A 56718-nucleotide genomic window follows, 5' to 3' on the forward strand; every position below is an offset into this window, starting at 1 on the left:
AGCGGACCGAACCACGAACGACTGTTACCTATCCATCCGGTCTGTTTTGTTACCCATCCATCCGCTGGACAGCGAAGCGCCGGATGAGGGGTTCTCTCCGCGCTCGCACATGGACATGAGAGTACGCGGATAGAACCCCTCACCCAAGCGAGTCTGTTGCGATAATTGTGTTGCCCTCTCCCACAAGGGGCGAGGGCGCAATAATGCCTGCCTCGCCCGCGGTGACGAGAGAGATCATCGCAACGAGCCCGGCAATCCTACCCCTCGAACGCGTCGATCGACGCCCTGCTGCCGCGCGACACCAGCGTCTCGTCAGGCGCGGACACCCCCTCGCCCTTGTCGCGAAACCGGTTGGTGATGGGATAGCGGCGGTCGCGGCCGAAGTTCCTGGCCGTCACCTTCACGCCGGGCGCAGCCTGGCGGCGCTTGTATTCGGCGACATTGAGCAGATGGTCGATGCGGGTGACGATCTCGCGGTCGAAGCCGGCGGCGATGATCTGATCCAGCGGCTGCTCGCGCTCGACCAGGCGCTCCAGGATGGCGTCGAGCACGTCATAGGGCGGCAGCGAATCCTGGTCCATCTGGTTCTCGTGCAGCTCCGCGGTCGGCGGGCGCTCACCGCCGCTCTGGGCTTTTAGCACGTGCAGGTGCTGATCCGGCCGTCCTCTGGCGATGCCACATCAACCGATCAGGCCAAGGCGCGGTTCATGATCGCTTTAGAGGAGCGGTAAAGTTTCTAGAAGCTGGCGCAGGCGTATGATGAGATGAATCACACCAACAGGCCGGGTCGCAATCACCGCACGTGACTTGTACGCTCATCAGGGAACCGACACCAATGGCCGATTTGAAATGGTTGGGAAAGCTCACCAAGGCAGAAAGGGTTGATCAGGCCAAGGCGAAGATGAGCAGAGTGCTCGACCATTTCCTCTATGTTGTCGAGCTGCATGCTAACAATTCGTTCGTCGTGTACTCACCGATATTGGCCGCCCAAATTCCCACTTCCTTCGCAGCCAATGCCTTCACCGTGTTTCAGCGTAGCATGCACCAGATCGAAATCGTCAGGCTGTGTGCGCTATGGGACAGCGCCGACCCTCAGAAAGAAAACCTTCCGACCGTGATTGAACTGATCGATGACGACGAGATCATCAGCACGTTAGGTGACGTGAACCTGAACCGCTGGACCGGAAGCCTTGCCGTCACCAGAAACCTCTCCAGCGATGATCCCGAGATCGTCAAGCTCGAATTACAAGCCTTAAAGGAAATCGAACAAAGGCATGGAGAAGAGCAAGCTGCGAAAGCCCAAACAGAGCTGAAGCGAGCCATCGCTGACAGTCGCGCGATCATCGCTTCACCGAGACTGGCGTCGGCGATGAACATCCGCGACAAACATCTTGCTCACTCGTTGGAAGTCACTCGTAGAGAGGAAAAGCAGGGACCGATCCAGCAGATGAAATACGGCGACGAGACAGCGCTTCTGAACGCATCGATCCCGATCATCGAAAGCTTATATTGCTGGGTAAACGGAAAGGGCTTTTCGATCGCTGACTCTCAGCGGATCAACCACAAGAACGCCGAGGCTCTCTGGGGCGGGTGCACGTTTAGAGTGCTTCGATGAACGAGGACCGGAGTCTCAAATGCAGCAAAATTTTCGAGAGAAACTTTTGCGAGAGTTTAAGCATGGAAGACTTCGCATCACCCCTCGAACGCGTCGATCGACGCCCTGCTGCCGCGCGACACCAGCGTCTCGTCAGGCGCGGACACCCCCTCGCCCTTGTCACGGAATCGGTTGGTGATGGGATAGCGGCGGTCGCGGCCGAAGTTCCTCGCCGTCACCTTCACGCCGGGCGCAGCCTGGCGGCGCTTGTATTCGGCGACGTTGAGCAGATGGTCGATGCGGGTGACGATCTCGCGGTCGAAGCCGGCGGCGATGATCTGATCCAGCGGCTGCTCGCGCTCGACCAGGCGCTCCAGGATGGCGTCGAGCACCTCATAGGGCGGCAGCGAATCCTGGTCGGTCTGGTTCTCGCGCAGCTCCGCGGTCGGCGGGCGCGTGATGATGTCGGGCGGAATGACCTCGCCCGCAGGGCCGAGCGCGCCTTCCGGCTTCCAGCTATTGCGCAAGCTTGCGAGGCGAAACACCTGCGTCTTGTAGATGTCCTTGATCGGGTTGAAGCCGCCGTTCATGTCGCCATAGAGCGTGGCATAGCCGACCGACATTTCCGACTTGTTGCCTGTGGTCACCACCATCAGGCCGGTCTTGTTGGAGATCGCCATCAGCAGCGTGCCGCGGGTGCGGGCCTGGAGATTTTCCTCGGTGATATCGGGCGGCAGGTTCTTGAAGATGCCGGACAGGATGGTCTCGAAGCCGCTCACGGCCTCGGCGATCGGCAAAACCTCGTAGCGGATGCCGAGATGGCCGGCGAGCTCGCCGGCATCGGCGATCGAGTGTGCCGCCGTGTAGCGATAAGGCAGCATCACGCCATGCACCTGGTCAACGCCGAGCGCGTCGACCGCGATCGCCGCGCACAGAGCGGAATCGATGCCGCCGGAAATCCCGAGCAGCACGCCGGGAAAGCCGTTCTTGGTGACATAGTCGCGCAGGCCCAGCACGCAGGCAGCGTAGTCGGCCTTGTCGCCCTCAGGCAGTTCGGCGATCGGGCCCGTGCAGCGCCAGTCGTCGCCGCTACGGGTGAAGCGCAGCGTGACGACGCTCTCCTCGAAGGCCGGCAATTGCGCCGCAAGCGAGAGATCGCCGTTGAGCGCGAAGGAAGCGCCGTCGAACACCAGCTCGTCCTGGCCGCAAACCTGGTTCAGATAGACCAGCGGCAGTCCGCTCTCGGTGACGCGCGCGACCGCGACCGACAGGCGCACGTCATTCTTGTCCCGGGCGTAAGGCGAGCCGTTCGGAACGAGGATGATCTCGGCGCCGGTCTCCGCCAGCGTCTCGACCACGTTCTCGTAATCCTCGGACTCCTCCAGCCAGATGTCCTCGCAGATCGGCACGCCGATGCGCACGCCGCGCACCGTGACGGGACCGGCCGCAGGTCCGCGCGAAAACAGCCGCTTCTCGTCGAACACGCCGTAATTCGGCAGGTTGCACTTGAAGCGCAGGCTCACGATGCGGCCGCCGTCGAGCAGCGCGCAGGCATTGTGGAGCCTGCCCTCCTCGACCCAGGGCGTGCCGACCAGCATGGCCGGACCACCGTCCGCGGTCTCGCGCGCGAGGCTTTCGATCGCGGCGCGGCAGGCGGCCTGGAAGGCCGGCTTCTGCACCAGGTCCTCCGGCGGATAGCCGGCGATGAACAATTCCGGAAACAGCACGAGATCGGCGCCATCGGACCTGGCCTGCGCACGCGCGGCACGCGCCTTGGCGGCATTGCCCTCGATATCGCCCATGGTCGGGTTGAGCTGGGCGAGCGTGACCGCGAATTCATTGAGACGTTCGGTCATGAGGCGCTCGCTGCCACCTCTCCCGAAGGGAGAGGTCGAATTGCACCGGGCGATGCGAAGCATCGTCCAGAGCAATTCGGGTGAGGGGTTACGGTGTCTCGTGGGAGCTGAGCCCCCGCACCCGCTTTGCGCTCGACGATGCTCCGCATCGCGAGACGCAAATCGACCTCTCCCCGTCGGGGAGAGGTGAAGGAGCCTCGGATGCCCACGCTCAATGGATGATCTCCGGGATTAGAGGAACCCCAACCGCTCGACGATTGCGATGATCCAGAACGCGCCGGCCATCAGCAGCGCAACGCCGACCGCGGCCGAGCCCATGTCCTTGACCCGCCCGATCTGCTTGTCGTGATCCATCGTCAGCCTGTCGGCGAGCTTCTCGATCGCGGTGTTGAGCAGCTCGACCACCAGCACGAACGCGACGGAACAGACCAGCTCGACCGCGCGCATCGCGGTCACGCCGATGAACCAGGCGAGCGGCACCGACAGCAGGAGCGCAAAGATCTCCTCGCGGACGGCCTGCTCCGATCGGAACGCAAAGGCCAGACCGTTCCGGGAATTGATCGTGGCCTTCCAGATCCGCAGCAAGGTTTCAGAGCCCCGCAGCGGCCGGAATCGGCTGGGCCTTGCCGGCGCGCTCCTGCTTGAGGAGCTCCGCGACCAGGAAAGCCATGTCGATGGATTGCTCGGCATTGAGACGGGGATCGCAGACCGTGTGGTAGCGGTCGTTGAGGTCCTCGTCCGTGATCGCGCGGGCGCCGCCGAGACACTCGGTGACGTTCTGGCCGGTCATCTCCAGATGCACGCCGCCGGCGTGGGTGCCTTCGGCCGCGTGGATCGCGAAGAACGATTTCACCTCGGACAGGATGCGGTCGAACGGCCGCGTCTTGTAGCCCGACGTGGAGGTGATGGTGTTGCCGTGCATGGGATCGCACGACCAGACCACCACCCGGCCCTCGCGCTTCACGGCGCGGATCATGTTCGGCAGGTGCTCGCCGATCTTGTCCGAGCCGAAGCGGCCGATCAGCGTCAACCGGCCCGGCTCATTGTCGGGATTGAGCACGTCGATCAGCTTCAAGAGCTCGTCGGCCTTCAGCGAGGGGCCGCATTTGAGCCCGATCGGGTTCTTGATGCCGCGGAAATATTCGACATGGCCGTGATCGAGCTGACGGGTGCGGTCGCCGATCCAGATCATGTGGCCCGAAGTCGCGTACCAGTCGCCGGTCGTGGAATCGACGCGGGTCATGGCCTGCTCGTAGCCGAGTAGCAGCGCCTCGTGACTGGTGTAGAAATCGGTGGCACGCAGCTCGGGATGGCTTTCGAGATCGAGGCCGCAGGCGCGCATGAAGTTGAGCGCGTCCGAGATGCGGTCGGCCAATTCCTTGTAGCGGCGGGACTGCGGCGAGTCCTTGAGGAAGCCGAGCATCCATTGATGCACGCTGCCGAGATTGGCGAAGCCGCCGGTGGCGAAGGCGCGGAGCAGGTTCAGCGTCGCCGCCGACTGCCGATAGGCCATCAGCTGGCGCTGCGGATCCGGCACGCGCGCTTCCCTGGTGAACGCGATGTCGTTGACGATGTCGCCGCGATAGCTCGGCAGCTCGACGCCGTTCACCTTCTCGGTCGGCGATGACCGCGGTTTTGCGAATTGGCCGGCAATGCGGCCGACCTTCACCACGGGGACGGCGCCGGCATAGGTCAGCACCACCGCCATCTGCAACAGCACGCGGAAGAAGTCGCGGATGTTGTTGGCGCCGTGCTCGGCGAAGCTTTCGGCACAGTCGCCGCCCTGGAGCAGGAAGGCGTCGCCGGCCGCCACGCGCCCCAGGGCCTTCTTCAGATTGCGCGCCTCGCCGGCGAACACCAGCGGCGGAAAGGTCGCAAGTTGCGCCTCGACGTCGGCCAAAGCCTTGGCGTCGGGATAGTCGGGCACCTGTAGCACCGGCTTGCTGCGCCAGGACTCGGGCGTCCACCGCTCGGACATCGCAATCTCTCCGTGAAGCAAAAAGCACAACCTGATCTAGGGGTTGCGAGGGCCGCCTTATACACAGGCTGGCTTCCGGCCGCCAGTTGTAAATCCATTTCGCAGCGCAAACCCTTGCGGGAAAAGCTGAATTCGCATTTGTCTGGCGCCGGCGAGAAACCGGCAGGACACGAACCGCCCATGGACGCGGCACTGGACGACGTTTTCAACGACGAGATCAGCTTCCCCGCGACCGACGGCCATGCGCTGACCGGCACCCCGTTCCTGCCGCGCGGCGCCAAGGGCCATGCCCTCCTGATCAATTGCGACGCGCTATCGCGCGGCGTCGCTGAATGGATTCAGGGAGAATGAGGCCGCGTCATCGGATGATCGTCGTCAGGGACGAGTAGCGCCTGGTCGGCTTGGCTTCGCCCGGCGCGAACTGCGCAAAAGCGTCGCTGACGCGCACCGCCGGCGGCGTGTCACCGGCGAAGCGGAATTCCATCGGCCGCGGCGCGTAGAAGCTGGCGCGGTAATATGAGTCGTCGAAGCGTGCCTCGCCGACGCCGAACAATGCGTCGCAGACGAACAGGAGTGCGTAGACTCCCGCGACCGCTGCGATGATCTCCCTGAGAATTGACATGCCGATGCCCTGCCCTGTTGCGGGCAGGATGCAGATCGGTTCCAAAATCGAAGTTTAAGGCTGCGCGGATCTTGTCCGCTGGGTTTGCCGCCGCTGAACGGATAGCAGACAATTTTATCGATCCGGAGGCCGAACGCCCGCTGCAGTCGGCGGCTCTACTGCCGCGCGCTCAGAAGGCAGGCCGCAAGTTCGGTCCGGTTGTGCACGCCGAACCGGCGGCACAGATTGGCGACGTGCTCCTTCACGGTCTGGTCGGATATCCCCATTTCGCGGGCAATCTCCTTGTTGGTCTGGCCGCGGCAAACCCTGATGGCGACATCAGCCGAACGCGGCGGCAGCGATGCCGACAGCGTCCCGGCCGGACGGCTCGGCCTACGGTGGGTTTCAATCTCGCCCGCATTCATCATGTTGGTCAGCGCCAGCGAGCCGGCGCGGCATAGCATCTCCATGCGCAGTCGTGCGCGCGGCGTATAGGGGGCGCCCGTCTCGGTCGTCGCAGTGAAGAGCACCCCAATGATCTTCTGGCCACACCAGAGTGGCCCGCCCATATTGTAGGCGAAGCCCCATTCATGCAGCATCTCGAAGGTCGGGCTATGTCGCCAATGCTGCGGGCCGATCACGGTTTCGCCGTCGACCGCGCAGCCGCGGGTCATGATGCAGTCGAGCACCGGGTCGTGCTTCCAGAAGCCGGCTTTGTAATTGTCGAGCAGGCCGTCGGCGACGTAGCGGCTGTAGACCAGGGCAGGCTCGACCCCGTCGAGTAGGTAGAGGCCGACGGTCGGCGATCCCGTGAGTTCGGTGATTGCTGAGCAACAGGCCACGCCAAGCGCACGTACCGAACGGCTCTCGGCGATCGACATCAAACGATCCGCCAGCCGGCCTTCGGGCAGACCGTCCAACTGCTCCTGCTTGGCCCTCACCGCCACTCCTCGCGCGACGTGCGCCTATTAGGATTTATTATAGGCTTAAAATTTCTTCTTCGCCTGTTCTCCGGTCAAGCGAAAAGAAGCGGCAGAACCGTGCTTCTCCGGCTCAGCTTTGCGGCACAGCAGCAACGGCGATCCCCCCATGATGGGGGATTGCCGGTCTGCCCACTTCATCCCTAGCATTCGGCCATCGTGAACCGCGTGACGAACATCACGCGATTCCGACGGGGTCACGTCACCATCGCGAACTGCCTACTCACCCGTGCGCCAACAGCCTTGGCACGCGACGGCGGCGCTTTGCCGACGGACGCCGTCCCCGCCGGTCCCGATCCTCCCCGCCGATCGCACGGCGGAGCAACAGCTTGACGTGGAGATACCGACCATGAGCCTTTCCATGCAACGCGCCGCCAGGCCCTCCACGACGCCATCAGTGGCCGAGTTCCACGCGCGCCTTGACGCCGTGCTGCCACTGGTCGAGTCCCGCGCGGCCGAGGCCGAGGCGCAGGGCTATCTCACCGACGACGTCGTCGCCGCGCTTCGCAAGGCCGGCATCTACACGATGCTGTTTCCGCGCGAGGTCGGTGGCGCCGAACTTCTGCCCTACGACGCCATGACCGTGATCGAGCGCCTTGCCTACACGCATGCGTCCGCCGGATGGTGTGCCATCGGCAACAACATGGAAGGCACGACGCTCGCCATCTACGTCGAGGACGAGGGCATCAAGAAGGTCTTCGCAAAAGGCGCCGACATCACCATCGCCGGCAACGGCGTCCCGCGGGGTTTCGCCCGTCCGGTCGATGGGGGTTACATGATCCGCGGCAACTGGGCCTATGGCAGCGGCATCCAGCACGCCGAATGGGTTCATTCCGGCTGCTTCGTCACCGACGCCTCCGGCAAGGACATGGTGTTCGGCCCCAACGGACAGCCCAAGATCGTCGTCACCCACCATCCGCGGGCGACCATCAAGCTGATGGGCAATTGGGACGTGCTCGGCCTGCGCGCCACCGGAAGCTTCGACTACACGCTCAGCGAGGGCGACGAGCTGTTCGTGCCGACACACATGACCTACGATTTCGACATCGGCGCGCCACGTCGCGGCGGCGTGCAGGGCGCGCTGGGGCTCGCGGGCTATAGCGCCTGGGCGCACTCGAGCTGGGCGGTCGGAGTCGGCCGCCGCATGCTCGACGAACTCGTGAAGGTCATCGTCCCGCGCCAGGATCCCTTCGGCAAGTCGTGCGAGAGCGCCAGCTTCAAGTTCCAGTTCGCGCAGGCCGAGGCTCGTTTTCGCGCGGCACGTGCGCTGGTGCACGAAACCTGGAAGGAGGTCTCCGAGACCTGCGCCTGCGGCGAAAGTCCCTCGCTGGCGCAAATGACAATGATCAAGCTGTCGCTGCGGCACATCCACGACGTCCTGTCCGACGTCTCGACCTTCGCGCACCGGGCAGCCCGAGGTGCCTCGCTGCACAACACGCCGATGCAGCGCTTCTATCGCGACATCCACTCAGGCACCCAGCACATCCTGATGGCCGACCAGATCGTCGAGGAATGCGGCCGTGCGCTGCTCGGCCTTCCCGGGCCCGGCGCGCAATGGACGGTGTTCGGGGTGACCGGCTGAGCGCGCAGGAGGTCGGCGTGAACGGATCCCGCATCGTTGGCTTCTGCGGCAGCAGCTGGCGCCCGGCAAAGTCGCGCGTGCTTGTTGAAGCCGTTGCGACCGATCTCCTGGCGCAACACGCGCTCAAGAGCGACATCCTCGACCTCGTCGATGCCGGCCAGGGCATCGCCGCGTTTACCCGCAACGGGCTCGACGGGCGCGCGCGCGGCCTCGTCGAGGCGATCGAGCATGCCGATGGCCTGGTGATCGGTTGCCCGGTGTTCCAGGGCTCGTATCCCGGCCTGTTCAAGCATGTCTTTGACCTGATCAAGCCCGGCGTGCTGCGCAATCGCCCGGTGCTGCTGACAGCGGTCGGCGGCGGGCTGCGCCACTCGCTGGTGGTCGAGCATCAGCTCCGTCCGTTGTTCGGGTTCTTCGAGGCCTGCACGGTGTCGACCGCGATCTATGCGAGCAGCGACGAACTGGCGACGGGCGTCCCCTTGGCGCCGATGATTGCCGCCCGCCTTGCCAACGCCGTGGAACAATTCGCGGCGCTTGTCGGCGACCGCCGGGCCAAGGCCGCATGACCCCTCTTCCGCTGCGGTGCCCAGACGGGCCGCCTTCAACCGGAGACATCCATCATGCTTGAGACCGTCAAATCCTCGCCCGACCTCACCGGCTTTGCTCGCGCGGAATACGACATCAACGGCGTGCGCACCGTCGTTCACACCGTCGGAAGCGGCCCCCCGCTGGTGTTCCTGCACGGGACCGGAACGTTTACCGGCTTTGAGATGGCGCGCGACTGGGCGAAGCGGCACACCGTCATCATTCCCTATCAGGCCGGTTTCGGCGACTCCGGCGATGCGGTCTGGATCGACACGATCGAGGATCATGTCTTCCAGACCACGGACTTGCTCGACAGGCTGGGACTGGCGACGTTCGATCTTGCCGGATTTTCGCTCGGCGGGTGGCTCGCCGCCGAGTTCGCCATCCGCCAGCCGCATCGCGTCCGCAAGCTGGTGCTGGTCGCGCCCGCCGGCCTCGTGGTTGAGAGCGCACCGGCCCCCGGCCTGTTCGAGATCGCGCCACAGGATTTGCCGGCCTATCTCGCGCACGATCCGTCAAACGCGCTCCGTTACTTTCCCAAGGCGCCAGATCCTGCGTTCGACGCCCGCCTCGGGCGCGAGGTGACGGGCTTCGCCAAGCTGATCCGCAGCGATCCGCAGGGCAATCCAAAGCTCGCGCATTGGCTGCACCGGATCACGATGCCGACGCTGGTCTTGTGGGGCGCCGCGGATCGCCTGCGCCCAACGGCGCAGGCCGGGGCCTGGAAGGCCGGGCTGCCCCACGCGCGCGTGACGCTGGTGCCGGACACCGGACATCTGGTGTTCGAGGAAACGCCCTCAGCCGCGCATCACGTCACCGATTTCCTAGCCGAGTAGCTCAGACAGAAGGACACCACCATGATCGAGATGCCTCCGGGCGTAACCCCCGCCAAAGACGGCTTTGGCAACATCGTCTGGAACATTCTGGGCCAGACATACACGCTGAAGCAGCACTCCGAGGCGTCGATGGCTTGGCATGCCGTGTTTCCCGACGGCACCTTCGTACCGCCGCACGTTCATCCGACCCAGGACGAGTTTGTCTACGTACTGAGCGGCCGTTACGACCTCTGGCTTGACGGGAAGGACCTGGTGGCGACCGCCGGGGACCTCGTGCGCATGCCCAAGGGCATTCCCCACGGCATCTTCAACAAGTCCGGCGAAACCGCGACCAGCCTGTTCTGGGTCGCGCCGACGCGATCGCTCAAGGAGCTGTTCGAGCGCATCCACGACCTGCCCGATCCGCAGGAAGTCGTTCGGCGTGCCGCCGAACACGAGGTCAATTTCCTGCCGCCCCCGGCCTGATGCTCGTCTCCCGTCGAAAGCTCAAACCGCGAGGATCGATCATGACGATCAACTGGACCACCATTTCCGAGAGCGACCGCCGACGGATTGCCGTCTGGCAAAAGTGCATGCTGGCACTCGCCATCTTCTGCGAGATATTCCTCGCGGCCGACTGGTACGCCTTCGCGGCCGTGCTGCCTTTCGTCTCCGAGAGCCTGAAACTCAATCCCGCCGAGGCCGGTCTGGCGCAGGGCATCTTCGCATTGACCTATGGCATCGGGATGATGGTGTGGTCACCGGTGAGCCGCTCGATGACGGCGCGCAACATGCTGCTGATCGGACTTGCCGGCACCGGTCTCGGGATGATGCTTCAGGTGTTCGTCCAGACCTACACCCAGCTTGTGCTGCTGCGGCTCCTGATCGGCTTCTTCGATGCCGGCATCTTCATCGGCAACATGAAGCTGATCTTCGGCTGGTTCCCGCAGAGCCGGCGCGGGTCGGTGGTCGGAATCATCCTTGCGGCCTACAGCCTCGCCATCACCCTGGATTTCGCACTCGGCATTCCCCTGACCATTGCGACCGGATGGCGGACCTTCTTCGCGGTGCTGGCGATCGGCACCCTGATCGTCGCTGCGATTGACGCGCTCGTCGTTCGCAATAGCCCGAGCGAGATCGGCATCGTCGACTTCACCTGGGGGAACGAGACGCCTCAGAAGCACCTGCCGCTTGGCGAAATCTTCCGCTCGAAATGGATCGCAGTCGGTGGCTTCGGCATCGTGGCCTGCACCTTCGCAATCGCCGGCACGGCGACCTGGGTGGTGCCCGCCTTTATCGCCGTGCAGCACATGCCGCCGGAAGCCGGCGCCGTGATCGGCACCGTGATGGGGCTGTCGCAGGTCCTGTTCCTGGTGATCGGCGGCTACATGTCCGACCGGCTCGGCAAGCCGTTCATGATCAAGCTCACCGCGGGGCTCGCCTTCCTGACCGCACTGATGTTCCTCTGGAGCGTCGTTACGCCGATGCCGTTCGGTGTGCTGGTGCTGTTCGCAGCCCTCAGCGGCGTCGCGCTGCTCGGCGGCGGCGCGATCTTCGCGCTGCTCAGCGAAAAATACTCCGACGCGCTCGCACCGGCGGCGATCGGCTATGCGGAGGTGTTCGGCATCTTGTCGGCTTTCGTGGCGCCCTGGATGATGGGAGCCATCGTCAACGCCTCTTCCGGCGCGTTCACCGGGGCTTTCGTCGCCTTCGCGGTGGTCGAGTTGATCATCGTCGGCCTTCTGCTGATCCTCGCCCGCGAAGACGTCAGGCAGGGTGCAGTCGTCGGCAGCCCGGCGGAATGAATACGCTCTCCACAGAGCGGAGGCGAGGCATCCCGCGAACTCTGCGGACAGAAACCATGAACAGACGCCGGCCACCTCCCGTCAGACGGCTGGATGGTCGTTCAAAGCAAACATCACCCGCTCATCGGCGGCTTGTGATCCCTCGCGAGGAGCTGCAAGACGACGTTCGGCGAGGCTCCGCCGATACGGTGGCGGGGCCGCGGCCTCAAGGCGCGGCCCCATTTCCGGGCTCAATCGTGGCCGGCCTCCTTGCGATGGCCGCTCTCGCTGAGGCGGTCGACCCAGGCGATGCCGATCGCCGAGATGATGAAGGTCATGTGGATCAGCACCTGCCACATCACGCCGCTCTCGGTGAAATTGCTGCGGTTGGTGCCGAGATTGCCGGCCTCGATGAAGGTCCTGAGCAGCGAGATCGAGGAAATGCCGATGATCGCCATCGCGAGCTTGATCTTGAGCACGCTGGCATTGACGTGACCGAGCCATTCCGGCTCGTCGGGATGGCCGCTGAGGTTCAGCCGGGAAACGAAAGTCTCGTATCCGCCCACGATCACCATGATCAGAAGGTTCGAGATCATGACGACGTCGATCAGCCCGAGCACGACCAGCATGATCTGCTGCTCGCTGGCGTCGAACGAGTGCAGGACCAGGTGCCAGAGCTCCTTCAAAAACAACAGCACATAGACGGCCTGCGCGACGATGAGGCCGACATAGAGCGGCAATTGCAGCCAGCGCGAGCCGAAGATCAGCTTCGGTAGCAGGCCGACCGGCGGCTGCGGCGTGGCCAGCGCCGAAGGTGCTTTGGGTTCAGACGTCATTGATCACTCCGGGTTGCAAGCAGCATGCGCCTCAGAGACTCGCGATGACGGGTGCGAGCTCGAGCGAGCCCCGATAGATCATCTCGAAGGCAACGTAAATGATGATGGCAAGCCCGACATAGGCGACCCAGCGCTGCTTCTGGAGCACGCGGCCGAGCAGATCGGCGGCGACACCCATCATCGCGACGGACAGCAACAGGCCGAAGGCGAGGATGTAGGGATGCTCGCGCGCGGCACCCGCAACCGCGAGCACATTGTCGAGCGACATCGAGACGTCGGCGGCGACGATTTGCACCGCCGCCTGGCCGAAAGTCTTTCGCTGTGCCGGCGCGGCATCCGCGCCACCGCCATGGCTGAATGCGAGCTGCTCCGAATGCGTGGCCTGCTCGCGCAACTCGCGCCACATCTTCCAGCAGACCCAGAGCAACAGCACGCCGCCGGCGAGCAGCAGCCCGATGACCTGCAGGAGCTGGGTCGCAACGCCGGCGAAGACGATGCGCAGCACGGTGGCGGCGGCGATGCCGACGATGATGGCGCGGCGGCGCTGCTGAGCCGGCAGGCCCGCCGCGGCGAGGCCGATGACGACGGCGTTGTCGCCGGCGAGCACGAGATCGATCAGGACGACCTGAAACAGCGCGGTCAGCGCCTCGGCGGTGATGAATTCAGTCATGTTTGATCATTTTTCGATGTCGACGGATCGAGCCAATGCGGCTTGCGGCGCTCGATCCAGTCAAAGACCTTCGAACGGGAGGAGCGCAGCGCCGGCACGTCCTCGGCGAGCAGCGCGAGGCCGAGCGGCAGCATCCAGACGCCGAGCAGCGGCAGGAAGGAGAGCACGCCGCCGGCGACCAGCAGCGTGCCCGAGGGAATCCTGACCCAGCGGCTGGACGGCTTGAGCAGATAGGTGAAGGTGTCGCCCATGCGCCCCGGCAGGCGGTCGACGAGCTTGGCCAGGCGCGGATCACCACCGGCGATCTCGCCGGTGGTGACCACGGCTTCGGTGGTGCGCTCGTCCGAAACTGTGCTCATGCTTACTCCTTCAGGGCGGCCTGGAGCGTGGCGTCCGCTGCACTGGGCACGACCGGCTTCGCGCGCGGCAGCACCAGCGTCAGCAGGCGCAACAATTTGATCGCCTGGACTTCGTGGGGATGGACGTCCTCATCTGCGGCAGCAACGCGCTCCGACAGCTCCATCAAATGGGACGAGAGCGGCAGATTCGAAACCGGCCGCAGCGTGTCGATCACGACGTTGGCAAAATCCGGCTCCTCGAGCCGTTCGGCGAGTTCATCGAACATCGCATAGAGCCGTTCGTCTGAAATGTGCGGTGCCAGCTTGCGGTCCCTGATGAAACGGATCACCTCGTCGCGCTCGACCGGCGAGACGCGCCGGTCGGCAACCGCAACCAGCGCGCCCACGATCACCAACGCGACCGCCGCCTGCTCGTTCAGGCTCGACGGCTCCGTGATCTCGATTTCCATCGGATTTGAAGTTCTGGCGTCAGACATCGTAGCTCCCTTAACTTGCGAAATGGCCGCACGGAGCTGCGATCGGGACGAATAGTCGGAGAGAACGAACAAAGGCCCGACGATCGGCCGATCCATCGCATTCGCGCGGGACAGGTCATCCGACATCACGAGGTTTGCCGACATGGTCGGCGTCCTCGCCAGAGGGGCCCGGATTCTTGTTCTGCTCAGAAATAAAGGCGGCTCTGTCGGAATCAAGGCAACATGACTGCGACCAGCCGCCGCATCGGTTCCATAGCGATCGATCGCGCCCGGGGCGCGCGCTGCAACGCTCTTCGCGTTCTGACGCAGAGCCCGGGAGGCGATACGCTCCCCCTGTCGCGCAAGCGGCGGCGACATCGCAACCGTGTCACGATTGATCGCTACATTTGTATCGGGAACGAGCGTCTGCGCCGCCATAGCGCTCGCGCAAGCTTCGGCAGCGAAGATGTCGTCCTTGAATCCGATGAGCGCGGAGAAGCGCATGAACCGCACCACATCCTGCACCGGCTGCGGCCATGCGCTCGTCCCGATTCTGACGGCCAAAGGCCGCGTGGAACCGAGCTGTCTCTGGTGCGAAGGCCTCGACGCCCGCGCACTGGACATGGCGAAGTGGACGGATAGCCCGTTCGGCAAGCCCGAGCGGAGCGTCCGTCAGTCGTTCGAATGAAGGGCTTGAGACACTGAGCCGCCGGGCATTTGCCTGTTGTCGCCGCGAGCTGCACGGCTGCATGCGCCTGCAGAACCTGCCGACAAATTAGACAAGACAGGTCGCTCCACCGAACTTGCGGACCTGCACGGAGAGGTCAGGCAGATTGGCGAGCCCGTTGTCTAACCTTTAGTGCAACCTCGCTTTTCTGGCGCGCCGCCCGCGGACGGCGAGCCTGCGCGCGCACCGCACGCCGAATGGCCCAAAATTCGCAAGACAGCCTGTGGCCCAATTCCCTGCCCGCCCACGATAGAGAGCGGAAAGTTGCGTGCGCCCAGCTCCGGGATGGACGGCCCCAGATCGGAGAATGCCATGAACGTGCATGCTGCCGGAGATCTCAAATTCACCGGTCTCACCCGTCCGAACGGCGCGCGGCTGCGTCTCAACGACCAGGACTTCGTGGCGATCGATCGCGACCGGGATGCGAAGTTCGAGGCGACGTACCGGCCGCAGGCCCTCTACAACCGCGCCAATGAAGGCTTTCACGCCAACAACGAGACCTTCCTGCTGCACGAGGTCGCGACCAATCTGCCGATCTACCGGCCCGACACCGGGCCCACCGATTTCCATCTTCATCTTCCGCCGGGCGGCTTTCAGCTCGTGCTGGTCACTTCGGGCGCGTTCACCTTCGACTATGACGGCCGCTGGTACAATGTCGGCCCGGGCGCGGTGATGCTGCAGAGCGCGATCGTGCATCGCCAGCTGTTCTACACCTGGTCGGGCCTGTCGACCGAAGAGAATTTGAAGACGCCGCAGACGGTGGTGCCCGATCCGATCTCGATGGGCTATTCCGGCAAATTCCTCGAAGCCTTCATCACCGATCCCACCACCTTTCCGAATCCGACCATCGTCGGTCCGGATCAGATCAATGAGGACGAAACGCCGCGCGTGGCCTGGAGCCATCCGCTGCATGACCGCCCGGCCGATGCCGGCTTCTGGCTTCAGGATCCCCTGGCGCTCGACGCACTGTTCAAGCCGCTCACCGACGGTTCTGTCAGATCGGCGATGCCGGTTTACGTGCGCGATATCGGCATCGAGATTCCGAGCGGGCATCTCGTCACAGGCCACATCATCGCGACCGACCCGCGTGGCCACGCACTCTTGCCGAAGAGCACGTCTGCCGCGGCGGACGCGACCTGTTTCGCCAAGGGCGAGGTCGTGATCTATCGCGTCATTCGCGGCACGGCCGAGTTCAAGAGAAAGACCGGCGAGAGCTTCGAGCTGTCAGCCGGCGACGTGGTGACGGCGGGCAGGGATTCCATCAGCCTCACCGCTGTCGGCGAAAACACCCAGGTGCTGCGGCTCGGCCTGCTCAAGGGCATGAACGAGCTGCGCGACTGGACGCCGACGCAGCGTGACGAGATCGACGGCCTCGCCGGTCAGATCATCACGCACAGGGACATCCGCCCCCTCCGCACCGAAGGCAAGCCGGTCGGGTATCTCTACGGGTAGGGGCATATCTCGTTTGCGGCCATCCTTCGAGACGCCCGCCCGCGGCGGGCCCTCAGGATGAGGTCGCGTTTCGCGGCAAAATCTTAGACCCTCATGGTGAGGAGCCCGCCACAGCGGGCGTCTCGAACCATGCAGGCCCGGCTCGTCCGGCAACCTCCCCCTACTCCGCCGCCTGACGCACGTGGCGTGCGGTCGGGGTGCGCATCGTGACGAGCTCTTCGGCCGCGGTCGGATGCAGCGCGATGGTCGAATCGAAATCGGCCTTGGTCGCCTTCATCTTCACCGCGATCGCGACGGCTTGCGTGATCTCGGCGGCGGCATCGCCGACGATGTGGCAGCCGAGCACGCGATCAGTCGCGCCATCGACGACGAGCTTCATCAGCACGCGGGTATCGCGGCCCGACATCGTCGCCTTGATGGGACGGAACGTCGTCTTGTAGATGTCGACGTGGTTGAATTGCGCGCGCGCCTCGGTTTCCGTCAGGCCAACCGTGCCGACCTCCGGCTGCGAGAACACGGCGGTCGGGATGTTGGCGTGATCGACCCTGACCTCGCGCTTGCCGAACACGGTGTCGGCAAAGGCATGGCCCTCGCGGATCGCGACCGGCGTCAGGTTGAAGCGGTGGGTGACGTCGCCGATCGCATAGATGCTGTCGACCGAACTCCTGGAGAAATGGTCGACGGCGATGCCGCCATTGTTCGGGTTGATGGCGACGCCGGCCTTCTCCAGCCCGAGATTGGCGACGTTGGGATGGCGGCCGATGGCGAACATCACCTGGTCGGAGCCGATGCTCGATCCGTTCGACAGATGGGTGGTGAAGCTCTCGCCGTGGCGGTCGACCTTGGTCGCCGTGCAGCCGGTGAGAATGGTGATGCCCTGCTTCTCCATCTCCGCACGAACATGGGTCCGGACATCCTCGTCAAAGCCGCGAAGGACGTTGTCGCCGCGATAGATCACGGTGACGTCGGAGCCGAAGCCGGCGAAGATGCCGGCGAATTCCAGCGCGATGTAGCCGCCGCCCTGGATCACGATCCGCTTCGGCAGCTCCTTCAGGTGGAACGCCTCGTTGGAGGAGATCACGTGCTCGATGCCGGGAATCGCGGCGCCATGGTTGGGCGCGCCGCCGGTGGCGATCAGGATGTATTCTGCGGTGATCTTCCTGTCGTTCTCCAGCAGGCGGACGGTGTGCTTGTCCTCGATCACCGCGCGGCTCTTGACGATCTGCGCGCCCGACTTCTCGACGTTCGTCGTATAGGCCGCCTCCAGCCGCGCGATCTCCTTGTCCTTGTTGGCGATCAGCGTCGGCCAGTCGAAGCTGGCCGGCGGAACGGTCCAGCCGAACCCCGCGGCGTCCTCGATGTCCTGACGAAAATGCGATCCGATCACGAACAGCTTCTTCGGCACGCAGCCGCGGATCACGCAGGTGCCGCCCATGCGGTACTCTTCCGCGATCATCACGCGGGCGCCGTGCCCGGCCGCGATGCGGGCGGCACGCACGCCACCCGAACCACCACCGATGACGAAGAGGTCGACGTCGAATTCAGCCATGGTCCACTCCGACCTCTTTCAACAATCTCTGATCAAATAGGATCGATCAGATCTCCTTGCCACGCTTGCGCATCTCGGCACGGAAGGCGCCCATCACGGTCTCGGCGAAGTTCTGGGCCCAAGAGTTCATGAAGGCCATGCTGAGCCCGATGGCGCGCGGCTCGGCCTCGATCAGCTTCTTGCCCAGCGGCGACTTGTAGAAGGTGACGAGATCCTTCAGCTCCTGCTCGGTGAACTCGCTGGCATAGATCTGGGCCATGCCTTCGCCGATCTCGTTCTGGCGGCCGGCGAGCTGCTGGGCCACGATCGGGGCGACCTCGTTGAGATCCTTCTGGTAGTTGAGGTTCTGCTGGATCAGCGCGATCTTGGTCTTCTCGACGACGCCGGGCACGGCACCGGCATACATCGCGGTGGCGTTCTTGATCTGCAGGATCTCCCTGGCAGCTGCGATCGCCGCCGGCGATGCCTTCGGCTGGGCCGGGGCGGCCGCAGCCTTTGGCTGGGCCGGCTGCTGCGCCACCGCCGGGGCGGCCGAAAGCGCCAATCCCACGGCAAAGGTCGCGGCCGGCAAGAATTTCAACACGTTCTTCATTCCAGGTCTCCTTTCGGCTTGCGCCGTTCAATCACGCGAATTCCTTCGCCGCCCGCCAGAACGGCCGAGCTGGCCAAGCCGATGAACAATCCATGCTCGACCACCCCGGGGATGGCGCTCAACGCCTTGGCGAGACCGGGGGGATTCACAATACGTCCGAGCTGGGCATCGACGATCCAGTGGCCGCCATCGGTGACGAAAACGTGGCCGCCTTTGTCCTTGCGGACCGCCATTTGCCCGGAAACGCCGCATTCGGCAAATGCCTTTTCGATCGCGCGGCGCGTCGCTCCGAGCCCGAACGGGATAACCTCGACCGGCAGCGGAAACTTGCCGAGCGTCGACACCCATTTGGTGTCGTCCGCAATCACGATCATGCGATCCGAGGCGGCGGCCACGATCTTCTCGCGCAGCAGCGCGCCGCCGCCGCCCTTGATCAGATTGAGCTCGGGATCGATCTCGTCGGCGCCGTCGACGGTGATGTCGAGATGGTCGATCTCATCCAACGTCGTCAGCGGCACGCCGCAACGTTCCGCATCGGCGCGCGTGGCTTCGGAGGTCGGTACGCCGATCACCTTGAGCCCGGCGGCGACGCGCTCGCCGAGCAGCTCGACGAAATGTCTGGCCGTCGAGCCGGTGCCGAGCCCGAGCTGCATGCCGTCGCGCACCTCCTCGAGGGCGCGCGCAGCAGCCTGCCGCTTCAACTGGTCCATGTTCACGTGTGTGCCTGCCCCGGATTCGGAGGATGAGCCGCCGATCGCGGCCGCTTTCGGCGGCCTATGTAGCCTCGTTTTCCTCGCGGGAACAGGCCTATAAGGTGATCTTATGGGCCCGCCCCTTGCGCGGATGCGACCGGGCCGGTAGCGCTTGGACCATGACCTCCTTCAAAGGGACTTGCCCTCACACCATCGTCTTCGATCTCGACGGCACGCTTGTGGATACGGCGCCCGACCTGATCACCGCACTGAACTACGTGCTCGACCGCGAAGGCCTGCCGCCCGTGCCGATGGCCTCCGCCCGCAACATGATCGGCGCCGGTGCCCGCAAGCTGATCGAGCGCGGGCTGGAGGCCGAGGGCCGCACCGTCACCCCCAAAGACATGGACCGGATGACCGCGGATTTCATTGCCTATTACGCCGACCATATCGTGGTCGAATCCCGCCCCTTTGAGGGGCTCGAGGCCGCACTCGACCTGTTCGCGGCGCGAGGCCATCGCCTCGCGGTCTGCACCAACAAGCTGGAATGGCTGTCGAAGCGGCTGCTCGACCAGCTCGACCTCAGCCGCCGTTTCGCGGCGATCTGCGGGGCAGACACTTTTGGTGTCCAGAAGCCCGATCCGACCATTTTCCGCGAGACCGTGGCCCGGGCCGGCGGAGACGTGAAGGCCAGCATCATGGTCGGCGATGCCGGCACCGACGTCGGGGTCGCCCGGCGAGCCGGAGTGCCCGTGATCGGGGTCAGCTTCGGCTACACCGACGTACCGATCGCCGAGCTGAAGCCGGACCGGCTGATCCATCACATGCGCGATCTGCCGGCGGCCGCGGTCAGCCTGATGACGGCTTCACCCGCCGCAACCCGCTGATACAACTAGATTATTCTCGCGACGCCCTGCGTTAATCATCAACTACCTATGCACAGCGCGCCAATTGCCTGCCCCAAACGACACTCCTAAGGTCGCCCCGGGGATGTGGCGGTTTGTCGCAATAGAAGTGGATGGTTCATGCGTCGTGTCTTCGCGATTGCGTTAGCAGGGGCGAGCCTGGGTGGCTGCTCCTCGATGTCCTGGGACATGTTCAAATCGGCGCCGCCGACCGTCCAGGTCAGGCTCGAATCCAATCCGCAAGGTGCTGACGCCACCACCTCGCTCGGTCAGGGCTGCAAGACCCCCTGCTCGGTCTCGGTTCCCGCACCTGATGCGCCTTTCACGGTCGCTTACGCCCTGCCCAAGTACCAGCCGGCGAGCGTCCCGGTGAATGTGGTCAAGAATCCCGGTGATTTCACCACACCCGCCTCCGTCACCACCGATCCGAATCCGGTGTTTGCGGAACTCCAGCCGGCGGTGCCGCCGAAACCGGTCCGCAAGCCGCACCGGCCGAAGAAGCCCAAACCAGCCGCGCCCGCCGCAGCGCCGGCCGATGCGGCGCCCGCAGCAGCCTCGCCGTTCCCCGATCCGAATGCGGACAAGCGCTGATCTGCCTATACCACCGGATTGTCCTAGCCGCGTCCGATGCTTAGATTGCTTTCTCAGCACCGCTGAAGCAAAGGTGCGCCCGTCGCCGTAAGTGACAAGGCATTTGGTATGAACGGACTTTCTGCGAGCCCCCGTGCCGCGCTGTCGGGCGCGATGACCGATCCGTTCGGGCGGACCATCAGCTATCTGCGTGTCTCGGTCACCGACCGCTGCGATCTGCGCTGCTTCTACTGCATGTCGGAAGACATGACGTTCCTGCCCAAGGCCGACCTCCTGACGCTGGAGGAACTCGACCGGCTCTGCACGGCCTTCATCGCCAAGGGTGTGAAGAAGCTGCGGCTCACCGGCGGCGAGCCGCTGGTCCGCCGCAACGTGATGACGCTGGTGCGCTCGCTGTCGCGGCATCTTTCGAGCGGTGCATTGAACGAGCTGACGCTGACCACCAACGGCACCCAGCTTGCAAAGCACGCGCACGAGCTCGCCGATTGCGGTGTCCGCCGCATCAACGTCTCCCTCGACACGCTTGACCCCGGGAAGTTTCGCGACATCACCCGCTGGGGCGAGATCGACAAGGTGCTCGAGGGGATCGAGGCCGCGCGCGCCGCAGGGCTTGCGGTGAAGATCAACGCCGTCGCCCTGAAGAACCTCAACGAGGACGAACTGCCCGAACTGATGCGCTGGGCCCACGGCAAGGGCATGGGCCTGACGCTGATCGAGGTCATGCCGATGGGCGAGATCGGATCGGGACGGATCGACCAGTATCTGCCGCTGTCGCTGGTGCGCGCCCGCCTCGCCCAGCAATTCACGCTGACGGATCTGCTGGAGAGCACCGGCGGTCCGGCCCGCTATGTCAGCGTCGCCGAGACCGGCGGCAAGCTCGGCTTCATCACGCCGATGACCCACAATTTCTGCGAATCCTGCAACCGGGTGCGCGTCACCTGCACAGGGACGCTGCACACCTGCCTCGGCCACGAGGACGCCTCCGATTTGCGCAAACCTCTGCGTGCATCGAGCGATGACTTGCTGCTTGCGGATGCGATCGACCGCGCCATCGGGCTGAAGCCCAAGGGGCACGATTTCATCATCGACCGCCGCCACGACCGCCCCAGCGTGTCCAGGCATATGAGCGTCACCGGCGGCTAACACCGTCGGATTACGGGCCTTATTCCCCTTAACTACCAACAAACTTCCAATTGACTGCCGGCACGCCCGCTGGTTTGGTGCCTGCTGCCTCAAGCCGTTGCGGCGAGACAAGCCGCGCGCCGCGTCGGCGTAATCAAGACGGCTGGGGCGAAATCGGGGGAGGACCTATCGTTGCAAGCGCTCCTTAAGCTGAGCCAAGGGATCGACGCGTTCACACGCTGGACGGGCAAGCGCCTCGCGTGGCTGATCGTGCTCGCCGTGATCATCTCGGCGGTCAATGCAATCATCCGCAAGACGTTCGATACGTCCTCGAATTCATGGCTCGAGCTGCAATGGGTGCTGTTCAGCATCGTCTTCCTGCTCTGCTCGCCCTGGACGCTACTCGACAACGAGCACATCCGCATCGACATCGTGAACAACGCGCTGCCGAAGAAGGCGCGCAACGTGATCGACGTGGTCGGTCACCTGTTCTTCCTCATTCCGCTGTGCATCGTGATGATCATCACGGGAGTGCCGTTCTTCCAGCGCTCCTTCCACATCAGCGAGCAGTCCGGCAATGCCGGCGGGCTGCCGCAATGGCCGACTAAATCCCTGATCATGATCGGGTTCGCTTTCCTCCTCGTGCAAGGCATCTCCGAACTGATCAAGCGAATTGCGGTCATGCGCGGGCTGATCCCCGATCCGCACGAATCCCAGGTGTCGGCGCTGGAGGCGGAAGTCGAGCATCTCGTCGAAGCGATCGAGAAGAAGTAGCGGTTGGCGACGGTTTAGGGGAAATCATGACCGCATTCATCATCGCCAATATGGCGCCCATCATGTTCGTGTCGCTGGTCGTCGTGCTGCTGCTCGGCTATCCCGCGGCATTCTCGCTCGGCGCCGTCGGCCTGTTCTTTGCCGTGATCGGCGTCGAGCTCGGCCAGTTCCATCCCGACTTCCTGCAGGCCCTCCCGGAGCGGGTCTACGGCGTGATGAACAACGACACGCTGCTCGCTATCCCGTTCTTCACCTTCATGGGACTGGTGCTGGAGCGCTCGGGCATGGCCGAGGACCTGCTGGACACGATCGGCCAATTGTTCGGCACCATTCGCGGCGGCCTTGCCTATGCGGTGATCTTCGTCGGCGCGCTGCTCGCCGCGACGACGGGCGTGGTCGCGGCGTCCGTGATCTCGATGGGCCTGATCTCGCTGCCGATCATGTTGCGCTATGGCTATGACCGCCGCGTGGCATCCGGCGTCATCGCCGCATCCGGCACGCTGGCCCAGATCATTCCGCCCTCGCTCGTCCTGATCGTGATGGCCGACCAGCTCGGCAAGTCCGTCGGCGACATGTACGAGGGCGCTTTCATCCCCGGCCTCGTGCTCGCCGCCCTCTACGCCTCCTATGCCTTCCTCGTCAGCATGATCTTCCCGAAGGCCGCGCCGGGCCTGCCGAAGGAGGCCATCGGCTTCCGTGAGGAAGACGGCAGCCGCGGCCTGGTCTCGCTCGGCATGCTGTTCCTCGCGAGCTGCGTGTTCGGATGGTTCATGATGCGCAATTCCGAGACGCATGGCGCCGACTACGTCGTGCTCAGCATGTTCTACGGTATCGTCTTCGCGTTCGCTGTCGCCGTGGTGAACTGGCTGATCGACAAGCTGACCGGTTTCCGTTTCCTGTCCAAGATGGCGCAGCAGACGACTTTCGTCATGGTGCCGCCGCTGTTCCTGATCTTCCTGGTGCTGGGCACGATCTTCATCGGTATCGCGACCCCGACCGAGGGCGGCGCGATGGGTGCCGCCGGCGCCCTCCTCCTCGGCGCCGCGAAGCGGCGGCTGAGCTGGGACCTGATCCGGCAAGCCACGGAATCGACCGCCAAGCTGTCGGCGTTCGTCGTGTTCATCCTGGTCGGCGCCCGCGTGTTCTCGCTGACATTCTACGGCGTCAACGGCCACGTCTGGGTCGAGCACCTCTTGACCTCCCTGCCCGGCGGCCAAGTCGGCTTCCTGATCTTCGTCAACGCGCTTGTCTTCGTGCTGGCCTTCTTCCTCGACTTCTTCGAGCTGGCCTTCATCGTGATCCCGCTGCTCGGACCTGCCGCCGAGCACCTCGGCATCGACCTGATCTGGTTCGGCGTCATTCTCGGCGTCAACATGCAAACCTCGTTCATGCATCCCCCGTTCGGCTTCGCGCTGTTCTATCTGCGATCGGTCGCGCCGAAGGAGCGATACACCGACCGCCTCACCGGCAAGCGGATGGATCCCGTCACCACGGGCCAGATCTATTGGGGCGCGGTCCCATTCGTCGTCATCCAGATCATCATGGTCGGTCTGGTGATCGCATTCCCCGCGATGGTGATGCACTACAAGGGCGTCCAGACGAATATCGACCCCTCTACGATCAAGATCGAGGTGCCGCAGATCGACCTGCCGCCGCTGGATCTCGGCCCGCCGCAGAAGTAGCAAAGGATGGCGCGACTGCTGCCCTCTTACTCTCCCCTTCCAGGGGAGGGTGAAGAGGCCACCTCGTTCGCCGGCCGAAACCGCAGCGTGAACTCCGCGCCGCCGCCGGGGAGGTTTGCCACCGCAACCGTCGCCGCATGATCCTCCGCCACCGCGCGCACGATCGAGAGTCCCAGGCCTGCGCCGTCGCTGCGCCGGCGGTCAGCGCGCCAGAAGCGCTGGAAGATCAGCTCGCGCTCGGCTTCCGCGATGCCCGGGCCGCGATCGCGCACGCGCACCGAACCGTCGTCGCGTACCTCGACCTCGACGCAGGTGTCCTTCGCGGTGAATTTGATGGCGTTTTCGGCGAGGTTGAAGATCGCACGCTGAAGCATCTCTGAGTTACCGTGGATCCTGACCGGCGCGTCGGTCCCCTTCAGAGCGACGTCCTTATGCTGCGCGATCGCGAACGGGGCGATCGAACCGACCACCTCGGCGCAGACCGCGCGCAAATCCGCGGTCTCCCCGGGATCGAGCACCAATGTGTCGAGTTCGGCGATCTCCAACAACTGGGCGACGAGGCGGCTCATGACCTCGATGTCGGCAAGCAGCGCCTGCCGTGCCGCGCGGTCGTCGAGCGTCTCGATCCGGGTGCGCAGGATCGCGAGCGGCGTGCGCAGCTGATGCGCGGCGTCCGCCGTGAACTGCCGCTGCACGCGAAAGCCGCCCTCGAGGCGATCGAACGCCTGGTTCACGGCGGTGACCAGCGGCATGATCTCGCGCGGGATCTGTGCCGTCGGCAGGCGGATATCGGTACGCGCCGGACCGATATTGCTGGCCTCCTCCGAGGCCCTCCACAGCGGCGCAATCGTGCGGCGGAAGATGATGATGTCGGTGGCAAGTAGCACCAGAAGGATCGGAATGGTGATCCAACCCACCCGCCGGAAGAAGTTCGAGACGATGTCGTCGGTGATGACGTCGCGGTGCGCGAGGTCCTCGGCGACCTGGATGCGGACCGTCTTGCCGGCAATATCGCGGGTGACGCCTGCGCCGGAGATCGTCTCGGAGAAGCGTGATTGCGCCGCAGCGGCTGAGCGACGGTGCGAGGAGAACAGCAGCCGGCCGTCGGCATCGCGGATGTCGAACTGGTATCGGCCGTAAGCGTCCGAATAGAGGCCCTTCAGGCTGTCGGGGAGGTTGAAGCTCAACGTGCCATCCGGCTGCGTGACGATGTGCCCCGCCAGCACCTCGGCCTGCGCGCGCATGGCATCGCGATGCAGCTGCGCGATCTCGGAATTGAGCAGCCAGAACAGCACCAGCGGCAGGAAGATCGCGACCACCGCGACCGCGACGATGTGCAGGAACACGATCCGCGAGATCAGCGATTTGAACGTGAGCAATCTGGCATGCCCCACCGCGGGCACGCTATTTCTCCTCGGTCATGAGGTAGCCGACGCCGCGGATGGTATGGATCACCACCCTGGCGCCGTGTTCAGCCAGCTGCTTGCGCAGCCGCGAGACATAAACTTCTACCGCATTGGAGGCGACTTCGCCTTCGAGCCCAAAGATGTGATCTTCGACGTTCTTCTTCGGCACCACCCGCCCCTGCCGGCGCAGCAGGATCTCGAGCACCGAGCTCTCGCGCGCGGAGATGATGCGCGGCTGGTCGTCGATGAAGATCTGCCGGCTTTCGGTGTCATAAACGAGGTTGGCGAGGCTGAGCGAGCGGCCGAGCAGCTGGCCGGGCCGGCGCAGGATGGCCTCCAGCCGCGCCACCAGCTCCTCCATCGCAAACGGCTTTGCGAGATAGTCGTCGGCCCCGCTGCGCAGGCCCGTCACGCGGTCCTGCAAGCCGCCGCGGGCCGTCAGCACCAGGACCGGCAGCGGCTCCATCTGCCGGCGCAACTCGCGCAGCACCGACAGGCCGTCGTCGTCGGGCAGTCCGAGGTCGAGGATCATCGCGGCATAGTTGACGCTGCCCACCGCCTCGCGCGCCTCGGCCGCGCTGCCGACGATGTCGCTCTCATAGCCGGCCGCGGCCAGCCCGGCAGCAACGAGCCGCGACAGCTCGGGATTGTCCTCGACGATCAGAAGGCGCATCGATATTCCGCTGTCACCGCACGGCTCGCGCCGAAATCTTCGCCGCTCTTTTCCAGCATTCCGGACGGCTGGGCCAGAGAAAAAATGCGCGGTGAGCCGAGCGCCCCGATGTCAGGCTCGTGTAAGCCGATCGGACCCGCCCTCACGACGCCTGGAACGGCGGGCCGGCATCCGGCCGCTGGATCGACCACTCCCGGCTCGATCTAAGCGTCGCCTTCGACGCGCGCAAACGGATTGCCGTACACGGAATAGGCCAGCCAGGTCAGTTCCTTCCGGCTTTTGGCGGCCTCGCGAGCCGTTCGAACGGCTTCCACCAGCACGTTTCCGTCCTTGAGCGAGCGATAGAACGCCTCGGCAAAACTGTAGGCGAGCTTGTCGTCCACCGACCAGAGCGCTCCGACCAGCGCGCCCGCGCCGAGCTCGGAATACGGCCGCAGGAATGCATCGACAAAACCGGCGACACCTCCACCGATACCGCGGCCCGCCCGCCCGGTCTGGCAGGCATTGATGAAGATGGTTGGTCTCGGTCCGCTTGTCGCGAAGCGGGCAAAAGCCTTGACCTGATCCGCCGATAGCGAATCCGGCGCAAAGCTGCCGTCCACCATGGACCCCGTCATCAACAGGTCGGCTGTCATGACCGCCCGCTGCGCCGCCTCGCCGTGGCAGGCAAAGTGCAGAACGTCGCAATTCCCCGCATTCTGCTGGAGGAAGCCCGTCACCGAGATGCTGTCGGCCGGGACCTCGCGGGGATTGCCGAACAGCTTGGCCAGCATCTCGCGTTCGGCACCGGCGCCTTCGAGCTGCAGGGCGGGATCGAGATAGGCCGGGATCACGTAGTTGACGCGATCGCTGCGCATCGCAAGGTTCGGACCAGGCCATGGCGTGCTGTGCAGCCAGCGGACCAGCCCCCATTCGGCGAGGAATCCCTTGCCGGCCTGCCCGGACTTCCGATCATTGATGTAAAGCAGCTCCCAGGGAATGAACGGCTCCTCCGAGATGACCTGGATCGCGCGGATCGCCTCGCGATGGGTCCACAACGCCTCGCGGACCTTGTCCGGCAACAACTCGTTCGCCATGACAATTCCGTTTGCCTGGAGGCGCGCCAGGAACTGGTCATACAACCGGTTGGTCGCGAGCCAGGACGTCTCGATGCCCTTGAAGATCTCCGCAACGTAGACGTCGCGAGAGAACCCCCCGGGAAGGGTGCGTGATTCCGAAACTGCGATGTTGGGGTCGACGCAGGCAAGGTCGAAGCGCAGCGTCAGCTTGCCGCCCTCCACGATCTCGTAGATCCTCAGCACCGCCGGCTCGTTCGGGCGTGCCGCCATGGCCAACCCGACCTGGCTCCGGCGCAAGGTCTTGCTGTCTGCATCGACGAATACGGGAGCCAGGGTGAAGGACGCCAGAATGCGCGGACCTTGCCGCGCTTCGACGAGGATATCCGCTGCGCCCTCGGCGGTACCTTCCACGACGAACCGCAGCGCCTCCGCCCGTCGTTCCCGGGGCGTGTCGATCTCTGCGCTGGATTCGCCGAGGACCCGGCAGTTCCTGCGCGCGATGACTTCGACAACGATGGCGCGGGACGCGTCGATGTTGACCGGGGTATCCGAGGCGCTGGACGTTTGTGTTTCCGCAGCCTGGATCCTCTCGCGAGAAACCGTGACGAACAGCGGGACCGGCTTCCTGGGCGGCGGATGAGACTCGATCTCTGCCGCAAAATAGCAGGCGGCGGTTCCTGGATCAGAAGAAGGTGTCAAGGGCGCCATCTCGGTTGCGACAGACGCCTGGCTCGGCACGGGCGATGCAGCCGCAGGAGCCGCACGTGTTGGCACTCGTCGCAGCGTCGTTGTGTCCGACATCGAGTCGGCTTCGAGACTCTCCAGATGGGGAGAAGGCAGAACGGCCCCCAGCGAGTGGTCACCGCGGGGCGCGGCTCGCCGCGTCGCGCGGCGCGATCCTGTCCGCTGCAGGTCAAACTGCTCGCCGAGGCGAGCTGCGCCAACACCCAGCCATTCACTCAATTTCAATGGAACGGCATCCGTCGCAAAGTAAGTGGTGTGAAAGACGTCGTCCGTATTGCCGAAGGCAAAGGTTGCGTCGCTGGCGAGGCGCGAGCCGCGGGTCCCGAACGAGGTCATCGACGAGGTATCCACCACCAGATCGTTGTCAAGCTGGAACAGGCGATTTGTCACGCGGTCGGCAATGAACTCGGCGAACTCCCTCGTCACTCCCTTGCTGGGTTCGACATGCGCGACGAAATTCGACGTGATCGCATAATAGGTCGCGAGCTTGTCGAGAGGACCGGCCGCCCCGTTCAACTCCCTGACGAGATCGCTCGTGGGCCGCATCGCGGCAAGTCCGGGCACTCTCTGCTCGTCGATGGCGACTTCCGAAAACGCCTGGACGAAGCGACCGACAGTCTTGATCCCCTGCGCCACGATGGGGCTCAACGCAGCCCCGCCCGCCAAGTACGAAACCGCACGGACGCCGGCCATGATCCCGTTGGTGTAGAGATCGATCATCGCCGCCCAGTTCTCGGGCTCGGCAAGATGCGTCCCGGCGTTGGTGCAGCCGACAAAGATGGCCTTGCCGAGCCGGATGTCCGGTCGTTGCTCCGCAAGCCGGTTTTCCACCACGCGATAGACAAGCCCGCCGCGGCTGTGGACGACCGCGTCGATCGACGACCCCTCCGGGATTCCCAGCGCCTGCAACGCCGCAACGAGAGCGGCTGCATTCTGGCCCGGCGTTGCGGTCAGCGTCTTGTGGTCGAAGCCGAGCACGGCGTCGTAGTGCTGGTTGGCTCTCGAAAGAAATGCCTTTCCGCTCTCGGAACCGGCAAGCTGCGCGAAGCCACCCGCGGTCGACGAGAACGTGCCGTGCACCATGAGCAGGATCTTGAGCGGGCGATCTTGCGGCAAGCGCGGCCGCTCCGATCGCGACGGGGTCCATGCCGCCGGATCGAGCCCGGTCATCATCACGATCCCCTCCTGTCGGTCTCCCTCGATATAGTCGGTCGCCGCATCGACGGCCGTTCTGGCGACGAACTTCAGCACATAGGCGCGGACCGGATCAATCAGCTTGTCGGAGACCCAGTCGAGAACCGGGCCACGCCTGCCGCGTGCCGTGGAGATTCCACGGGTGCCGCTCGTTTCCGCCGTCAGCGGGAACACCAGAACTTGCCTGCCGCCGCGCTGACGCGATGGACGGACAACCTGCTGCGGGTAGCTCCAGGCATAGACGCCGCCTGCCCCTTCGATCAGCACCATCGCCCGTTCGGACGGGCTGACCTCGACCTCGATCTGCGTCGGCGTCTGCGCGTCCCGTCGCAGGGCGCGCGTTCCGGGGCGCGTCGGCACCATTTCGACTTCGGCCGCGATCGTGAAGTCGGACGCCGACAGTGCGCTCCTGAGTTGATCGGTTCCCCTCATCTGGCTGGCGGTCGCGCGGTGCAATCCCCGGCGGGAAGCGTCGCCCTGCACCACCTTGACTTCGACATCGTCGGGACTTTGAACCACGATCCCGCTTGCAATCTCGATGGCAGCCATGTCCTTCCCCCTGTTCAGATGCGTTCTTCGTGACGTCCTTCAGATGCGGCGGGGCGCACGACGCGCGCCACCTCCGACAGAGCTCAAGGTTTGACAGTCGACTGCGACGCAGGCGCGGCCCAGCCGAGCAGATTGCCATCGAGCGCCGACGACTTCCGGATCATCTTGTTGGATTCGATGTAGGCTTCCGCCGTCGAGGGCACGAGATATCCGACCACGAAGCCGAGAATTCCGAATGACCCGACGATGCCGGCGTACCACGACAACGGGATGGTCGGCATTTCCAGACCAAAGGCCCTGGTCACCACTACGAAGCTGACGAGAAGGCTGAACATCAGCGACGCCATGACCACCGCATGGGCCGCGCCGTCCTTCAGTCTCGCCTCGTGATAATCCAGCCGATCCGCCCTCAGCCGCACGTCGAGAAGAATGCTCAGGACCAGCGTGTTGACCAGGAAGATCAGGGAGAACAGCGAGCTCGCCGCAAACGGATGATTCTTCGCCAGCCAGCCTTCAGCGATCGGAATCGTGCTGTAAGTCAACCATAGTATGAAGTTGCCCGCCAGATAGGAGCACGCCCCGAAGACCACGTAAGAGCTCCAGGGCAACGCGTACAGCGAGGGGCGCGCGAAATTCGTCGCGGCCTTCGGATAGATTGCAAAGAAAATCGAGACCGTCAGCGCGACCGCGTGTGCCAGGGACGAGAGGCCTCCGGCCAGCGAACCAACCGCAAACTTCTTCGGCAGATCGAGGAAGAACAGCGGCGCGACAGAGACCGCGAAGTCGAGGACGAAGATCGTCACCAGGGGTGCAAACGGCAATGGCTGTGGCAGAACGGTCTGATACCCGAAGCTGGATATCAGCTCCGTCCGGGAATCGCGCCTGTCGACGACCGACAAGGTCGCCTCGGCCAGACGACGCTGGTATGCGACCCGCAAATCCTCACACTCTTCCGCGATGAAGTCGGAGATCTCGAGCACCAGCTCCCGCGCGTCGACATCCGACACCATGATGTCTTCCGTCAGCAGGAGGGCCCGCGCCGACCGTCGCAGCATTCGCCGATACTGCCGCTCCAGTTCGCCAAACGCGGCTTTCCGCGCGCCGAAGAACTTCTCGAAGCGCGGGTTGCCGCGCAGTTCGACGAAACTGGTGTGAAGTGAAGCAACCTGCATGATCATGGCCGTCGCGCCGGCGGCAAGCACTTCGTCATCCTGATTGAGCGCTTTCTCGATCAGCCTCGCGGGAACGCCATATCCTTCGAGCTCGCGCTGCAACTCCGGCTTTGCGCGCTCCGTCACCCGGATGGGCGAACGCGCGATGGCCACGATCACGGTCTCCACGGCCTGCGGGTAGCGCGCCAGCGTCTGCATCATGGTTCTCAGAAGTCCGATCACCCGAGATAGAATCGGCAGGTGCGGCGCCAGCACCATGAATGCGATCGTCGCCGGTACGGCAATGAGCAGGCCGGCGCCGCGTCCGGGAAAGAGTTGATTGGTCAGCCAGCGGATTTGGATGACCATGAACACGTAGAAGACCACGGCGATCGTGACGTAGGCGAGGACCGCAAAATAGTAGCGGTCGCGCATCACGGCATAGCGGATCTCCACGGCTTCGAAAGGAGCGTGAAAGTCGATCGCGCTGACGATGCAGATTGCGATCGCACCGAGGCCGAGAGCAACGATGGACGGGTCAAAGCCGTACATTGATGAACATCCGCTAGGGTCCAGCCCGGTCCACGAAGATTTCACCATCGAGGCCGCGCATGTAGAGAACCGGAGAAATCCATTCGGCGAAGTGGCGCGCCTTCAATTCGGCCCTCGTATGCGCCAGGGCGGCCTGAATCGAGACGTTGTCGGCGAGATAGGTGTAGAACGTATCGGCGAACGCGAGCCCCATGTTGTCGCTGATCTCGAACTGCATGGCGATCACCGCAGGGACGCCGCCCTGAATGAGCTCGGCAGCGGTGCTCGAGAACAGGGGACCGTCGGATTGCGCCCCGCTGCAGGAGTTCAGGACGACGAGGCTCGGCGTTTGGCCGGGCTGGGTAAGGAACACTTTCAACGTGTCGGCATACAGCCGAGTCCCGCTCGATCCGCCCTCTTCCTGCACCACGATGAAGCCCATCTGCCGATCCGGATCGTGTCCGCCGTGACCGATGAAGTGAAACAGATCCCACCGTTTGCCGTCATCTCCCCTCAGGAAACGACGGTTGAGATCGCGCGCCTTTGCCGAAGGAATCCAGGACAGCTTCAGTCTCTTGCCGTCGTTCAATTCGTGAAGTGCCCTCTTGATCGCGACCTGCTCGGCGTCGACCTCGATCTCATCCAGCGGAAATCCGTTCAGAACCTTGACCCTCGCCGCCATGCCAAGCACCCGTATCGGCCTTGCCGCGCTCATCCGACGTTCTTCGCCATAGTCGTCGACAGCCCGCGTGAACGGTGTGCTCTGGGAGGTCGTCACATAGATGCGGTTCTTCCTGTCGTACATCGTCTCCCAGGGCACGTAGGCGAGCGCGGGATCGCTGACTCGCAAGCGGATCAGGAACGGCTGGTCGTCTCTTCGCGCCGCCTGGAAACATTCCTGATAGAGTTCGAGGATCTTTCGCTGAAAGATGAAGTCGAAGAGCTGCGAACCGATTTCCTGGACAATTCGCTCGTCCGATCCCGAGGTCAGAGCTCCGGCAGCATCACGGATGGCGGGTCTTGCTTCATGGCCGTCATTTGCCGCGGCCGCATCCGGGTTTCGCGGGCGTAGCGCGGCCTCGGCGCTGCGCGCGGCAGGGCTCTGGAGAATCGCTTCCTGCAGCGGTCTCAGGTTCTGGCGGAAACTCGGCTTGAGCTTCTCGACCTCGATCTCGCGGCTCGACGAATTGTATTCCGCAACGATGCGGCAATGGTCTTCGCCACAATCTTCAATGGTCAGATTGAAAACGACCTTCGCCACGACGCAATCCTCAGCCGCGCACCGTCAGCGCAAAAAGGCGCCTTGCAAGAAAGTCCCAGGCAGCCAGCAAGGCCCACACGGCATATGGCGGGCGTCGTGCCGCGGCATTCCCGCGCTCCGCACCTGAGAAGCGGTGGAGACCGCAGCCCGTAATTTTGGCAGCCGGCGTTCTGCCGGACCAGGACGCACACCCCGAGTTCGGGCGGCCTTTCGTCTTGACCTGCGCAGCCCTGCTCGCGGCGGCGCACCGCACGGCATCGGTCGGCGCAATCAAGGAAAGCTCGCTAGCTTCCCGGAATTTCTAGCGAATTTCTCTCGAAGTGACTGTGAACCGCTTCACACCTCTCGCTTTGGTGATCACTGTGAAGGACCGGCCGGCTCCATCTTCCGGCGCAGCACCGACAGGGCAGTCGTCATTGCATTCCCGATAACGGTGACTGGGCTGCTCGACGCACCCACGAAAGTGGACCTGGACAAGATCAAGATCGAGATCCCGGGCATCGAGTTGCCACCGCCACTCGATTTCGGACAATCGAAGAATTGACCCGCGAAACATACGCTTTTGCACGCGGTTGAATCCAGAGCTGAGGATCAGCGCCTGGAGGAGCCCGATGCCTTACTTCGCTTCTGGCCAAGACCAAGACTTCGGCATCTGCAAGGTGCTCGCCGACGTCTTTTGCGCGATCTTGCTCGGCACCTTTTCCATCATCTTTTTCGGCTGGCTCGGCGGCATTGTCGCCGTCGCTATCCTCGAGGCCGGTCTACTCGGACTCGATTGGCTCATGCCAAGCACGAAAGACGCGGCCGGCGTCGCTCGCTGACGGCGGCTGGACCAACCTCGGCTGCCGCTAAAGCATGATCCGGAAAAGTGCGCAGCGGTTTTCCGGAAAGATCATGCGATGACGATTCATCCAAATCTCATCGCGCTTTAGTCTGGCCTGATAAGTGCTCCTGAAAGGCTGTTCTCAGTTCGGCCAGGGCGGTCCTCATAAGAGCGAGTCGGCTCTTGAGGGCCGAGCGGAAATCTTCTGATCGGTTAGAGCATTACTGCTGATGACCCTGAGCGGACCTTGACGTTCTCATTCCGTGCTAGGGGCGCCGTTTATTCCTGTTCACGGGCGGGTGCGCCCGTATTCGATCCCCGGTGTCTCAAGTTGAATTTAGAAGTGTCCTAATTTATCGTTCTAGCGGCCGAGCCAATGACGACTGCGTGCCGCTGGTGGAGTGAGCACATGCAGGATTATTTGGCTCAAATCGAAAAGCTTAGGAAGGACGCGGCGGAAGCCGCTCTTATCCGGGACTTAGCCACTGATCCGCGAAAACGTCAGGTGTTCGATAGGATTGCGAGCCATCTTACCATCCTGGCCGATCAAGTTGAGCAGGCGATGCTGGACCGCAAGCGGGTATAGACAGCACAACCGCAAGGCGGGGCCTGGGTGGCCATTCGGTCCTGCGGTCTCCCGGCCTACAGCCGCCGAAGTAATTCAGGGATCAACGGTCCACTTTGGTGCCTATTAAGGACGAAAACACCGGCAGGGTTCTCAATAGGACATGAAGTAAGGCGGCCTTTAGTTGGCGGCTCTTCTTCAGTCATACGCTGTCTTCCGCTTGTGGCCCTCGGCGCCGTAGGCGCACTGCAGTCACAGGTCCGCCAGTAGGGGAAGACCAGAAGTTTGCAGGTAAGGGCCAAACCGACGCTTCTGACCCAAAGCGGCCCACCACCATCTAGTCAGGGGGCGGGTGCAGTTCATGCCATTTTACGCGAGCGGTTTCCGCTGATCCGCCGCGCCGTATTTCATCCTCTCTAAAACCTCTCCAATACCGGTAGGTGCAATATAGCCCGCACAGCCAAAGGAAGGCGAAAAACAGAACAAGGGCACCAAGGAAGATTTTCACAAGCTCGATTGGATCGAGAATCTTCAGCAAGAAAATCAAGGCGAGACATGCAACTCCAGCAACCGTAAAGCCGCGCACTCGAAGCCGCCAAATTCGGACTTCCTCTGAGGCAGTCATCGCTCTTCCTGCAGGGTACGTACGCTCTCGCGCCTAATGGCCCTGCGGCTTTCGTCTTCCATCCGGGGACGGTCGAGATGTCTCGTGAGCCGCCCTTCAGCGCCCCATCCGCGCCGCCTCGCGATCGGGGCGAACAGCAGGCAGGCCAGGTTCAAGGCAATCAGCGCGATCAGTAGATAGAGGCCGTAAAACACGAAAATGCAGGACGCGCCCCCGACGATAAGGAAGAGGAGAACGGTGGGCGGGATTTTGATGCGAAACATGCTCACCATGGTAACACAAAGCCGCCTCGCGCCGCTATACGAACAAGGTTTGCATACCTTTAAGGGCGCGTCTGCCCGTGCCTAACGTGAGCCAAAGCGTCTGAAGATAGGTAAAAGCTTGCGATATGCGCTCAAAGAGGTTGGCCGTCGGACGATTAACACTTTTCTCCATCGCTTTAAGGTTGAGGAAATCAACGCGCGCTATTGGTTCGCCAGCGCCCTCGAGATGGCGGCGGTTGCGCCTGGGATCCCGTCGAATGTACTTGCTCACCGCTTGTCTGATTGTGTTGGCCTTGACTGCCTTGGTGGCATCTCGCCGGGCCAGGCGTCTGCCACGGACCCATCGGGGGCGGTTCGCAGCGATCTGGCCTGCTCTTTGCTCGGGAATTTGTGCGCTGGGACTACTCGCAATTTGGCGTGCCCAAGGTGTTCAGGACGTCGAGCCCTCTTTGTTGACCTGCCTCCTTATGCTTGTTGTCGCCTTCAATGCCGGGTGGTTTATCGGCCTCATGGGTGAGTGGTCGTGGCAGTGACGATAAAGGTCGTTCCATATGGACACCGTCTACGTGATCCTGCTGATCACGACGCTCGTTCTGGGGTTCGTCGCGACCGTCCTATGGGGGCCGGACTTCGAATGGCTTGGGCACGACGTTGAGGCCGCTTACATATTTAAGATGGTCGCCATCGGGCTGGCCGTGTTCTTTTTAATCGCGATCACTTTCGGCCTCATCTGAGACCTCAAAAAACCCTACGACCGGGAACGCAATGACCCCTGCTGAACACCTTGGGACGGTCTCTGCGGCCGTGCTCGCCGCCTCTGCATTCATGGTGTCGCGCGCTCAGTGGTTCTTCGGCCGAAAGCTATCGCTAGAGGAAGCGGTTTCGATTGGATGGGTGGCTTGGTCGATTTTTATAGCGGGGTTCGTGGTCTACATTGGACTAAAACTCCCGCTAGGTCTTACCCGCGAGGCGGATGCCCTGGCCATCGGTGTCTCCGGATGCTCGTCTCTCGTTGCCATGTTGTGGTTGGCGCGGGTGGTCACCGACTGGGGACGAAGCGTGACAATTTCGATCTTTGCTCTGTTCCTTCTTACGCTGGTGGTGGTCTCCCTCACGCTGGACTTGTCGCGGTCTCAAGTCCGAGACCCAGCGCAGTTCCGGTTCTGGCCCATCGCGTTGGTGGCGCAGTGCAGCGGCAGGTCTGGACTCGGGGGCGGAGCAGAAGTCATCGCCTCCGGTGCGGACCGCCGCCTTTGACCCATTGCCGACATTACCCCTCCGATACCCCTGCCATGTGCAGACCCTGATAGATGCGCTCGCGCATGGCGAGGTAAGCTGGATGTTCGCTCAGTGCGCCGTTGCGGAACCGACGGATAGTAAAGCTTGGATCGAGCGCAAATCCTGCCCTTGCAGCTGCTTTCGCCTGATCCAGCGAGCCGAGTAGCGCGAGTCCGGCGGCGAGCAAGAAATGTGTAATGGCATAATTTCGGTTGGCTTCGATGCTGTGGAGCAAGGAGCCAACTGCCTCGGCATCCGCCGAAAGCTGCAATTTGGCGGCGCCGGCGAACAGCAGCCAGCGATAGACGTTGACGTCGCGGGGAGAAAGGCGGATCGCCTCGTTCATGTGGGCCTCGGTCTCAGCTGCGCGACCCATAACAAATTTGGCGGCACCGATCAGCGCATGCGCCCCGGCTAAATTGCGATCTAAGGCCAACGCTCGCTCGCATTCAGCTATCCCTTGAGGCGCGCGGTTCGTTAGAATTAGCAGGTCGCCAAATACCAAATGGGCAAGAGGATGATTCGGCGCATGAGACAGCGCCTTCACCACAGTCGCCTCGGCCATCGCGAGACGCGCAGCCCGATCCTCGGAATAGAGGCCCGATCCAACTGTCAAATCGACGATCGCCATACCGACCATCGCCGCAACATTTTTGGGATTAAGCGCCAACGCCTGCTCAAGAAAAGCGCGTGCTTGTGCCATGCGTTCGGGGGTCCGCCCCTTGTTCAATAAAGCTGTACCTTGAAAATACAGGTCCATTGAAGTGAGATGCGGAGATCGTTCGGACCGCCTGGCCTCGTACTCAGTGAGTTGAGCTTCTAGCGTGTTGGCGAGGCGCGATACAATCTCGTCCTGCATATCGAATAGGTCGGCAACGGGCTTGTCAAAACGGTCGGCCCACAGGTGCGCGCCGGTTTCCGCGTCGATCAGTTGCACGTTGATCCGAAGTCGATTGCCGCGCCGCTGCACGGAGCCTTCGAGCACATAGTGGACGTTCAATTCGCGCCCAACCTTCTTAAGGTCAACCGCTTTGCCCTTATAGGTGAATGCAGTGTGTCGACCGATCACGAATGAGCCGCTGATGCGCGATAAGTCGGTCGTCAGGCTCTCGGTTACGCCATCCACGAAATAGTCCTGCTCGGAATCACCACTGAGGTTGGCAAAGGGCAGCACAACGATGGAAAGATGAGGCGGTGAAAACGGGGGTGGCGTCACGCGGTCCGACTGTATCACAGGGCCAGATCCATCCCGGACCAGGGCATAGGCCCGAAGCGGGCGGGCGATATTCTTGAAGTTTTGCTCGCCGAGATCGGCGAACTCGACGCCGACCTTGCCCCGGACTTGGTCGTAGGCAGATGCCGAGATGCAGATGCCGCCTGGTTCTGCGATGCTCTCGAGCCGCGCCGCGATGTTAACGCCATCTCCAAAGATGTCGTGGGGCTCGACAATTACGTCGCCGATATTGACGCCCACCCGGAAAGCAATGCGTCTGTCTTCCGCCTCAGCGATTGTAACTTCCTTGATGCGGGTCTGGAACTGCACAGCAGCTCGAATCGCTTCGACCGCGCTTGGAAATTCTGCCAAGAACCCGTCGCCCGTGTTCTTCACGATGCGACCGCCGTGTTCGGAGATCGCGGGCGTGACACTGTCCGCGAGGAGCGCGGTCAGTTTGGCATGCGTAGCTTCTTCGTCGTGATGCATGAGCCGCGAATAGCCAACCACATCGGCGGCCAATATCGCCGATAACCTCCGCTCGACCCGGACTGGCCGCTCTTGCACCATGGCGCGTAATCCAACCCACAGCACACTGTACGACGGATCAGACGGCGGTGCCAAACGCGTTTTTGACGGTATGTTGACCCAGGCTGACGTCGGTTATTGGCCCATCGGCGACCTGCGGCGACGTCTCGCTTTTGTACCGTTGTTCAGGGGTGAGCGGACATCTGGAGCGCCCAAACCAAACACCTGATTTATGAGTACACGCCCTAGTCTGGCCTGATACGGCACTCTTGAAAGGCTGTTCTCAGTTCGGCCAGTTGTTCGCTTGTCGCTCCCGACTCCGCGTCGGCGCGACTTGCAGCTAAATCCATGTAGCCGATCGGCTGATCGAACTGGCTCGCCGTGAAGTCGTACCTCCGGCCCTCGATCCGATTGTAGAAATGGTCGCCGGCCGGCAGAGGCGTCTTCAGCAAGTCACCGCCGAAAAGGTCGTGAACGAGCAGCGCAGTGACGTTGCATTGGCCGGCCGCGGGATTGCTCGCGGTCCATCGGCTGGCCGTCGCCAGCGACCATGCCTTGCGCAATGCGCTTTGAACCTGATCGGAATCGAAGCTCATCGGATTCCCCGGGCCCGGCACCGAGCCGAAAGTTCGGATTATTCGATTGAGAAATTCTACCACTGTTTTGCCCGACGCATCAAGCGAGTTCGGTAATTCCGTAGAAGCTCGCGCCAGGCCGTCCAAGTCATTGATGAACCTATCCCCGCCTACTGTGCATGGGGTTGTTTTGCAGTTTTTGTTTGGAAGCCCTTAGAAAAGACAGCGTCCCGGAGCCATTGCTCCGGGACGCTGCATGCGGCGAACAGTTTGATCAGCTCTGCGAACGCCGCGCCATGAAGATGTCGTAGCCGACCTCGGCGACCTGGAACCACGCGTAGCCGTCGCTCGTGAACTTGGCGAGCGAGTCGTTCACCTTCTTGAAGTTGGGGTTGGTCGCAGCGACTTCGGCGTGCAGCTCCTTGGCGGCCTTGTAGCAAGCATCCATGATCGAGGGCGAGAAGGCATGCAGCTTGGTGCCGCCCGCGAGCAGCTTCTTCAGCGCCAGCGGATTGGCGTTGTCGTAGCGCGCCATCATGTAGTTGTTGGCGTAATGGCCGGCCTGCTCCAGCACGCTCTGGTAATATTTCGGCAGCGCGTTCCACTTGTCGAGGTTGACGAAGGCCATCAGCATCGGCCCGCCTTCCCACCAGCCGGGATAATAGTAGTGCGGCGCGATCTTGTAGAAGCCGAGCTTCTCGTCGTCATAGGGGCCAACCCATTCGGCGGCATCGATGGTGCCCTTCTCCAGCGCTGGATAGATATCGCCGCCGGCGAGCTGCTGCGGCACCACGCCGAGCTTCTGGAGCACACGGCCGGTGAAGCCGCCGATGCGGAATTTTATGCCCTTGAGATCCTCGGGCGTGTTGACTTCTTTCCTGAACCAGCCGCCCATCTGGCAGCCGGTGTTGCCCGCGAGCAGCGAGACGACGTTATAGCTCTTGTAGAACTCGTTGAGCACGTCGCGGCCGCCGCCGAGCATGTACCAGGCCTGGTTGATGCGCATGTTGGGACCGAACGGCACGGCCGAGCCGAAGGTGAAGGTCGGGTCCTTGCCGAAATAATAGTAGGACGCCGTGTGACCGATTTCGCAGGTGCCGTTCTGCACGGCGTCGAGCACCTGGAGGCCCGGCACGATCTCGCCAGCCGCGAAGATCTGGATCTGGAATTTGTTGTCGGTCGCCTCCGCGACCATCTTGCACATCATCTCGGCGCCGCCAAACAGCGTGTCGAGCGATTTCGGCCAGCTCGTCGGCATGCGCCATTTGATGTCCGGCATCGACTGCGCGATCGCGGGAGCCGCGAGCGTGGCGGTGCCGGCCGCACCAAGTCCTGTGACCTTGATGAAGTCTCTTCTCTTCATGATTTCCTGCCCTGATGTACCAGTGATTGTGGGCCTTCTTGTCGAGGCTTGCCGCCAGCATGGCGCAAGCCGCGGCCGAACGCCATCCCGATCGCACCGCGGCAAAGAAAAAGCCCGGCCTCGCTAGCGAGGCCGGGCGATTTGGTCCTACGACTAAAGCCGCAGATCAGCCGCGTGTGCGCGAGCGGATCATGAAGCTGTCGTAGGTATATTCGGCGACCTGCCACCACAGATATTCATCGGAGCGGTAGGCCTGCATGGCGTCGATCGACTTCTTGAAGTCGGCGTTCTTGGCCGAAATCTCGGCCCACAGCTCGTTCGTGGACTTGAGGCAGGCTTCCAGCACTTCGTTGGTGAACGGGCGAAGCTGGGTGCCGCCGGCGACCAGGCGCTTCAGCGCGGCCGGGTTCTGCATGTCGTAGCGCGCAGCCATCCAGGTGTTGGCATGGGTGGTCGCGTTGGTGAGGATCGCCTGGTAGTTCTTCGGCAGCGCATTGAACTTTTCCAGGTTGGCGAAGGCATGGACGGTCGGACCGCCTTCCCAGAAGCCCGGATAGTAATAGTACTTGGCAACCTTGGCGAAGCCGAGCTTCTCGTCATCGTAGGGGCCGACCCACTCGGCGGCGTCGATGGTGCCCTTCTCCAGCGCCGGATAGATGTCGCCGCCGGCGAGCTGCTGCGGCACCACGCCGACCTTCTGAAGCACCTGGCCGGCGATGCCGCCGATGCGCATCTTGAGGCCGGAGAGGTCGGCAACGGTCTTGATCTCCTTGCGGAACCAGCCGCCCATCTGGGTGCCGGTGTTGCCGCAGGGGAAGCCGATCACGTTCGACTTCTTGAAGAACTCGTTGGCGAGCTCGTTGCCGCCGCCCTGATAGAGCCACGAGTTCTGCTGGCGCGCGTTGAGGCCGAACGGCACCGAGGCGAAGATCGCGAAGGTGGGGTCCTTGCCGACATAGTAGTAGGACACGGTGTGGCACATGTCGACCGTGCCGTTCGTGGTCGCATCGAGCGCCTGGAGGCCGGGGACGATTTCGCCGGCGGCGAACACCTGAATCTGGAACTTGTTGTCAGTCATCTCGGCGACGTACTTCGCCACCTGCTCGGCGCCGCCATAGATGGTGTCGAGCGACTTCGGGAAGCTCGAAGTCAGGCGCCACTTCACCTCGGGCGAGGACTGTGCGATCGCCGGCGAGGCCACTGCGGTCGCCGCCGCGCCTGCTGCCGATACTTTGAGAAAATCACGACGCTTCATATTCAGGTCTCTCCTTGCTGGGGCGTTTCCCCTTAACTTCTCTTATGCCGCCGCTCATTCCGGCGACGCGTCGATGTCGCGTCGAACCGAAGGGGCTTGACTGCCGTGCGCCTTTAACACGGACCGCGCGGTTACGGAACGCGACAATGGCATGACGGGGCTCTACAAAAGTCGCATGTCCCGGGGGCCCCGCGGCCGGCCGGTTCAGGCTGCGGCAATGACGCCCTTCAGCTGGTCCCGGACCTGCCCTGCGATGGCGCGGTAGATCGCCGCATGAGGACCGTCCGGCTCGCTGTCGACCACGGGATTACCGGCGTCCGAGGTGGCGCGAATTGCCATGTGCAGGGGGATCTCGCCGAGGAACGGCACCCCGAGCTTCTCCGCCTCATGCCGCGCCCCGCCGTGGCCGAAAATGTCCGACTTGGTCCCGCAATGCGGGCACTGGAAGTAGCTCATATTCTCGACGATGCCGAGAACGGGCACGTTGACCTTCTTGAACATGGCAAGCCCCCGCCGCGCGTCGATCAGGGACAGGTCCTGCGGGGTCGAGACGATCACGGCGCCCTTGAGCGGCACGTTCTGGGCCAGCGTGAGTTGGGCATCGCCGGTGCCCGGCGGCATGTCGACGACCAGCACGTCGAGCTTGCCCCATTCGACGTCGCGCAGCATCTGCGTCACCGCCGACATCACCATGGGACCGCGCCAGATCATCGCGGTCTCTTCCTCGACCAGGAAGCCGATCGACATGATGGCGAGACCGAAACGCCGAAGCGGAATCATCTTGCGTTCGCCGTTCAGCTCCGGCTTGTCGCGCAGGCCCGTCAGGCGCGGCACCGAGGGGCCGTAGATATCGGCATCGAGCAGCCCGACCTTGAGGCCGAGGTCGCGCAGGCCCAGCGCCAGATTGAGCGCCGTGGTCGACTTGCCGACGCCGCCCTTGCCGGAGGCGACCGCAATCACGGCGGCAACGCCCGGGATTTCCGATTGCCGCGCCATTGGCGACCCGCCGCCCTGCGGCGGCTTGTGGGCATGGGCGGGCTGCACGCCGGGCGCGCCGCGGCTCGGCTGCGGGGTTGGCGGCGGCGCGGAGCCCGGCTTGCGCTCGGCGGTCAGCGCCACCATGACGGTGGTGACGCCGGGAATAGCGCGCACCGCGGCCTCCGCTTCGGCCCGGACGGATTCCCAGGCCCTTGCCTCGGCGGCATCCACATTGATCGAGAAGAACACCTTGCCGTCGGACGCGCTGATCGCGCTCAGCACATTGGCATGGGTGAGCGCGACCCCGCGGGGCGACTTGACCTTGGCGAGACTGTCGAGAACCTGTTGCTGCGTCACGCTCAAAGCGCATCTCCTGAACGGAGCATGATCCGGATAAATGTGGAGCGGTCTTCCGACAAGATCATGCTCAAGGCTTTAGGATGCCCCATTAGAGCGGAAACGCCCAAAAGGCTACTGCCTGCCGATATCGTCAGCCTTTTCCACGGGCGCAGCCCCCTGCTCGCTGGCGGCCTCGTAGTTCAGCTCGATCATGACCCCATTGGGGTCGTGGACGAAAATCTGCCAGAGATCGCCGCCGGGCACCTGGCGGGCCTCGAACTTCATCCCCTTGGACGCCAGCCGCTGCTTCATGCCGTCAAAGCCGCGACTGACGAAGGCGACGTGGTGGACAACGCCGGAATCCGGCTTTTGTGGCTCGGCGGTCGCAGAAATGTCGACGAGGTGCACCACCGGTTTACCCTCGCTGTACATCCAGGCGCCCGGGAAGGCGAAATTCGGCCGTGCGCCTTTTTCCAGGCCCAGCACGTCCGCATAGAAGCGGACGGTCTCGGCCAGATTCCGGGTCCGGATGTTGAAATGATCGAGGACGCCAACGCTCACGCCGCCCATGCTCTCGCTCCCTTTTTTGAAGTTCTTGGGTCCGCCATCCTAGCACAGGGGGCCGCCAAACGAAGCCGTTGCCCTCCGGCCTCAAGGGTTTATGGTGCGCCTCCAATCCGCCCTCATCGCGGAACCCAGGCGCCCCTCGCCTGGCAAGAACCGTAAAACCCAAACTACGGACAAGGTACCACAGATGGCTAAAGTCGCTTTCCTCGGTCTCGGCGTGATGGGCTTCCCCATGGCCGGACACCTCGTGAAAAAAGGGGGCCATGAGGTCACCGTCTACAACCGCACCGCGGCCAAGGCGAAGGAATGGGCGGACAAGTTCGGCGGCAAGACCGCACCGACGCCGAAGGCGGCCGCCGAGGGTCAGGATTTCGTGATGTGCTGCGTCGGCAACGACAATGACCTGCGCGCGGTCACGATCGGCCCCGACGGCGCGTTCGCTGGCATCAAGAAGGGTGCGACCTTCGTCGACCACACCACCGCCTCCGCCGAGGTCGCGCGTGAGCTGGACGCGGCCGCCACCAAGGCCGGCTTCAAATTCGTCGACGCCCCGGTCTCCGGCGGCCAGGCCGGCGCCGAGAATGGCGTGCTGACGGTGATGTGCGGAGGCGCGCAGGATGCCTATGCCGGCGCCGAGCCGATCATCACAGGCGCCTATGCGCGGATGTGCAAACTGCTCGGGCCCGCCGGAAGCGGCCAGCTGACGAAGATGGTCAACCAGATCTGCATCGCCGGTCTGGTGCAGGGTCTCTCCGAGGGTATCCACTTCGCCAAAAAGAGCGGCCTCGACGTCGCCGCAGTGATCGAGACCATCTCGAAAGGGGCCGCGCAATCCTGGCAGATGGAGAACCGCTACAAGACCATGAACGAGGACAAGTACGATTTCGGCTTCGCGGTCGAATGGATGCGCAAGGACCTGTCGATCTCGCTGGCCGAGGCCCGTCGCAACGGCGCCAGCCTGCCTGTCACCGCGCTGGTCGACCAGTTCTACGCCGAAGTCGAGAAGATGGGCGGCAAGCGCTGGGATACGTCGAGCCTGCTCGCACGCCTGCAACGCTGAGGCCTGTTGCGGCCTCGTCCCGGGCCGTGCAGCATCGTGCTTCGTCGCGACTCGGGCCGCGACGAGGTCAGAACGTGCGAACCGAAACAATCATAAACTTCTGGGGGAGCCTTGCTTAGCGTGATCGCCGCCATCCTCGTTGTCGCCTGCGTCGGCGTCGCGCCGGAGCTCCGACCCGGAATCGCCGGGATTGCCGCGGGTGGTGCCTGTCGGCGGGGATCGCGCCTCATTGCTCGCCTGCTCCCGGTCGCGCTCCTGATCCTGATTGCATCACCGTCGCAGGCGCTCGCCGCATCGCTCGACGGGGCGAGCATTCGCCCGCAATGGGCGCTCCCCTTCGCCGGCATGCTGCTGTCGATCGCGATATTTCCACTCGCAGCGCCTCACTTCTGGGAGCACCACCAGGGCAAGATTGCTGCGATGTGGGGCGCGCTGATCGTGCTGCCGCTTGCCGTCTGGTACGGCCCGCTTCCAACCATCCAGGCACTCGTCCATACCGCGCTGCTCGAATACATCCCCTTCATTCTGCTGCTCCTCGCTCTGTTCACCGTGGCCGGCGGAATCGTGGTGCGCGGCAATCTTCACGGCTCCCCCGTCCTGAATACGCTGCTGCTCGCCCTCGGCACTCTGATCGCGAGCGTCATCGGCACGACCGGCGCCTCGATGGTCATGATCCGGCCGGTCATCCGCGCCAATGACGACCGGCGGCACAACGCGCACGTCGTCATCTTCTTCATCTTTCTGGTGTCCAACATCGGCGGCTCGCTCTCCCCGCTGGGAGATCCGCCGTTGTTCCTGGGGTTCCTGCGCGGCGTGGACTTCTTCTGGACGACGACGCACCTGTTCCCCCAGACCACGTTCGTGGCCTGGATTCTGCTCGCCCTGTTCTTTTGCCTCGATACTTATCTTTATCGCAAGGAAGGCCGCGTCAAACCGGACCCAACTCCGGACAATCCCTTGCGGATCAGCGGCGGCCTCAACTTCGCTCTGATGGGAGTCATCATTGCTGCGATCCTCTTGAGCGCCAAGCTCGACCTCGGCGGATTTGAGGTTCTCGGCACGCATCTCCAGCTGCAGAATCTTCTGCGCGATGCCGTCATGATCGGCGTCGTGTTTGCATCTCTTGCCGTCACGCCGAAGGAGGACCACGACGCGAACGGTTTCTCTTGGGGCCCCATGATCGAAGTGGCCAAGCTGTTCGCCGCCATCTTCATCACCATCATTCCCGTGCTTGCGATCCTCAACGCCGGCAACTCCGGCGCGTTTGCCTCCGTCGTGAACATGGTCACCAACGTCGACGGCACGCCGAACAATGCCGCCTATTTCTGGTTGACCGGCTTGCTCTCATCCTTTCTCGACAACGCGCCGACCTATCTGGTTTTCTTTGAGCTTGCTGGAGGCGATGCCAAGCATCTGATGACGAATGGCGCCATGACCCTGGCCGCGATCTCCGCAGGTGCTGTATTCATGGGCGCGAACTCTTACATCGGTAACGCGCCCAACTTCATGGTTTACGCGATCGCGCGAGCGGGCGGCGTGGCAATGCCAGGCTTCTTCGGGTACATGGCCTGGACCTCCGTCCTGCTGCTGCCTGTGTTCGCGTTGGTCACGCTCGTTTTCTTCAGGTAAAGGCTGCGGGTTCCGCGAGCAGAGGTCGGGACCGGGCATTGGATTAACGCCGGGTTAACGTAATTCTTTAGCTCCTTAAGTCAGCTCTTAAGGATTTCTTGCCAGAGATAGACAACGCAGAAGTCCCGCGCCCGGCGTGGGCAGGAATTGTGTTGTTTGATGAGTAACCCCGCTGAAAAGCCCGAGGTTGTGCAGCTGCCGGCCGAGCCGGTGAGCGCGCCATCGGCGAGCAGCCGAAGGGCTGCGGCGCAGCGGGTGCGCGAGGCGCGGGACAGGTTAACGTCGACCAGTGGAACCCGGCCGGCTTTCGACGCCGAGATGCTGCGACAATACGCCCAGACGCGGCTGTCCGCCTCCTATGTCGTGATGCTGCTGGTGGTGGCCACCGGCGTGCTGTTCGGGCTGTGGATGCAGCCGGTCCCGGCCGCGGCCTGGACCGTCGGCATGCTCTGCATCCACAGCGCCATGATTCGCAGTTGCCGGCGCTTCCTGACCGAGCCCGCCTCGCCCACGGCGACGCGCGCGTGGCGGACGCGCTTCGTCGTGCTCGACCTGCTCTATGGCCTGTGCTGGATGGCGATCCTGATCCATCCCGTGCTCGACATGGTCACGGAAACGCTGATGATGTTCCTGATGCTGCTGGTGATCGCAGTATCGAGCATGCTCGCCGCCAACCTGCCGATCGCAGCCCTTGCCGCCACGGCGCCGGTCGCGGTCGCGATGGCGCTGAGCTTCGCAGTGACCGGCTCGCTGGACAATTACATCCTGGCCGCGCTGGCGCTTGCCGCCGAAGGCTATTTCGTCCTGCTGGCGCACCGCCTCCACTCCTCGACCTTCGCCACGCTGGAAGCGCGCGCAGAGAAGGACGCGCTGATCGGCGAGCTGGAACAGGCCAAGGCGATCTCGGACGAAGCGCGCCACCGTGCCGAAGCCGCCAACGTCGCCAAGTCGCGGTTCCTCGCGCAGATGAGCCACGAGCTGCGCACGCCGCTGAATGCCATCCTCGGCTTCTCCGAGGTGATGAAGAGCGAGATCTTCGGCGCGCACGCGGTGCCGGTCTACAAGGAATATTCCGCCGACATCCATAATTCCGGCGTGCACCTGCTCAATCTCATCAACGAGATCCTCGATCTGTCGCGGATCGAAGCCGGCCGCTACGAACTCAACGAGGAAGCGGTGTCGCTGGTCGGCATCGTCGCCGACTGCCATCATTTGATGAAGCTGCGTGCCTCGAGCCGCGGCATCACCATCCACGAAGTGTTCGAGCAGGCCATGCCGCGGCTCTGGGCCGACGAGCGCGCGATCCGGCAGGTGGTGCTCAATCTGCTCTCCAACTCGATCAAGTTCACCCCGCAGGGCGGCGAGATCTGGCTCAAGGCGGGATGGACCGCCTCGGGCGGACAATATCTCTCGGTGAAGGATTCCGGCTCCGGCATCCCCGAGGACGAGATTCCGGTCGTGCTCGCCTCGTTCGGCCAGGGCTCCAATTCGATCAAGTCGGCTGAACAGGGCGCCGGCCTCGGCCTGCCGATCGCCAAGAATCTGATCGACCTGCATGGCGGCACGTTCACGCTGAAATCGAAGCTGCGCATCGGCACCGAGGTGATCGTCACCTTCCCGCCGGAGCGTGTGATGAGCGCGCTTCCCCCGCTTTCGGATGAATCTCCGCCACTCCAGCCGGAGAGTTCCGGCCTGCCCGACGAGAAACGCCGGCCGCGCCACAAGCCGATCATGAGTGCGGGCACAGGCTCTTAACGAGATGCTTGCAGAGATGTCCGACGATCCCTCACAATGTCCGAATGAGCAAAGAAACACCGTGCGTCGCCGTCTGCATGATCGATCCCAAGACCAAGCTGTGCTTCGGGTGCGGCCGGACCTTGCCCGAGATCGCACGCTGGCATGCCATGGAAAGCGCGGACCGGCTCGCGATCATGGCCCTCTTGCCGGCGCGCATGACGGAAGCTGGACTTGCGCCGATCGCGGGATCGCCGAAACGCATCTGAGCCGCCCGTGGGCCGTCGGAGGCGCGCGATGATCCGCTTCCTGCTCGTTCTGGTCATGCTCGCCGGCACGGCAGGTGCCGTGGTCGCCTATGGCGACCCCGACCAAATCGCGCGGGCCAGCCACAAGGTCTCGCACATCTTCCGCGGACGGCCCCCCTCCCCTGCGCCGGCCGTACAGGTCCCGCGCGGCCAAGGCGGCGAATTCACACTGCGTGCGAAGATCAATGGCGTCACCGCGCCGATGGTGATCGATACCGGCGCGACATCGGTGGTGCTGACCTGGGAAACCGCGAAAGCAATCGGACTGCCGCTCGAGATGCTCGAATATGACGTCGACCTGGAGACCGCAGGCGGCCACACCAAGGCGGCGCGCCTCACGCTTGACCGTCTCGCCGTCGGCCATCTCGTGGAGAAGTCGGTGCCGGCCCTCGTCGTGCAGCGCGGCCAGATGAAGACCAATCTGCTCGGCATGAGCTTCCTCGACCGCCTTGAAAGCTGGGGCGTGCGCGCCGACAAGCTGATGCTCACCGGCTATCCGGAACTCCAGCGCAGTCATCGCCGCTCGCGCACGGCCGTCGACTAGCTGACTTACGCCGCCTCCGCCGGCGCGCGCGCAGCGACGTGCGCGATCGCATCGCGCAGCACTTCGAGACCAGCGCCCGGCCTCACCCCTTGTTCGGCCAGATGACGGCGGAAGGCCCGCGCGCCCGGCACGGCATGGAATGCGCCGACGAAATGCCGCGTGATCGCATGCAGTCGCGTTCCGCGCACCAGCTGCTGCTCGATGTAGGGCATCATCGCCTCGAGCGCATCCTGCATGGTCGCATGCGGCGCCGCTTCGCCGAAGATCTCCCGATCCACGGAGAGCAGCCGCCACGGCTCCTGATAGGCGGCGCGGCCGAGCATCACGCCGTCGACGTGTTCGAGATGTGCTTTCGCGTCTTCGATGCCAGGAATGCCGCCGTTGATGATGACAGTCACACCAGGCATTGCGTGCTTGAGGCGATAGACGCGGTCATAATCGAGCGGGGGAACGTTTCGATTCTCCTTCGGAGACAACCCGTTGAGCCAAGCCTTGCGGGCATGCACGATCAGCGCGTCGCAGCCGGACGCGACCACCGCATGTACAAGCGCATCGAGCGCGACTTCCGGGTCCTGCTCATCGATGCCGATGCGGCACTTCACGGTGACGGGAATCGCGACGGTGCGCTTCATCGCGTCGACGCACCTCGCCACCAGCTCCGGCTCTGCCATGAGGCAGGCACCGAAGCGGCCACCCTTCACGCGATCGGACGGACAGCCGACATTGAGGTTGATCTCGTCATAGCCGAACGCCTCGCCGATCCGCGCAGCCTCGGCCAGCTCGCGCGGATCTGAGCCGCCGAGCTGAAGCGCCACCGGATGCTCACAATGATCGAACCCGAGCAGCCGCAGCCGATCGCCATGAATGACGGCGCCGGTGGTGAGCATCTCCGTATAAAGCAACGCCCGCCGCGACAAATGACGATGGAACACCCGGCAATGCCGGTCCGTCCAATCCATCATCGGGGCGACGGAAAATTTACTTCTCATATCAGACGCTTAGCCGTCCTGTCGGTCCAACGCAACGAAAACCGGCTGAATTTTTCCGCTACAGATTCAAAGGCTTAGTTGCTGGTTCGGATTCCGCACCGTTTTTGGTGTACCACAAGTGTGTCATGGGTCTCACCACTGCAACTCATGGAATGCGATTTGGTGTGCCGCGATAAATTTAGTGCCGCCAATTTAGGGGCAGGCTTTTCTGCTCGCCGGATTCTCGCTTTCGATCAAGGATTAGGAGACCCCCAAACTGCCGGCCATGTGCCACTTGCCATCAACGCAGGCGATCGGGTGAGATGCCAAAACGTCTGCGAAAAATGGTCGCCACGGAAGCGACTATCGCGAATCGAACGTCGGAGGCGCCAGTTCAGCACTTCGGTGGCACCCGACATAGTGGCACGGTGCGACGACATCCAACGTCGGCAATCGCTGCCGACAGACCTCGACGGCCGATGGGCAGCGCTCGACAAAGCGGCAGCCGGGCAGCGGGTCGACCGGACTCGGCGGATCGCCCTTGACGAGATAGCGCCGCTTGAGCTCATCACGCATCGGTCCCGGAGGAGCGGCCGCGGCGAGCAGAGACCAGGTATACGGATGATGCGGTGCGCGGAAGATTTCGGCAGCCGGCGCCTGCTCGACGATCTTGCCCAGATACATCACGGCGACCTCGTCGCAGAATTGCTGGATCACAGCAAGGTCGTGCGAGATGAAGATGTAGGTGAGATTGCGCTCGCGCTGCAACCGCTTCAGCAGATTCAGGATCTGCGCCTGGATCGCAACGTCGAGCGCAGACACGGCCTCGTCGCAGACGATGAGATCCGGCTCGGGCGCAAGCGCGCGCGCGATGCAAAGCCGCTGACGCTGACCGCCTGAGAACTGATGCGGAAACAGGTCTGCGGCCTGCGGCGGCAGGCCGACTTCCGCCAGAAGCTTGCGCACCCGCTCGTCGCGGTCGCTACGGCTTCCGATGCCGAGCAAATCCAATGGCTCGCGGATCTGGTCGCCGGCACGGCGGCGCGGATTGAGTGCCGAGAATGGATCCTGAAACACGATCTGGAGGTGACGGCGCACGGCACGCAGCGGCTCGCCCGAGAGTTCGGCAATATTCCTGTTTCCGAACACGACCTGACCTGACGTGACCGGGACCAGCCGCATCACCGCTTGGGCGGTGGTCGACTTCCCGGAGCCGCTCTCGCCGACAATGCCGAACGTCGTGCCGCGCCGCACGCGAAAGCTGACGCCGTCGACCGCGTGAACAAAGGACGGCTTGCCCGATCGGCGGCCGGCCGGGAAATGAACCACGAGGTCGTTGACGTCGAGCAAAACGTCCGATGCGTCGTGGATTTGTGCTGCCTCAAACGCCGTCATGCCGCAACTGCCGCCTTGCACCAGCACGATACGGCGTGACCAGCCGCAATCGGCTCGAGTATCGGCTGTGGGTTCGACCGGCAGACATCGGCCGCCTCGGCACATCGGGCCAGAAACGCGCATTCGGCCCCGCGCGCACCGAGCGGCGGCACCATCCCGGGGATCTCGCCGAGGTCGGTCCAGGACTTCGGTGCCTGTCCGAGCTGGAGATGCGGCACGCAGCGCAGCAGTCCTCGCGTATAGGGATGACGTGGCTGCGCCACGATCCCCGCTGATGCCCCGGCCTCGATACAGCGGCCGGCATAAAGCACGAGGATCTCGTTGGCGAGTTCGCCGACGGCGCCGAGATCGTGGGTGATGAGCAGGATGGCCGTCCCAGTCTCACGTTGCAGCTGCGCGAGGAGATCGAATATCTGCGCCTGCACGGTGACGTCGAGCGCCGTGGTCGGCTCGTCCGCGATCAGGAGCTTTGGCTTGCCGGCAAGCGCCATCGCGATCATCACGCGCTGACGCATGCCGCCCGAAAGCTGGTGCGGATAGGCGTCGATGCGCCGCTCCGGTGCGGGGATCTGTACCGCCCGGAGCAGCGCGATGACGCGTTCGCGCACCGCGACGCCGTCGACGAGCCCCTGATGCCAGCGCAGCACCTCGCCGATCTGGTCGCCGACCGTGAACAGCGGGTTGAGCGCGGTCATCGGCTCCTGAAAGATCATCGACATGGCACTTCCGCGCAACGCACGCATATCCCTCGCCGGCAGCGACAGAATATCCCTCCCCTCCAACAGGATGCGGCCGCTGGTGATGACGAAATCCTCCGGCAACAGGCCCATCAGGGCGAGCGCGGTCATGCTCTTGCCGCAGCCGGACTCGCCGACGAGGGCGAGCGTTTGCGCCGACGCGACGGTGAACGACAGATTTTCGATGACCGGCACCAGGCGTCCGGCCTCGTTGCACATGCTGACGTTGAGATTGTCGACCTCGAGCAGGGCGCCCATCACGACCTCCGCCTGAGACGCGGATTGATCGCATCGTTGAGGCCGTCGCCGACCAGACTGATGGCAAGGACTGCAAGGAAGATCGCCATCCCCGGAAATATGACGGCCCACCAGGCATCGAGGATGTAGTTCCGGTTCTGTCCAAGCATCAGTCCCCAGCTCATCACGTTGGGATCGCCAAGACCCAGGAAGCTCAAGCCGCCTTCGAACAGGATTGCGACACCGATCGCCAGCGTCGCCGACACGATCACCGCGGGCAGCGCGTTCGGCAACAATACTCGCAGCATCAGATGACGGTCGCTGGCGCCGGCCGCGCGCGACGCTTTGACGAAATCGAGATCGCGAAGTCGCATGAACTCAGCCCGCGTCAGCCGCGCGGCCGACGTCCAGCTCACCGCACCGATCGCCACCGTAATCGTCGACAGCTTCGACCCGAACAAGGTCACCAGGACCATCGCGAACAGCAGCGGCGGCAGGATCTGGAAGAACTCGGTAATCTTGACCAGCACCACATCCACCACGCCGCCAAAGAAGCCGCTCAAGGAGCCGACCAACAGACCGATGGCGATCGTGATCAGGGCGGCGACGGCGCCGACCGCCAGGGTTGCGCGTCCGCCGTAGATCAGACCCGCCAATACGTCGCGGCCGAGATAATCCGTGCCGAGCCATGCATCAGAATCGGGTGGCATGAACGGCGCGCCAACCAGATCGAGCGGATCGACCCGGTAGAGATGCGGCCCGACGAGGGTCCCAACGATGATCAGTGCGAGCAGGCAGAGGCCGACGACGCCGGACGGACTCTTCAGGAACTGCCGCATTGCGATGCCAGCTGGCGAAGTCGCGCGCCTGGCCGGCAAGTCGATGGCCGAAACGATGGTCAAAGTTGGTGCTTCCAGGGTCGTCATCGTTGCCCCATCCGGATGCGCGGGTCGATCAGCCGGTAAACAATGTCAGTCAGGATGTTTGCTGCCATGACCATCAATGCAGAGAAGAACAGCACGGCCATCAGGGTCGGATAGTCGCGGCGCAGAATCGAATCGAACACCAGCCGGCCCATGCCGGGCCAGCTGAACACCGTCTCGACCAGCACCGCGCCGGCAAACAGATTGCCGAACTGGTGGCCGGCGACCGTGACGGTCGGGATCAGCGTGTTGCGCAGCGCATGCTTGCCGATCACGACCCACTCCGGCAGGCCCTTGGCCCGCGCGGTCCGGACGTAGTCGGCCGACAGCGCGTCGATCATGTTGACCCGCGCGAGCCGACTGTATTGGGCGATGAAGACCAGTGCCAATGTCAGCGACGGCAGCAGGAGATGCTGCGCGACATCGAGCACATAGTTCAGGCCCTGCTTGCGATGCACGACATCGGACATGCCGACGACCGGCAGGATCGGCCACACCGATCCGAACAGGAGCAGCAACATCAATCCGGTCCAGAAGATCGGCGCGGCATAGCCGGCCAGGGAGAACACGGTCACGGTGTGACTGAACAGACCATTCGGACGACGTGCGCTGACGACACCGAGAAAGGTGCCAATCACGAGCGCACTGACCAGCGCACAGGACGTAAGATAGAGCGTCGCAGGCAGCCGCTGAAGAACCAGGCCGAGCACCGGCGCGTTGAAATAGTAGGAGTAGCCGAAGTCGCCCGTCACGACGTTCCGAAGATAGATCGCAAGCTGCTCCATCAGGCTTTGGTCGAGCCCGTATTTGGTCCGCAGCGCCGCAACGACGTCAGCCGAGGCGCCCCCCATCTCACCGGCGATCACCTGAACGGGATCGCCGGGTGCGAGGTGGATCAGGCAGAAGTTCAGCACCAGCACTGCCAGCAGCAGCGCGGCGGCATTGGCAATCTGCCTTGTTAGGTGGATGGCCAAAGCCATGATGTCGAAGGACTCCTCACAGTCTCGATCGTGGTCGCGGTGACGTCATCAGGTATTGGTTAAGTCTTGGGCGGGGTCTCCCAGTACATCTCGTCCAGCGGAGACATCATGCCCCAGATCGTGGTGGGAAGGCCACCGAGCCCCTTGCTGAACGCATTGTAGTAAGGCGACACGTTGACGTAGTAGATCGGCACATCCTGGACCACGATCTTCTGGAACTCGGAATAGAGCGCCCTTCGCTTCTCCGGCGAGGTCTCCATTGCCGCCGCCCGCAACAGTTCGTCGACTTTCGGGTTGCTGTATTGCTGAGTGTTGGACCAGATGATGCCCTTGCGGATATTGGAGGACAGATAGGTCCGGTTGACCCCGATGACGGGATCGCCCCAGTTGTAGACGGTGTCCATGGTCAGATCGAAATCGAAGTTCGAAACGCGCTGCGCCCAGGTCGGAAAGTCGGGCGCCGCCCGCACCTCGAGATTGATGCCGACCCGCTTCATCTGCGAGCGGAGATATTCGGCAACGTTGCGTTGCTGCTCGTCGCCGCCGGGAATATAGTCGATGGTGAGCGCGAAGCGCGAACCATCGGCCCCCTTCGGATAGCCCGCGGCATCCAGCAGCGTCGCCGACTTGGCATAGTCGACCTTGTAGGGCTCGACGTTCGCCTCGGCGAGCGGTGAATCCGGCGCGATCGGCCCGAATGCGGGAGCAGCCTTGCCGCCCATCAGTTTGGAGACGATGAAGTCGCGATTGGCCGCGTACGCGATAGCCTGACGAACGCGGACGTCGTCGAGCGGCTTCTTCCTGGTGTTGAAGGCGAGCCAGTTGAGCGGACCAATACCGGCAAAGCCCTTGTCGGTCACGACGATGTTCGGCGCCTTCTGCAGGCGGTCGATATCGCGAACGCCCGCGACGAACGGCAGGGCCTGGACGTCGCCCCGCTCCATCGAGACCAGGGCGGCATTCCCATCCGAAACCAGCCGAACCACGATCTTGTCCAGCTTGGGGCGGCCGGGCATGAAGAACTTGTCGAACTTCTCCAGCGTGTAATATTCGCCCTGCTTGTATTCGGTCAGCTTGAAAGGCCCGGATCCGATCGGCTTGAGATTGGCGGGGTGCGTCTTCAGGTCCTGACCGTCACCGTAGATGTGTTTCGGCAGAATCGGCATCAGCGCCGGGGACATCGCCAGCAGCAGCGAGGGGCTGGGGTGTGACAGCCGAATGATCGCTGTTGCCGGATCCGGCGTGTCGACCTTTTCCACCGCCGCCAGCATGGTCTGGAATGGATGGTTGGCCTTGATCGCCATGATCGAGAAGGCGACATCGTCCGATGTCACGGGTTTGCCATCGTGGAATACGGCATTCTTGACGAGATGCAGGGTCACGGACAGCCCGTCGGGCGCGACCTCCCAGGACTGGGCCAGATAGGGCTGCGGCTTCCAGTTCTCGTCATAGCGCAGCGGGCTCGCGAAGATCTGTGCCGTCGGCATGGCCGTCGCCATGCCCGACTGCACCGCGCCGTTGAAGTGGCGTGGCACCTGGGTGGTGGCCACAACGAGCGTATTGCTGCCCGCCGCTTGGGCTCGCGCAGCAGGTGACGCAGCGGCGGCCGCAACGAGACCAAGGGCTCCCAGTACGAATGTCCGTCTGATCAACATGGCTCTATCCCCCTGTTCGATTTGATCGTCGGCAAGTCGAGGTCGTGCATCGATCGATATCCGCTCGTCGTCATGCAGCGGCCGATACGGCCAGTGCACGATCGAGAATGGCGTCCAGTTCATGATCTGCCGGGAGATCAACGGTCCCGACGCCCACCAACACGATCGCGTCCGCGCCCTGCCCGGCGTCGCGCTCGGGCTGCGCCAGCGACCAGGTCCGCGACACCATCTGGAACACCTGCGGCCGTGCTTGGTCGCCGATCCGGCAGACACCCTTCAATCGCAGCAGTTGCGGCGGCAACGCGTTCACCGCCGCGGCCAACAGATCGCGGTCGAAGCTGCCGGCGCGCCGATAGGTCCAGCGCCTGAACTCGCGTTCGTGATCGACGTCCCCATCGACGGAAACGGTGCGAAACCGTGGCGCCTCGCGTCGGCCGAACACAACGGTGTCCTGCACCCCGTCCGGGAGGATTTCGATCCGGAGGTCCTGTCGCACCGCGCGGATCGCACTGCGCGCTGCCTCCATCTGCTTATCGGTTACCAGATCGCGCTTGCTGAGCAGCACCACATCGCACTTTGCGAACTGGTTGCGGACCGTCTCGCCGACCTGGCGATCCTCGATCAGGGCCGAGATCCGGCTTGCATCGGCGAGCACGACCACGCCATCGAGCCGCAGCGCCGGCTCGACCAGCGCGATTTCGGCGATGCGCCAGGGATCGCCGACCCCACTCGCCTCGATCACGATGCGCTCGAAACGCCCGCTTTCGTCAAGCAGGCCGCCGAGCGTTTCCAGAAAGCCTGAACCGATGCTGCAGCAGACGCAACCATTGGTCAGCGACATCGTGGTGCCGTCGTGGCTCTCGATCAGGGCCGCATCGATATTGATCTCGCCGAAATCGTTCACCAGCACCGCGCAACGCGAACGACCGTTCGCCAGCAGCCGATTGAGCAGCGTCGTTTTGCCGGCGCCGAGAAAGCCTCCAATCACCGTGACCGGGATGGGCGCGGACCGGATCATGCGCGCGGAGCTTTCCTGACATGGCCGCCGACGACCGTGCCCCACACGGGCACGTCCTTCAGCCCAACGGGAGCGACCGCGAGCGGATCATCATCCAGGACGGCGAAGTCCGCAAATTTGCCGCACTCGATGCTGCCGATCAGGTGATCAAGCTTCAGCGTGTAGGCGGCGCCGATCGTGATGGCGGCCAGCGCCTGCTCGACGCCGAGAGCCTCCGTCTCGGTCCCGAGCTTGCGGCCTGACGACGAGACCCGATTGACCGCGCACCAGGCGGTAAACAGCGGCGAAAGTGGCGTGACAGGTGCATCCGAATGGATCGCGAACGGAACGCCGCTGCGCAGAGCGGTGCCGGTTGCATCCAGTCTCCCGGCGCGCTCCGGCCCCATTGTCAGATCGTGGTGGGAGTCACC

The 56718-nt window shown here is 63.5% G+C and carries 56 protein-coding genes and 1 pseudogene (1 of these 57 only partly in view); 24 read left to right on the top strand and 33 right to left on the bottom strand.

What is annotated here, in order from left to right; genetic code table 11:
• Positions 1-257 precede the first annotated feature (257 nt).
• A pseudogene (locus EDE08_RS31785) lies at positions 258-614 on the bottom strand (NAD+ synthase); the annotation flags it as partial.
• A 221-nt stretch (positions 615-835) separates the two neighbouring features.
• Here EDE08_RS31785 and EDE08_RS31790 point away from each other — a divergent pair.
• Positions 836-1615, top strand: coding sequence for an AbiU2 domain-containing protein (locus EDE08_RS31790; protein ID WP_131873318.1), 780 nt, complete (start codon positions 836-838; stop codon positions 1613-1615).
• A gap of 77 nt (positions 1616-1692) precedes the next feature.
• Here the strand turns inward: EDE08_RS31790 and EDE08_RS31795 are convergent, their stop codons facing one another.
• From EDE08_RS31795 to EDE08_RS31805, 3 genes are all read right to left on the bottom strand, one after another.
• Positions 1693-3450, bottom strand: coding sequence for an NAD+ synthase (locus EDE08_RS31795; RefSeq protein ID WP_131873316.1), 1758 nt, complete (start codon positions 3448-3450; stop codon positions 1693-1695).
• Positions 3451-3681: 231 nt separating this feature from the next.
• On the bottom strand, positions 3682-4035 hold the full coding sequence (locus EDE08_RS31800; RefSeq protein ID WP_131873314.1) for a diacylglycerol kinase: 354 nt from the start codon (positions 4033-4035) through the stop codon (positions 3682-3684).
• 4 nt (positions 4036-4039) lie between these two features.
• On the bottom strand, positions 4040-5428 hold the full coding sequence (locus EDE08_RS31805) for a class II 3-deoxy-7-phosphoheptulonate synthase (RefSeq protein ID WP_131873312.1): 1389 nt from the start codon (positions 5426-5428) through the stop codon (positions 4040-4042).
• A gap of 180 nt (positions 5429-5608) precedes the next feature.
• On the opposite strand from EDE08_RS31805, the gene EDE08_RS31810 reads away from it, so the two are divergent.
• Positions 5609-5779: a hypothetical protein gene (locus tag EDE08_RS31810; protein ID WP_502700654.1), complete on the top strand. Its 171-nt coding sequence runs from the start codon at positions 5609-5611 to the stop codon at positions 5777-5779.
• Between the two features lie 7 nt (positions 5780-5786).
• Here EDE08_RS31810 and EDE08_RS31815 read toward each other — a convergent pair whose 3' ends face one another.
• Positions 5787-6050 (bottom strand): hypothetical protein, encoded by a 264-nt coding sequence (locus EDE08_RS31815; protein WP_131873310.1) that lies wholly within the window; start codon positions 6048-6050, stop codon positions 5787-5789.
• A 155-nt stretch (positions 6051-6205) separates the two neighbouring features.
• Positions 6206-6970, bottom strand: coding sequence for a helix-turn-helix transcriptional regulator (locus tag EDE08_RS31820; protein WP_131873308.1), 765 nt, complete (start codon positions 6968-6970; stop codon positions 6206-6208).
• 388 nt (positions 6971-7358) lie between these two features.
• Between EDE08_RS31820 and EDE08_RS31825 the strand changes: the two genes are divergently transcribed.
• From EDE08_RS31825 to EDE08_RS31845, 5 genes are read left to right on the top strand one after another with little or no spacing between them, the layout of a single operon-like run.
• Complete coding sequence (locus tag EDE08_RS31825; protein ID WP_131873306.1) at positions 7359-8591, top strand: acyl-CoA dehydrogenase family protein; 1233 nt, start codon at positions 7359-7361, stop codon at positions 8589-8591.
• A 17-nt stretch (positions 8592-8608) separates the two neighbouring features.
• Positions 8609-9157: an NAD(P)H-dependent oxidoreductase gene (locus EDE08_RS31830; RefSeq protein ID WP_245524937.1), complete on the top strand. Its 549-nt coding sequence runs from the start codon at positions 8609-8611 to the stop codon at positions 9155-9157.
• A gap of 54 nt (positions 9158-9211) precedes the next feature.
• Complete coding sequence (locus EDE08_RS31835) at positions 9212-10012, top strand: alpha/beta fold hydrolase (RefSeq protein WP_131873302.1); 801 nt, start codon at positions 9212-9214, stop codon at positions 10010-10012.
• A 21-nt stretch (positions 10013-10033) separates the two neighbouring features.
• A complete protein-coding gene (locus EDE08_RS31840) occupies positions 10034-10477 on the top strand; it encodes a cupin domain-containing protein (protein ID WP_131873301.1) in 444 nt (147 codons plus the stop codon).
• 41 nt (positions 10478-10518) lie between these two features.
• Entirely contained in the window at positions 10519-11796 is a 1278-nt protein-coding gene (locus EDE08_RS31845; protein WP_245524938.1) for an MFS transporter, read from the top strand.
• Between the two features lie 230 nt (positions 11797-12026).
• On the opposite strand, the gene EDE08_RS31850 is transcribed toward EDE08_RS31845, so the two are convergent.
• The 4 genes from EDE08_RS31850 to EDE08_RS31865 are packed head-to-tail and all read right to left on the bottom strand — an operon-like array spanning position 12027 to position 14116.
• Entirely contained in the window at positions 12027-12611 is a 585-nt protein-coding gene (locus EDE08_RS31850; RefSeq protein ID WP_131873300.1) for a TIGR00645 family protein, read from the bottom strand.
• Positions 12612-12642: 31 nt separating this feature from the next.
• Positions 12643-13281: a TerC family protein gene (locus EDE08_RS31855; protein WP_131873298.1), complete on the bottom strand. Its 639-nt coding sequence runs from the start codon at positions 13279-13281 to the stop codon at positions 12643-12645.
• Entirely contained in the window at positions 13278-13640 is a 363-nt protein-coding gene (locus EDE08_RS31860; protein ID WP_131873296.1) for a hypothetical protein, read from the bottom strand. Before EDE08_RS31860 ends, EDE08_RS31855 begins: the two co-directional genes overlap by 4 nt.
• Positions 13641-13642: 2 nt before the next feature.
• The gene (locus EDE08_RS31865) at positions 13643-14116 is read right to left on the bottom strand and encodes a TerB family tellurite resistance protein (RefSeq protein ID WP_131873294.1); all 474 of its coding nucleotides are present in this window, start codon (positions 14114-14116) and stop codon (positions 13643-13645) included.
• A gap of 481 nt (positions 14117-14597) precedes the next feature.
• Between EDE08_RS31865 and EDE08_RS31870 the strand changes: the two genes are divergently transcribed.
• Both EDE08_RS31870 and EDE08_RS31875 read left to right on the top strand, forming a co-directional pair.
• The gene (locus EDE08_RS31870) at positions 14598-14783 is read left to right on the top strand and encodes a hypothetical protein (RefSeq protein WP_131873292.1); all 186 of its coding nucleotides are present in this window, start codon (positions 14598-14600) and stop codon (positions 14781-14783) included.
• Between the two features lie 351 nt (positions 14784-15134).
• Complete coding sequence (locus EDE08_RS31875; RefSeq protein ID WP_131873290.1) at positions 15135-16274, top strand: hypothetical protein; 1140 nt, start codon at positions 15135-15137, stop codon at positions 16272-16274.
• Positions 16275-16434: 160 nt separating this feature from the next.
• Here the strand turns inward: EDE08_RS31875 and gor are convergent, their stop codons facing one another.
• From gor to rpiA, 3 genes are read right to left on the bottom strand one after another with little or no spacing between them, the layout of a single operon-like run.
• Positions 16435-17823: a glutathione-disulfide reductase gene (gor, locus tag EDE08_RS31880; RefSeq protein WP_131873288.1), complete on the bottom strand. Its 1389-nt coding sequence runs from the start codon at positions 17821-17823 to the stop codon at positions 16435-16437.
• A gap of 46 nt (positions 17824-17869) precedes the next feature.
• The gene (locus EDE08_RS31885; RefSeq protein WP_131873286.1) at positions 17870-18415 is read right to left on the bottom strand and encodes a DUF2059 domain-containing protein; all 546 of its coding nucleotides are present in this window, start codon (positions 18413-18415) and stop codon (positions 17870-17872) included.
• Positions 18412-19131, bottom strand: coding sequence for a ribose-5-phosphate isomerase RpiA (gene rpiA, locus EDE08_RS31890; RefSeq protein WP_131873284.1), 720 nt, complete (start codon positions 19129-19131; stop codon positions 18412-18414). Before rpiA ends, EDE08_RS31885 begins: the two co-directional genes overlap by 4 nt.
• 155 nt (positions 19132-19286) lie before the next feature.
• Here rpiA and EDE08_RS31895 point away from each other — a divergent pair, with 155 nt between their 5' ends.
• The 5 genes from EDE08_RS31895 to EDE08_RS31915 all read left to right on the top strand — a co-directional run bounded on the left by EDE08_RS31895 (position 19287) and on the right by EDE08_RS31915 (position 24181).
• Complete coding sequence (locus EDE08_RS31895) at positions 19287-19994, top strand: HAD family hydrolase (protein WP_131873282.1); 708 nt, start codon at positions 19287-19289, stop codon at positions 19992-19994.
• Between the two features lie 138 nt (positions 19995-20132).
• Positions 20133-20603 carry a hypothetical protein gene (locus tag EDE08_RS31900; protein WP_165936346.1) on the top strand — a complete coding sequence of 157 codons (471 nt, stop codon included), beginning with the start codon at positions 20133-20135 and terminating at the stop codon, positions 20601-20603.
• Between the two features lie 108 nt (positions 20604-20711).
• Positions 20712-21746, top strand: a complete 1035-nt coding sequence (gene moaA, locus EDE08_RS31905; RefSeq protein WP_131873278.1) for a GTP 3',8-cyclase MoaA — start codon at positions 20712-20714, stop codon at positions 21744-21746.
• A 171-nt stretch (positions 21747-21917) separates the two neighbouring features.
• Positions 21918-22499 (top strand): TRAP transporter small permease subunit, encoded by a 582-nt coding sequence (locus EDE08_RS31910; protein ID WP_061877734.1) that lies wholly within the window; start codon positions 21918-21920, stop codon positions 22497-22499.
• Positions 22500-22525: 26 nt separating this feature from the next.
• The gene (locus EDE08_RS31915) at positions 22526-24181 is read left to right on the top strand and encodes a TRAP transporter large permease (protein ID WP_131873276.1); all 1656 of its coding nucleotides are present in this window, start codon (positions 22526-22528) and stop codon (positions 24179-24181) included.
• Between the two features lie 26 nt (positions 24182-24207).
• On the opposite strand, the gene EDE08_RS31920 is transcribed toward EDE08_RS31915, so the two are convergent.
• The 5 genes from EDE08_RS31920 to EDE08_RS31940 form a co-directional block, all read right to left on the bottom strand.
• A complete protein-coding gene (locus EDE08_RS31920) occupies positions 24208-25584 on the bottom strand; it encodes an ATP-binding protein (protein ID WP_131873274.1) in 1377 nt (458 codons plus the stop codon).
• Position 25585: 1 nt separating this feature from the next.
• Complete coding sequence (locus EDE08_RS31925; protein ID WP_131873272.1) at positions 25586-26260, bottom strand: response regulator; 675 nt, start codon at positions 26258-26260, stop codon at positions 25586-25588.
• Positions 26261-26463: 203 nt separating this feature from the next.
• A complete protein-coding gene (locus EDE08_RS31930; RefSeq protein WP_131873270.1) occupies positions 26464-29805 on the bottom strand; it encodes a DUF7379 domain-containing protein in 3342 nt (1113 codons plus the stop codon).
• Positions 29806-29888: 83 nt separating this feature from the next.
• A complete protein-coding gene (locus EDE08_RS31935; RefSeq protein WP_131873268.1) occupies positions 29889-31508 on the bottom strand; it encodes a hypothetical protein in 1620 nt (539 codons plus the stop codon).
• A 13-nt stretch (positions 31509-31521) separates the two neighbouring features.
• Positions 31522-32748, bottom strand: coding sequence for a CHAT domain-containing protein (locus EDE08_RS31940; protein ID WP_131873266.1), 1227 nt, complete (start codon positions 32746-32748; stop codon positions 31522-31524).
• A 133-nt stretch (positions 32749-32881) separates the two neighbouring features.
• Between EDE08_RS31940 and EDE08_RS31945 the strand changes: the two genes are divergently transcribed.
• The 3 genes from EDE08_RS31945 (at position 32882) to EDE08_RS38680 (ending at position 34157) form a co-directional block, all read left to right on the top strand.
• The gene (locus EDE08_RS31945; protein ID WP_131873264.1) at positions 32882-33292 is read left to right on the top strand and encodes a hypothetical protein; all 411 of its coding nucleotides are present in this window, start codon (positions 32882-32884) and stop codon (positions 33290-33292) included.
• Positions 33293-33359: 67 nt separating this feature from the next.
• A complete protein-coding gene (locus EDE08_RS31950) occupies positions 33360-33569 on the top strand; it encodes a hypothetical protein (protein WP_131873262.1) in 210 nt (69 codons plus the stop codon).
• A gap of 411 nt (positions 33570-33980) precedes the next feature.
• Entirely contained in the window at positions 33981-34157 is a 177-nt protein-coding gene (locus tag EDE08_RS38680; RefSeq protein ID WP_165936345.1) for a hypothetical protein, read from the top strand.
• A gap of 600 nt (positions 34158-34757) precedes the next feature.
• Here EDE08_RS38680 and EDE08_RS31955 read toward each other — a convergent pair.
• Entirely contained in the window at positions 34758-35024 is a 267-nt protein-coding gene (locus tag EDE08_RS31955; RefSeq protein ID WP_131873260.1) for a hypothetical protein, read from the bottom strand.
• 551 nt (positions 35025-35575) lie between these two features.
• On the opposite strand from EDE08_RS31955, the gene EDE08_RS31960 reads away from it, so the two are divergent.
• The gene (locus EDE08_RS31960; RefSeq protein ID WP_131873258.1) at positions 35576-35758 is read left to right on the top strand and encodes a hypothetical protein; all 183 of its coding nucleotides are present in this window, start codon (positions 35576-35578) and stop codon (positions 35756-35758) included.
• Positions 35759-35789: 31 nt separating this feature from the next.
• Complete coding sequence (locus EDE08_RS31965; RefSeq protein ID WP_131873256.1) at positions 35790-36281, top strand: hypothetical protein; 492 nt, start codon at positions 35790-35792, stop codon at positions 36279-36281.
• A 13-nt stretch (positions 36282-36294) separates the two neighbouring features.
• On the opposite strand, the gene EDE08_RS31970 is transcribed toward EDE08_RS31965, so the two are convergent.
• From EDE08_RS31970 to EDE08_RS31995, 6 genes are all read right to left on the bottom strand, one after another.
• Complete coding sequence (locus EDE08_RS31970) at positions 36295-38085, bottom strand: adenylate/guanylate cyclase domain-containing protein (protein WP_131873254.1); 1791 nt, start codon at positions 38083-38085, stop codon at positions 36295-36297.
• A 203-nt stretch (positions 38086-38288) separates the two neighbouring features.
• Positions 38289-38639, bottom strand: a complete 351-nt coding sequence (locus EDE08_RS31975; RefSeq protein WP_131873252.1) for a YunG family protein — start codon at positions 38637-38639, stop codon at positions 38289-38291.
• A gap of 253 nt (positions 38640-38892) precedes the next feature.
• Positions 38893-39981, bottom strand: a complete 1089-nt coding sequence (locus tag EDE08_RS31980) for a TRAP transporter substrate-binding protein (protein ID WP_131873250.1) — start codon at positions 39979-39981, stop codon at positions 38893-38895.
• Between the two features lie 166 nt (positions 39982-40147).
• Positions 40148-41236, bottom strand: coding sequence for a TRAP transporter substrate-binding protein (locus EDE08_RS31985; RefSeq protein WP_131873248.1), 1089 nt, complete (start codon positions 41234-41236; stop codon positions 40148-40150).
• A gap of 204 nt (positions 41237-41440) precedes the next feature.
• A complete protein-coding gene (locus EDE08_RS31990) occupies positions 41441-42577 on the bottom strand; it encodes an Mrp/NBP35 family ATP-binding protein (RefSeq protein ID WP_131873246.1) in 1137 nt (378 codons plus the stop codon).
• A gap of 108 nt (positions 42578-42685) precedes the next feature.
• The gene (locus EDE08_RS31995) at positions 42686-43123 is read right to left on the bottom strand and encodes a VOC family protein (protein ID WP_028179674.1); all 438 of its coding nucleotides are present in this window, start codon (positions 43121-43123) and stop codon (positions 42686-42688) included.
• Positions 43124-43307: 184 nt separating this feature from the next.
• Here EDE08_RS31995 and EDE08_RS32000 point away from each other — a divergent pair, with 184 nt between their 5' ends.
• From EDE08_RS32000 to EDE08_RS32020, 5 genes are all read left to right on the top strand, one after another.
• Positions 43308-44180 carry an NAD(P)-dependent oxidoreductase gene (locus tag EDE08_RS32000; RefSeq protein WP_131873244.1) on the top strand — a complete coding sequence of 291 codons (873 nt, stop codon included), beginning with the start codon at positions 43308-43310 and terminating at the stop codon, positions 44178-44180.
• A 237-nt stretch (positions 44181-44417) separates the two neighbouring features.
• A complete protein-coding gene (locus EDE08_RS32005) occupies positions 44418-45809 on the top strand; it encodes a sodium:proton antiporter (RefSeq protein ID WP_502700656.1) in 1392 nt (463 codons plus the stop codon).
• A 159-nt stretch (positions 45810-45968) separates the two neighbouring features.
• Positions 45969-47564 carry a sensor histidine kinase gene (locus EDE08_RS32010; RefSeq protein WP_131873242.1) on the top strand — a complete coding sequence of 532 codons (1596 nt, stop codon included), beginning with the start codon at positions 45969-45971 and terminating at the stop codon, positions 47562-47564.
• Between the two features lie 44 nt (positions 47565-47608).
• Complete coding sequence (locus EDE08_RS32015) at positions 47609-47812, top strand: DUF1289 domain-containing protein (protein ID WP_027571622.1); 204 nt, start codon at positions 47609-47611, stop codon at positions 47810-47812.
• Between the two features lie 28 nt (positions 47813-47840).
• Positions 47841-48395, top strand: coding sequence for a TIGR02281 family clan AA aspartic protease (locus tag EDE08_RS32020; RefSeq protein ID WP_131873240.1), 555 nt, complete (start codon positions 47841-47843; stop codon positions 48393-48395).
• Between the two features lie 5 nt (positions 48396-48400).
• On the opposite strand, the gene dusA is transcribed toward EDE08_RS32020, so the two are convergent.
• From dusA to EDE08_RS32060, 8 genes are all read right to left on the bottom strand, one after another.
• Complete coding sequence (gene dusA, locus EDE08_RS32025; protein ID WP_131873238.1) at positions 48401-49384, bottom strand: tRNA dihydrouridine(20/20a) synthase DusA; 984 nt, start codon at positions 49382-49384, stop codon at positions 48401-48403.
• A gap of 342 nt (positions 49385-49726) precedes the next feature.
• A complete protein-coding gene (locus EDE08_RS32030; RefSeq protein WP_131873236.1) occupies positions 49727-50758 on the bottom strand; it encodes an ABC transporter ATP-binding protein in 1032 nt (343 codons plus the stop codon).
• Entirely contained in the window at positions 50755-51753 is a 999-nt protein-coding gene (locus tag EDE08_RS32035) for an ABC transporter ATP-binding protein (RefSeq protein ID WP_131873234.1), read from the bottom strand. The genes EDE08_RS32030 and EDE08_RS32035 overlap by 4 nt, the downstream gene beginning before the upstream one ends.
• Complete coding sequence (locus EDE08_RS32040) at positions 51753-52658, bottom strand: ABC transporter permease (protein WP_131873232.1); 906 nt, start codon at positions 52656-52658, stop codon at positions 51753-51755. Before EDE08_RS32040 ends, EDE08_RS32035 begins: the two co-directional genes overlap by 1 nt.
• Positions 52655-53635: an ABC transporter permease gene (locus EDE08_RS32045; RefSeq protein ID WP_131873231.1), complete on the bottom strand. Its 981-nt coding sequence runs from the start codon at positions 53633-53635 to the stop codon at positions 52655-52657. The genes EDE08_RS32040 and EDE08_RS32045 overlap by 4 nt, the downstream gene beginning before the upstream one ends.
• Positions 53636-53694: 59 nt before the next feature.
• Complete coding sequence (locus tag EDE08_RS32050; RefSeq protein ID WP_131873229.1) at positions 53695-55290, bottom strand: ABC transporter substrate-binding protein; 1596 nt, start codon at positions 55288-55290, stop codon at positions 53695-53697.
• A 70-nt stretch (positions 55291-55360) separates the two neighbouring features.
• A complete protein-coding gene (locus tag EDE08_RS32055; RefSeq protein ID WP_131873227.1) occupies positions 55361-56308 on the bottom strand; it encodes a CobW family GTP-binding protein in 948 nt (315 codons plus the stop codon).
• Positions 56305-56718: the 3' portion of an amidohydrolase gene (locus EDE08_RS32060; RefSeq protein WP_131873225.1), read on the bottom strand. Its footprint extends 1230 nt past the window's final position; the window shows 414 of its 1644 coding nt (coding positions 1231-1644); its start codon lies beyond the right edge, outside the window — the gene reads right to left on this strand; its stop codon occupies positions 56305-56307. The genes EDE08_RS32055 and EDE08_RS32060 overlap by 4 nt, the downstream gene beginning before the upstream one ends.

Source organism: Bradyrhizobium sp. R2.2-H (genome assembly GCF_004346455.1).
Lineage (GTDB): Bacteria > Pseudomonadota > Alphaproteobacteria > Rhizobiales > Xanthobacteraceae > Bradyrhizobium > Bradyrhizobium diversitatis.

Excerpts from the sequence above, each read along its gene's own strand:
- EDE08_RS31790 (WP_131873318.1), top strand. The coding sequence starts at position 836 with ATGGCCGATTTGAAATGGTTGGGAAAGCTCACCAAGGCAGAAAGGGTT.
- EDE08_RS31795 (WP_131873316.1), bottom strand. The coding sequence starts at position 3,450 with ATGACCGAACGTCTCAATGAATTCGCGGTCACGCTCGCCCAGCTCAAC.
- EDE08_RS31805 (WP_131873312.1), bottom strand. The coding sequence starts at position 5,428 with ATGTCCGAGCGGTGGACGCCCGAGTCCTGGCGCAGCAAGCCGGTGCTA.
- EDE08_RS31810 (WP_502700654.1), top strand. The coding sequence starts at position 5,609 with ATGGACGCGGCACTGGACGACGTTTTCAACGACGAGATCAGCTTCCCC.
- EDE08_RS31815 (WP_131873310.1), bottom strand. The coding sequence starts at position 6,050 with ATGTCAATTCTCAGGGAGATCATCGCAGCGGTCGCGGGAGTCTACGCA.
- EDE08_RS31825 (WP_131873306.1), top strand. The coding sequence starts at position 7,359 with ATGAGCCTTTCCATGCAACGCGCCGCCAGGCCCTCCACGACGCCATCA.
- EDE08_RS31835 (WP_131873302.1), top strand. The coding sequence starts at position 9,212 with ATGCTTGAGACCGTCAAATCCTCGCCCGACCTCACCGGCTTTGCTCGC.
- EDE08_RS31840 (WP_131873301.1), top strand. The coding sequence starts at position 10,034 with ATGATCGAGATGCCTCCGGGCGTAACCCCCGCCAAAGACGGCTTTGGC.
- EDE08_RS31845 (WP_245524938.1), top strand. The coding sequence starts at position 10,519 with ATGACGATCAACTGGACCACCATTTCCGAGAGCGACCGCCGACGGATT.
- EDE08_RS31850 (WP_131873300.1), bottom strand. The coding sequence starts at position 12,611 with ATGACGTCTGAACCCAAAGCACCTTCGGCGCTGGCCACGCCGCAGCCG.
- EDE08_RS31855 (WP_131873298.1), bottom strand. The coding sequence starts at position 13,281 with ATGACTGAATTCATCACCGCCGAGGCGCTGACCGCGCTGTTTCAGGTC.
- EDE08_RS31860 (WP_131873296.1), bottom strand. The coding sequence starts at position 13,640 with ATGAGCACAGTTTCGGACGAGCGCACCACCGAAGCCGTGGTCACCACC.
- EDE08_RS31865 (WP_131873294.1), bottom strand. The coding sequence starts at position 14,116 with ATGTCTGACGCCAGAACTTCAAATCCGATGGAAATCGAGATCACGGAG.
- EDE08_RS31870 (WP_131873292.1), top strand. The coding sequence starts at position 14,598 with ATGAACCGCACCACATCCTGCACCGGCTGCGGCCATGCGCTCGTCCCG.
- EDE08_RS31875 (WP_131873290.1), top strand. The coding sequence starts at position 15,135 with ATGAACGTGCATGCTGCCGGAGATCTCAAATTCACCGGTCTCACCCGT.
- gor (WP_131873288.1), bottom strand. The coding sequence starts at position 17,823 with ATGGCTGAATTCGACGTCGACCTCTTCGTCATCGGTGGTGGTTCGGGT.
- EDE08_RS31885 (WP_131873286.1), bottom strand. The coding sequence starts at position 18,415 with ATGAAGAACGTGTTGAAATTCTTGCCGGCCGCGACCTTTGCCGTGGGA.
- EDE08_RS31895 (WP_131873282.1), top strand. The coding sequence starts at position 19,287 with ATGACCTCCTTCAAAGGGACTTGCCCTCACACCATCGTCTTCGATCTC.
- EDE08_RS31900 (WP_165936346.1), top strand. The coding sequence starts at position 20,133 with ATGCGTCGTGTCTTCGCGATTGCGTTAGCAGGGGCGAGCCTGGGTGGC.
- moaA (WP_131873278.1), top strand. The coding sequence starts at position 20,712 with ATGAACGGACTTTCTGCGAGCCCCCGTGCCGCGCTGTCGGGCGCGATG.
- EDE08_RS31915 (WP_131873276.1), top strand. The coding sequence starts at position 22,526 with ATGACCGCATTCATCATCGCCAATATGGCGCCCATCATGTTCGTGTCG.
- EDE08_RS31925 (WP_131873272.1), bottom strand. The coding sequence starts at position 26,260 with ATGCGCCTTCTGATCGTCGAGGACAATCCCGAGCTGTCGCGGCTCGTT.
- EDE08_RS31930 (WP_131873270.1), bottom strand. The coding sequence starts at position 29,805 with ATGGCTGCCATCGAGATTGCAAGCGGGATCGTGGTTCAAAGTCCCGAC.
- EDE08_RS31935 (WP_131873268.1), bottom strand. The coding sequence starts at position 31,508 with ATGTACGGCTTTGACCCGTCCATCGTTGCTCTCGGCCTCGGTGCGATC.
- EDE08_RS31950 (WP_131873262.1), top strand. The coding sequence starts at position 33,360 with ATGCCTTACTTCGCTTCTGGCCAAGACCAAGACTTCGGCATCTGCAAG.
- EDE08_RS38680 (WP_165936345.1), top strand. The coding sequence starts at position 33,981 with ATGCAGGATTATTTGGCTCAAATCGAAAAGCTTAGGAAGGACGCGGCG.
- EDE08_RS31955 (WP_131873260.1), bottom strand. The coding sequence starts at position 35,024 with ATGTTTCGCATCAAAATCCCGCCCACCGTTCTCCTCTTCCTTATCGTC.
- EDE08_RS31960 (WP_131873258.1), top strand. The coding sequence starts at position 35,576 with ATGGACACCGTCTACGTGATCCTGCTGATCACGACGCTCGTTCTGGGG.
- EDE08_RS31965 (WP_131873256.1), top strand. The coding sequence starts at position 35,790 with ATGACCCCTGCTGAACACCTTGGGACGGTCTCTGCGGCCGTGCTCGCC.
- EDE08_RS31970 (WP_131873254.1), bottom strand. The coding sequence starts at position 38,085 with ATGGTGCAAGAGCGGCCAGTCCGGGTCGAGCGGAGGTTATCGGCGATA.
- EDE08_RS31975 (WP_131873252.1), bottom strand. The coding sequence starts at position 38,639 with ATGAGCTTCGATTCCGATCAGGTTCAAAGCGCATTGCGCAAGGCATGG.
- EDE08_RS31980 (WP_131873250.1), bottom strand. The coding sequence starts at position 39,981 with ATGAAGAGAAGAGACTTCATCAAGGTCACAGGACTTGGTGCGGCCGGC.
- EDE08_RS31985 (WP_131873248.1), bottom strand. The coding sequence starts at position 41,236 with ATGAAGCGTCGTGATTTTCTCAAAGTATCGGCAGCAGGCGCGGCGGCG.
- EDE08_RS31995 (WP_028179674.1), bottom strand. The coding sequence starts at position 43,123 with ATGGGCGGCGTGAGCGTTGGCGTCCTCGATCATTTCAACATCCGGACC.
- EDE08_RS32000 (WP_131873244.1), top strand. The coding sequence starts at position 43,308 with ATGGCTAAAGTCGCTTTCCTCGGTCTCGGCGTGATGGGCTTCCCCATG.
- EDE08_RS32010 (WP_131873242.1), top strand. The coding sequence starts at position 45,969 with ATGAGTAACCCCGCTGAAAAGCCCGAGGTTGTGCAGCTGCCGGCCGAG.
- EDE08_RS32015 (WP_027571622.1), top strand. The coding sequence starts at position 47,609 with ATGAGCAAAGAAACACCGTGCGTCGCCGTCTGCATGATCGATCCCAAG.
- EDE08_RS32020 (WP_131873240.1), top strand. The coding sequence starts at position 47,841 with ATGATCCGCTTCCTGCTCGTTCTGGTCATGCTCGCCGGCACGGCAGGT.
- dusA (WP_131873238.1), bottom strand. The coding sequence starts at position 49,384 with ATGAGAAGTAAATTTTCCGTCGCCCCGATGATGGATTGGACGGACCGG.
- EDE08_RS32030 (WP_131873236.1), bottom strand. The coding sequence starts at position 50,758 with ATGACGGCGTTTGAGGCAGCACAAATCCACGACGCATCGGACGTTTTG.
- EDE08_RS32035 (WP_131873234.1), bottom strand. The coding sequence starts at position 51,753 with ATGGGCGCCCTGCTCGAGGTCGACAATCTCAACGTCAGCATGTGCAAC.
- EDE08_RS32040 (WP_131873232.1), bottom strand. The coding sequence starts at position 52,658 with ATGACGACCCTGGAAGCACCAACTTTGACCATCGTTTCGGCCATCGAC.
- EDE08_RS32045 (WP_131873231.1), bottom strand. The coding sequence starts at position 53,635 with ATGGCTTTGGCCATCCACCTAACAAGGCAGATTGCCAATGCCGCCGCG.
- EDE08_RS32050 (WP_131873229.1), bottom strand. The coding sequence starts at position 55,290 with ATGTTGATCAGACGGACATTCGTACTGGGAGCCCTTGGTCTCGTTGCG.
- EDE08_RS32055 (WP_131873227.1), bottom strand. The coding sequence starts at position 56,308 with ATGATCCGGTCCGCGCCCATCCCGGTCACGGTGATTGGAGGCTTTCTC.